Origin of the sequence: Serratia sp. CY27727 (assembly GCF_052169275.1) — a bacterium.
Classification (GTDB): domain Bacteria; phylum Pseudomonadota; class Gammaproteobacteria; order Enterobacterales; family Enterobacteriaceae; genus Serratia; species Serratia sarumanii.
The window spans coordinates 115,344-171,198 of sequence record NZ_JBJNLB010000010.1 but is presented as its reverse complement, the minus strand read 5'-3'; the positions used below and the strand labels follow the sequence as shown (position 1 = coordinate 171,198).

The 55,855-nt window shown below is 60.6% G+C and carries 56 protein-coding genes (2 of these 56 only partly in view); 37 read left to right on the top strand and 19 right to left on the bottom strand.

Annotated elements, in window-relative coordinates; genetic code table 11:
- A protein-coding gene (fusA, locus tag ACJ8HB_RS20800) for an elongation factor G (protein WP_094860162.1) crosses the window boundary here: on the top strand, positions 1-2,079 show its 3' portion. It extends 27 nt beyond the left edge of the window; only the last 2,079 of its 2,106 coding nucleotides appear in the window; the start codon falls outside the window, past its left edge; its stop codon occupies positions 2,077-2,079.
- Between the two features lie 27 nt (positions 2,080-2,106).
- Here the strand turns inward: fusA and ACJ8HB_RS20795 are convergent, their stop codons facing one another.
- A complete protein-coding gene (locus ACJ8HB_RS20795; protein WP_094860161.1) occupies positions 2,107-3,075 on the bottom strand; it encodes a DMT family transporter in 969 nt (322 codons plus the stop codon).
- Between the two features lie 98 nt (positions 3,076-3,173).
- Positions 3,174-4,001, bottom strand: coding sequence for an AraC family transcriptional regulator (locus tag ACJ8HB_RS20790; protein WP_094860160.1), 828 nt, complete (start codon positions 3,999-4,001; stop codon positions 3,174-3,176).
- Positions 4,002-4,197: 196 nt separating this feature from the next.
- Here ACJ8HB_RS20790 and ACJ8HB_RS20785 point away from each other — a divergent pair, with 196 nt between their 5' ends.
- Positions 4,198-5,631 (top strand): NAD-dependent succinate-semialdehyde dehydrogenase, encoded by a 1,434-nt coding sequence (locus ACJ8HB_RS20785; RefSeq protein ID WP_047567352.1) that lies wholly within the window; start codon positions 4,198-4,200, stop codon positions 5,629-5,631.
- Between the two features lie 47 nt (positions 5,632-5,678).
- Here the strand turns inward: ACJ8HB_RS20785 and ACJ8HB_RS20780 are convergent, their stop codons facing one another.
- Genes ACJ8HB_RS20780 through ACJ8HB_RS20770 form a run of 3 tightly spaced genes read right to left on the bottom strand, consistent with a single transcriptional unit; the run spans position 5,679 to position 8,545 of the window.
- The gene (locus ACJ8HB_RS20780) at positions 5,679-6,581 is read right to left on the bottom strand and encodes an alpha/beta hydrolase (RefSeq protein WP_047567349.1); all 903 of its coding nucleotides are present in this window, start codon (positions 6,579-6,581) and stop codon (positions 5,679-5,681) included.
- On the bottom strand, positions 6,568-7,464 hold the full coding sequence (locus tag ACJ8HB_RS20775) for an alpha/beta fold hydrolase (RefSeq protein ID WP_047567346.1): 897 nt from the start codon (positions 7,462-7,464) through the stop codon (positions 6,568-6,570). Before ACJ8HB_RS20775 ends, ACJ8HB_RS20780 begins: the two co-directional genes overlap by 14 nt.
- 25 nt (positions 7,465-7,489) lie before the next feature.
- Positions 7,490-8,545 (bottom strand): sugar phosphate isomerase/epimerase family protein, encoded by a 1,056-nt coding sequence (locus ACJ8HB_RS20770; protein ID WP_047567344.1) that lies wholly within the window; start codon positions 8,543-8,545, stop codon positions 7,490-7,492.
- A gap of 141 nt (positions 8,546-8,686) precedes the next feature.
- On the opposite strand from ACJ8HB_RS20770, the gene ACJ8HB_RS20765 reads away from it, so the two are divergent.
- Complete coding sequence (locus ACJ8HB_RS20765) at positions 8,687-9,277, top strand: TetR/AcrR family transcriptional regulator (protein WP_047567342.1); 591 nt, start codon at positions 8,687-8,689, stop codon at positions 9,275-9,277.
- Here the strand turns inward: ACJ8HB_RS20765 and ACJ8HB_RS20760 are convergent.
- The gene (locus ACJ8HB_RS20760) at positions 9,274-9,576 is read right to left on the bottom strand and encodes a cupin domain-containing protein (protein WP_047571614.1); all 303 of its coding nucleotides are present in this window, start codon (positions 9,574-9,576) and stop codon (positions 9,274-9,276) included. The two genes, ACJ8HB_RS20765 and ACJ8HB_RS20760, sit on opposite strands and share 4 nt — an antisense overlap.
- 78 nt (positions 9,577-9,654) lie before the next feature.
- A complete protein-coding gene (locus ACJ8HB_RS20755; RefSeq protein ID WP_039565997.1) occupies positions 9,655-10,587 on the bottom strand; it encodes a LysR substrate-binding domain-containing protein in 933 nt (310 codons plus the stop codon).
- 169 nt (positions 10,588-10,756) lie between these two features.
- Here ACJ8HB_RS20755 and ACJ8HB_RS20750 point away from each other — a divergent pair, with 169 nt between their 5' ends.
- The 9 genes from ACJ8HB_RS20750 (at position 10,757) to ACJ8HB_RS20710 (ending at position 18,189) form a co-directional block, all read left to right on the top strand.
- On the top strand, positions 10,757-11,707 hold the full coding sequence (locus tag ACJ8HB_RS20750; RefSeq protein WP_047567337.1) for a branched-chain amino acid ABC transporter permease: 951 nt from the start codon (positions 10,757-10,759) through the stop codon (positions 11,705-11,707).
- Positions 11,708-11,717: 10 nt separating this feature from the next.
- Positions 11,718-12,830 (top strand): ABC transporter permease subunit, encoded by a 1,113-nt coding sequence (locus ACJ8HB_RS20745; protein WP_033648403.1) that lies wholly within the window; start codon positions 11,718-11,720, stop codon positions 12,828-12,830.
- On the top strand, positions 12,827-13,597 hold the full coding sequence (locus ACJ8HB_RS20740; RefSeq protein WP_047567335.1) for an ABC transporter ATP-binding protein: 771 nt from the start codon (positions 12,827-12,829) through the stop codon (positions 13,595-13,597). Before ACJ8HB_RS20745 ends, ACJ8HB_RS20740 begins: the two co-directional genes overlap by 4 nt.
- Positions 13,590-14,303: an ABC transporter ATP-binding protein gene (locus ACJ8HB_RS20735; RefSeq protein ID WP_047567334.1), complete on the top strand. Its 714-nt coding sequence runs from the start codon at positions 13,590-13,592 to the stop codon at positions 14,301-14,303. Before ACJ8HB_RS20740 ends, ACJ8HB_RS20735 begins: the two co-directional genes overlap by 8 nt.
- A gap of 76 nt (positions 14,304-14,379) precedes the next feature.
- A complete protein-coding gene (locus ACJ8HB_RS20730; RefSeq protein ID WP_370739150.1) occupies positions 14,380-15,489 on the top strand; it encodes a branched-chain amino acid ABC transporter substrate-binding protein in 1,110 nt (369 codons plus the stop codon).
- Between the two features lie 18 nt (positions 15,490-15,507).
- A complete protein-coding gene (locus ACJ8HB_RS20725; protein ID WP_033634625.1) occupies positions 15,508-15,999 on the top strand; it encodes an L-2-amino-thiazoline-4-carboxylic acid hydrolase in 492 nt (163 codons plus the stop codon).
- Complete coding sequence (locus ACJ8HB_RS20720) at positions 15,996-17,222, top strand: Zn-dependent hydrolase (RefSeq protein ID WP_047567329.1); 1,227 nt, start codon at positions 15,996-15,998, stop codon at positions 17,220-17,222. The genes ACJ8HB_RS20725 and ACJ8HB_RS20720 overlap by 4 nt, the downstream gene beginning before the upstream one ends.
- Positions 17,223-17,304: 82 nt before the next feature.
- Complete coding sequence (locus ACJ8HB_RS20715) at positions 17,305-17,652, top strand: ArsR/SmtB family transcription factor (protein ID WP_004938187.1); 348 nt, start codon at positions 17,305-17,307, stop codon at positions 17,650-17,652.
- Between the two features lie 3 nt (positions 17,653-17,655).
- Positions 17,656-18,189 carry an SRPBCC family protein gene (locus tag ACJ8HB_RS20710; RefSeq protein ID WP_047567326.1) on the top strand — a complete coding sequence of 178 codons (534 nt, stop codon included), beginning with the start codon at positions 17,656-17,658 and terminating at the stop codon, positions 18,187-18,189.
- Here the strand turns inward: ACJ8HB_RS20710 and ACJ8HB_RS20705 are convergent, their stop codons facing one another.
- Positions 18,190-19,218 carry a transporter gene (locus tag ACJ8HB_RS20705; protein WP_047567324.1) on the bottom strand — a complete coding sequence of 343 codons (1,029 nt, stop codon included), beginning with the start codon at positions 19,216-19,218 and terminating at the stop codon, positions 18,190-18,192.
- 186 nt (positions 19,219-19,404) lie between these two features.
- On the opposite strand from ACJ8HB_RS20705, the gene ACJ8HB_RS20700 reads away from it, so the two are divergent.
- From ACJ8HB_RS20700 to ACJ8HB_RS20680, 5 genes are all read left to right on the top strand, one after another.
- The gene (locus tag ACJ8HB_RS20700; RefSeq protein WP_033634630.1) at positions 19,405-21,015 is read left to right on the top strand and encodes an inorganic phosphate transporter; all 1,611 of its coding nucleotides are present in this window, start codon (positions 19,405-19,407) and stop codon (positions 21,013-21,015) included.
- Between the two features lie 26 nt (positions 21,016-21,041).
- Entirely contained in the window at positions 21,042-21,956 is a 915-nt protein-coding gene (ppk2, locus tag ACJ8HB_RS20695; protein WP_033648410.1) for a polyphosphate kinase 2, read from the top strand.
- 120 nt (positions 21,957-22,076) lie between these two features.
- On the top strand, positions 22,077-22,502 hold the full coding sequence (gene nudI / locus ACJ8HB_RS20690; protein ID WP_033634632.1) for a nucleoside triphosphatase NudI: 426 nt from the start codon (positions 22,077-22,079) through the stop codon (positions 22,500-22,502).
- A 93-nt stretch (positions 22,503-22,595) separates the two neighbouring features.
- Positions 22,596-23,432: a D-alanyl-D-alanine endopeptidase gene (pbpG, locus tag ACJ8HB_RS20685; RefSeq protein WP_033634633.1), complete on the top strand. Its 837-nt coding sequence runs from the start codon at positions 22,596-22,598 to the stop codon at positions 23,430-23,432.
- Between the two features lie 138 nt (positions 23,433-23,570).
- Positions 23,571-24,557 (top strand): MsnO8 family LLM class oxidoreductase, encoded by a 987-nt coding sequence (locus ACJ8HB_RS20680; RefSeq protein WP_041035235.1) that lies wholly within the window; start codon positions 23,571-23,573, stop codon positions 24,555-24,557.
- On the opposite strand, the gene ACJ8HB_RS20675 is transcribed toward ACJ8HB_RS20680, so the two are convergent.
- A complete protein-coding gene (locus ACJ8HB_RS20675; RefSeq protein ID WP_047567321.1) occupies positions 24,554-25,858 on the bottom strand; it encodes an aminotransferase class I/II-fold pyridoxal phosphate-dependent enzyme in 1,305 nt (434 codons plus the stop codon). The two genes, ACJ8HB_RS20680 and ACJ8HB_RS20675, sit on opposite strands and share 4 nt — an antisense overlap.
- 66 nt (positions 25,859-25,924) lie before the next feature.
- Here ACJ8HB_RS20675 and ACJ8HB_RS20670 point away from each other — a divergent pair, with 66 nt between their 5' ends.
- From ACJ8HB_RS20670 to pdxY, 3 genes are read left to right on the top strand one after another with little or no spacing between them, the layout of a single operon-like run.
- Positions 25,925-26,179 (top strand): hypothetical protein, encoded by a 255-nt coding sequence (locus ACJ8HB_RS20670; protein ID WP_033634636.1) that lies wholly within the window; start codon positions 25,925-25,927, stop codon positions 26,177-26,179.
- Positions 26,176-26,892 (top strand): glutamine amidotransferase, encoded by a 717-nt coding sequence (locus ACJ8HB_RS20665; protein WP_047567319.1) that lies wholly within the window; start codon positions 26,176-26,178, stop codon positions 26,890-26,892. The genes ACJ8HB_RS20670 and ACJ8HB_RS20665 overlap by 4 nt, the downstream gene beginning before the upstream one ends.
- 3 nt (positions 26,893-26,895) lie before the next feature.
- A complete protein-coding gene (gene pdxY, locus ACJ8HB_RS20660; protein ID WP_047567317.1) occupies positions 26,896-27,738 on the top strand; it encodes a pyridoxal kinase in 843 nt (280 codons plus the stop codon).
- A 43-nt stretch (positions 27,739-27,781) separates the two neighbouring features.
- Here pdxY and ACJ8HB_RS20655 read toward each other — a convergent pair whose 3' ends face one another.
- From ACJ8HB_RS20655 to olsF, 3 genes are all read right to left on the bottom strand, one after another.
- The gene (locus ACJ8HB_RS20655) at positions 27,782-28,495 is read right to left on the bottom strand and encodes a flagellar brake protein (RefSeq protein ID WP_033634639.1); all 714 of its coding nucleotides are present in this window, start codon (positions 28,493-28,495) and stop codon (positions 27,782-27,784) included.
- A 76-nt stretch (positions 28,496-28,571) separates the two neighbouring features.
- Positions 28,572-29,354: an N-formylglutamate amidohydrolase gene (locus tag ACJ8HB_RS20650; protein WP_047567315.1), complete on the bottom strand. Its 783-nt coding sequence runs from the start codon at positions 29,352-29,354 to the stop codon at positions 28,572-28,574.
- Between the two features lie 101 nt (positions 29,355-29,455).
- The gene (gene olsF, locus ACJ8HB_RS20645) at positions 29,456-31,177 is read right to left on the bottom strand and encodes an ornithine lipid synthase OlsF (RefSeq protein WP_043147518.1); all 1,722 of its coding nucleotides are present in this window, start codon (positions 31,175-31,177) and stop codon (positions 29,456-29,458) included.
- A 687-nt stretch (positions 31,178-31,864) separates the two neighbouring features.
- Between olsF and ACJ8HB_RS20640 the strand changes: the two genes are divergently transcribed.
- From ACJ8HB_RS20640 to uspE, 6 genes are all read left to right on the top strand, one after another.
- Positions 31,865-33,031: an SIS domain-containing protein gene (locus tag ACJ8HB_RS20640; RefSeq protein ID WP_094860159.1), complete on the top strand. Its 1,167-nt coding sequence runs from the start codon at positions 31,865-31,867 to the stop codon at positions 33,029-33,031.
- A gap of 9 nt (positions 33,032-33,040) precedes the next feature.
- A complete protein-coding gene (locus tag ACJ8HB_RS20635; RefSeq protein WP_047567312.1) occupies positions 33,041-33,895 on the top strand; it encodes a tagatose bisphosphate family class II aldolase in 855 nt (284 codons plus the stop codon).
- Positions 33,896-34,203: 308 nt separating this feature from the next.
- Complete coding sequence (locus ACJ8HB_RS20630; protein ID WP_047567309.1) at positions 34,204-34,515, top strand: hypothetical protein; 312 nt, start codon at positions 34,204-34,206, stop codon at positions 34,513-34,515.
- Between the two features lie 220 nt (positions 34,516-34,735).
- Positions 34,736-35,260, top strand: coding sequence for a methylated-DNA--[protein]-cysteine S-methyltransferase (ogt, locus tag ACJ8HB_RS20625; protein ID WP_047567308.1), 525 nt, complete (start codon positions 34,736-34,738; stop codon positions 35,258-35,260).
- Positions 35,261-35,541: 281 nt separating this feature from the next.
- On the top strand, positions 35,542-36,306 hold the full coding sequence (locus ACJ8HB_RS20620; RefSeq protein WP_033634646.1) for an FNR family transcription factor: 765 nt from the start codon (positions 35,542-35,544) through the stop codon (positions 36,304-36,306).
- A 127-nt stretch (positions 36,307-36,433) separates the two neighbouring features.
- Positions 36,434-37,396, top strand: a complete 963-nt coding sequence (uspE, locus tag ACJ8HB_RS20615; RefSeq protein WP_033648422.1) for a universal stress protein UspE — start codon at positions 36,434-36,436, stop codon at positions 37,394-37,396.
- Between the two features lie 54 nt (positions 37,397-37,450).
- Here the strand turns inward: uspE and pntB are convergent, their stop codons facing one another.
- From pntB to ACJ8HB_RS20600, 3 genes are all read right to left on the bottom strand, one after another.
- Positions 37,451-38,845: a Re/Si-specific NAD(P)(+) transhydrogenase subunit beta gene (gene pntB / locus ACJ8HB_RS20610; RefSeq protein ID WP_047567305.1), complete on the bottom strand. Its 1,395-nt coding sequence runs from the start codon at positions 38,843-38,845 to the stop codon at positions 37,451-37,453.
- A 10-nt stretch (positions 38,846-38,855) separates the two neighbouring features.
- Positions 38,856-40,385, bottom strand: coding sequence for a Re/Si-specific NAD(P)(+) transhydrogenase subunit alpha (gene pntA / locus ACJ8HB_RS20605; RefSeq protein ID WP_047567303.1), 1,530 nt, complete (start codon positions 40,383-40,385; stop codon positions 38,856-38,858).
- Positions 40,386-40,534: 149 nt separating this feature from the next.
- Positions 40,535-40,804 (bottom strand): hypothetical protein, encoded by a 270-nt coding sequence (locus ACJ8HB_RS20600; protein WP_141240932.1) that lies wholly within the window; start codon positions 40,802-40,804, stop codon positions 40,535-40,537.
- A gap of 118 nt (positions 40,805-40,922) precedes the next feature.
- Between ACJ8HB_RS20600 and ydgH the strand changes: the two genes are divergently transcribed.
- The 4 genes from ydgH (at position 40,923) to ACJ8HB_RS20580 (ending at position 44,649) form a co-directional block, all read left to right on the top strand.
- A complete protein-coding gene (gene ydgH, locus ACJ8HB_RS20595) occupies positions 40,923-41,873 on the top strand; it encodes a DUF1471 family protein YdgH (protein ID WP_004938291.1) in 951 nt (316 codons plus the stop codon).
- Between the two features lie 244 nt (positions 41,874-42,117).
- On the top strand, positions 42,118-43,509 hold the full coding sequence (locus ACJ8HB_RS20590) for an amino acid permease (RefSeq protein ID WP_047567300.1): 1,392 nt from the start codon (positions 42,118-42,120) through the stop codon (positions 43,507-43,509).
- A gap of 225 nt (positions 43,510-43,734) precedes the next feature.
- The gene (locus ACJ8HB_RS20585; RefSeq protein WP_033634651.1) at positions 43,735-44,220 is read left to right on the top strand and encodes a hypothetical protein; all 486 of its coding nucleotides are present in this window, start codon (positions 43,735-43,737) and stop codon (positions 44,218-44,220) included.
- A 33-nt stretch (positions 44,221-44,253) separates the two neighbouring features.
- The gene (locus ACJ8HB_RS20580) at positions 44,254-44,649 is read left to right on the top strand and encodes a pyridoxamine 5'-phosphate oxidase family protein (protein ID WP_047567298.1); all 396 of its coding nucleotides are present in this window, start codon (positions 44,254-44,256) and stop codon (positions 44,647-44,649) included.
- A 99-nt stretch (positions 44,650-44,748) separates the two neighbouring features.
- Here ACJ8HB_RS20580 and ACJ8HB_RS20575 read toward each other — a convergent pair whose 3' ends face one another.
- Positions 44,749-45,159 carry a hypothetical protein gene (locus tag ACJ8HB_RS20575; RefSeq protein ID WP_025302970.1) on the bottom strand — a complete coding sequence of 137 codons (411 nt, stop codon included), beginning with the start codon at positions 45,157-45,159 and terminating at the stop codon, positions 44,749-44,751.
- Positions 45,160-45,343: 184 nt separating this feature from the next.
- Here ACJ8HB_RS20575 and folM point away from each other — a divergent pair, with 184 nt between their 5' ends.
- The 4 genes from folM to ACJ8HB_RS20555 all read left to right on the top strand — a co-directional run bounded on the left by folM (position 45,344) and on the right by ACJ8HB_RS20555 (position 49,702).
- Complete coding sequence (gene folM / locus ACJ8HB_RS20570; protein WP_047567296.1) at positions 45,344-46,066, top strand: dihydromonapterin reductase; 723 nt, start codon at positions 45,344-45,346, stop codon at positions 46,064-46,066.
- Between the two features lie 75 nt (positions 46,067-46,141).
- On the top strand, positions 46,142-46,867 hold the full coding sequence (gene rstA, locus ACJ8HB_RS20565) for a two-component system response regulator RstA (protein ID WP_047567293.1): 726 nt from the start codon (positions 46,142-46,144) through the stop codon (positions 46,865-46,867).
- Positions 46,864-48,168, top strand: a complete 1,305-nt coding sequence (rstB, locus tag ACJ8HB_RS20560; RefSeq protein ID WP_047567291.1) for a two-component system sensor histidine kinase RstB — start codon at positions 46,864-46,866, stop codon at positions 48,166-48,168. The genes rstA and rstB overlap by 4 nt, the downstream gene beginning before the upstream one ends.
- 34 nt (positions 48,169-48,202) lie before the next feature.
- Positions 48,203-49,702, top strand: a complete 1,500-nt coding sequence (locus tag ACJ8HB_RS20555; protein ID WP_047567289.1) for a carboxypeptidase M32 — start codon at positions 48,203-48,205, stop codon at positions 49,700-49,702.
- A 169-nt stretch (positions 49,703-49,871) separates the two neighbouring features.
- On the opposite strand, the gene ACJ8HB_RS20550 is transcribed toward ACJ8HB_RS20555, so the two are convergent.
- Complete coding sequence (locus tag ACJ8HB_RS20550; protein WP_033648430.1) at positions 49,872-50,777, bottom strand: alpha/beta fold hydrolase; 906 nt, start codon at positions 50,775-50,777, stop codon at positions 49,872-49,874.
- A gap of 185 nt (positions 50,778-50,962) precedes the next feature.
- Here ACJ8HB_RS20550 and asr point away from each other — a divergent pair, with 185 nt between their 5' ends.
- Both asr and ACJ8HB_RS20540 read left to right on the top strand, forming a co-directional pair.
- Positions 50,963-51,238, top strand: coding sequence for an acid resistance repetitive basic protein Asr (gene asr, locus ACJ8HB_RS20545; protein ID WP_041035252.1), 276 nt, complete (start codon positions 50,963-50,965; stop codon positions 51,236-51,238).
- 293 nt (positions 51,239-51,531) lie between these two features.
- Positions 51,532-52,344: a trypsin-like serine peptidase gene (locus ACJ8HB_RS20540; RefSeq protein WP_033634660.1), complete on the top strand. Its 813-nt coding sequence runs from the start codon at positions 51,532-51,534 to the stop codon at positions 52,342-52,344.
- Positions 52,345-52,637: 293 nt separating this feature from the next.
- Here ACJ8HB_RS20540 and ACJ8HB_RS20535 read toward each other — a convergent pair whose 3' ends face one another.
- Positions 52,638-54,134 (bottom strand): aldehyde dehydrogenase family protein, encoded by a 1,497-nt coding sequence (locus ACJ8HB_RS20535; RefSeq protein ID WP_197831840.1) that lies wholly within the window; start codon positions 54,132-54,134, stop codon positions 52,638-52,640.
- A gap of 603 nt (positions 54,135-54,737) precedes the next feature.
- Complete coding sequence (locus tag ACJ8HB_RS20530) at positions 54,738-55,403, bottom strand: DUF3313 domain-containing protein (protein WP_047567285.1); 666 nt, start codon at positions 55,401-55,403, stop codon at positions 54,738-54,740.
- Positions 55,404-55,646: 243 nt separating this feature from the next.
- Between ACJ8HB_RS20530 and ACJ8HB_RS20525 the strand changes: the two genes are divergently transcribed.
- Positions 55,647-55,855 carry the 5' portion of a TetR/AcrR family transcriptional regulator gene (locus tag ACJ8HB_RS20525; RefSeq protein ID WP_033653064.1) on the top strand. 415 nt of this gene lie beyond the right edge of the window, so only the first 209 of its 624 coding nucleotides appear in the window; its start codon is at positions 55,647-55,649; its stop codon lies off the right edge, out of view.

The window sequence follows — 55,855 nt, the reverse complement described above, 5'->3', positions numbered from 1 at the left end:
TACCGCAATATCGGCATCTCCGCGCATATCGATGCCGGCAAGACCACCACCACCGAGCGGATTCTGTTTTACACCGGGGTCAGCCACAAGCTGGGTGAAGTGCATGACGGCGCGGCGACCATGGACTGGATGGCGCAGGAACAGGAACGCGGCATCACCATCACTTCGGCGGCCACCACCTGCTTCTGGAACGGCATGCAGCATAATTATCCGCAGCACCGCATCAATATCATCGACACCCCCGGCCACGTCGATTTCACCATTGAAGTGGAGCGCTCGATGCGCGTGCTGGACGGCGCCGTAATGGTCTATGATTCGGTGGGCGGCGTGCAGCCGCAGTCGGAAACCGTCTGGCGCCAGGCCAATAAATACAAGGTGCCGCGGCTGGCGTTCGTCAACAAGATGGATCGCATCGGCGCGGACTTTTTCCGCGTGCGCAACATGATGATCGAGCGCCTGAAAGCCAACCCGGTGCCGATCGTTATTCCGATCGGCGCCGAAGACCGCTTCAGCGGCGTGGTCGATCTGGTGCGGATGAAAGCCATCCTGTGGGACGAAGCCTCGCAGGGCATGAACTTCAGCTTCGAAGAGATCCCGGCCGAGCTGCGCGATTCGGCGCAGGAGTGGCGCGAAAACATGATTGAGGCCGCCGCCGAAGCCTCGGAAGAGCTGATGGAAAAATACCTCAACCAGGTGCCGCTGAGCGAAGAGGAGATCGTCCACGGGCTGCGGGTGCGCACCGTCGCCGGCGAAATCCAGCCGATGCTGTGCGGCTCGGCGTTCCGCAACAAAGGGGTGCAGCGCATGCTGGATGCGGTGATCGAGCTGATGCCCTCGCCGCTCGACGTGCCGCCGATGGAGGGCCACGGCGAACATGATGAAATCATCACCCGCAAAGCCGACGATAATGAAAAATTCTCGGCGCTGGCGTTCAAGCTGATGACCGACCCGTTCGTCGGCCAGCTGACCTTCGTGCGCGTCTACTCCGGGGTGCTGGCCAAAGGCAGCAGCGTTTACAACCCGATCAAGGGCAAAAAGGAGCGCATCGGCCGCATCGTGCAGATGCACGCCAACGATCGTAAGGACATCGACGAACTGCACGCCGGCGACATCGCCGCCTGCGTCGGCCTGAAGGACGTCACCACCGGCGATACGCTGTGCGATCCCGGCGCCATCATCACGCTGGAACGCATGACCTTCCCCGAGCCGGTGATCGCCCAGGCGATCGAGCCGAAGACCAAGGGCGACCAGGAGAAAATGGGCATCGCGCTGCAGCGCCTCTCTTCGGAAGATCCGTCGTTCCGCGTGCGCACCGATGAAGAATCAGGCCAGACCCTTATCTACGGCATGGGCGAGCTGCACCTGGAGATTATCGTCGATCGCATGCGCCGTGAATTCGGGGTGGAGACCACCACCGGCAAGCCGCAGGTGTCGTACCGCGAAACCATCCGCAAACGGGTGGCCGACGTGGAAGGCAAGTTTGTGCGCCAGTCAGGCGGTAAAGGGCAATACGGCCACGTGGTGCTGACCGTCGAACCGAACGAACCCGGCAAAGGCTTCGAGTTCTTCGATGAGATCAAGGGCGGCGTCATTCCGGGCGAGTTTATCCCGGCGGTGAAAAAAGGCGTGCTCGAGGCGCTGAACAACGGCGTGCTGGCCGGTTATCAGGTGGTGGACGTCAAGGTGCACCTGACCTTCGGTTCTTACCATGACGTCGACTCGTCGGAGCAGGCGTTCCGCATGGCGGCGATCTTCGGCTTCAAAGACGCCTGCCGCCTAGCGGATCCGGTGATCCTTGAGCCGATCATGTCGGTGGAGGTGGAAACGCCGGAGGATTACGCCGGCAACGTGATGGGCGACCTCTCCTCACGCCGCGGTCTGGTGCAGGGCATGGAAGAGATCCCGGGCGGCGGCGGCAAGGAAATTCGCGCCAAGGTGCCGCTGTCCGAGATGTTCGGTTACTCGACGACCCTGCGTTCGATGTCGCAGGGCCGCGCCACCTACACCATGGAATTCAGCCACTACGCCGAAGCGCCGCGCAACGTGGCCGAAGAGATCATTCACCACAGCAAGCGTTAACCCTCGCGCCCGCCTTCGCGGCGGGCGTCACCCCTGCTTGTCTTCCAGCGCCACCACCACCGGCTGCGGCTTGATGCGCATGGCGTACACCACGCCGGCGATCAGGCAGACGATGCCGGCCAGCGTCAGCAGCGGCGGCCAGGCCTGGCGCAGCAGAAAGGTATAGGCCAACCCCGCCAGAATTTCGAACACGATGAGCGGCCCCACCAACACCGTCGGCAGCCGCTGGCTGGCTTCGTTCCAGCACAGCGCCCCCAGCCAGGAGCAGAACACGCCGATGACCAGCATCAGCGGGATAAACACCTCGGGGCGCGGGCCGAACGGCAAGGCGAACGCCGGTTCGCTCAGCGCCAATTGGCCGCAGACCGCCAGATAGCCCAGCAGCGCCAGCGGCAGCGTCACCAGCCCTTGCGCCGTGGCCCAGGTGGCCGGCCGCTGCGTCGGGTTCTCCCGCAGCCAGCGCGAGTTGCGCAGCGGGAACCAGGTCCAGCACGCCACCGCCAACACGGCCAGCCCCAGGCCGCTGAGATAGCGCCAGCCGTCGACCGGCAGCGCATTGCCGCGCAGCTCGGCGACGTTCACGCACGCTAACCCGCAGACGATCAGCAGCAGCGCCGGCGCCAGCTTGCCCCAGGCCAGCCGCCCGTCGTGCCAGCCGTAAAACAGATTGGCGCAGATGGCGATCACCACCGGCAAGGTGCCGATGATCATGGTCGACACCGGGGCACCGGTACGCTGAATGGCGCTGGCCAGGCACAGGTAGTACAGCAGGTTGCCGATGGCCGTCAGCTTGAGCGCCTCCAGCCAATCCTGGCGCCGCAGCTTGCGCAGGCGGCGACGATCGAGCAAGGCCAGCGGCAAGGTGATCAGCCCGAAGGCCAGATAGCGCCCGGTGGACTGCAGCGCGGCGGGATAATCCGGCACCAGCAGCGGGCCGACGAAGATCAATCCCCACATCAGCCCGGCGGCCAGGGCAAACACAACGCCAATGAACATAACGACTCCGACAAACGGCCGGCGCGGCCAACCCGCCCGACAAGACAGCGGCAGAGTAGCGAAAACGCGGGGAGGAATTATTGTAGCAGGTTGCTGTTTTAACCCAATTTCACCTGTTTCTGGAAACGCACTGGCGTGACGCCGTAACGATTGGCGAAGGCGCGCGTCAGGTGCGCCTGATCGGTCAGCCCCGCCGCCGCCGCCACCTGTGCGGCGGGCATGCCGCGCTCCAGCATGCGTTTGGCCTGCGACAGCCGGATCGCCATCAGCATCTGCTGCGGCGAAACGTGGTATTCGGCCTTGAACTTGCGCAGAAAATGGTACGGGCTGAGCGACACCAGCTCGGCCAACTGATTGAGGGTCACGGCCTCGGCGAAGTTATCGTGCAGGTAGCTTTTCACCACCTCGAAACGGTGCGCCGCCTCGGCTTTTTCCCGCTGCCCGGTGCGGATATGCGGGTACAGCAGCTCGACCGCCTCCAACAGCAGGCCGTCCAGCGTAAGCGGATCGTCGGTTTGCCACAGCGTGGCGAGAATGGCGGACAGGCGCTGCGCCGCCCGCGGATCGTGGCGCACCGCATCGGTGAACCACTGACTCCGAGCGCCGGACAGCTGCTCCAGCGCCTCGGGCGCCAGATAGAGCATGCGGTAACACCAGCCGCCCGGCGTTTCGGCTTCGCCGGTATGCAGCTCGTCGGGGTTCATCAGCACCAGCGCGCCCGGCGCCGCCAGATGCTGCGCGCCGCGATAGCGGAAACGCTCCGCCCCGGTGTCTACGGTGCCGATAGCGAAGGCGTCGTGGGTATGCGGCTCGAAGGCATAGCGCTCAATGTGCGCCTGATAGAGTTCGACGCCCGGCAGATGCGACAAATGGCGGAACTGCGCGCAATCCTTCTCGAACGGAAACTGTTGCGGTACCCCTTGCACTCGACCTCCTCGTCCGTGCTGACAATCTGCTCAGCATAGCCAAAACATCGCCGGTTGAGTAGCCGCCCTGGCGCTTTCGTGCCCCTCGCCTGGACGATCGCCGCCATTCGGCGTAGGGTTAAGGTCCCTGTCCCTTTCAGGCGCGCCGCATCGCGAAGCTCATCGGCCCCTGACACTCCGCAAACAAGAGGCAACAATGTATCCGGATACTCAACTGTATATCGATGGACAATGGCGCAACGCACTGGCAGGGAAAACCCTGCCGGTCACCAACCCCGCCACCGACGAGGTAATCGGTCAAGTGGCGCACGCCGCCACAGAGGATCTCGATCTGGCGCTGGCCGCCACCGAGCGCGGATTTAACGTCTGGCGCGACACCGCCGCGCACCAGCGCGCCAACCTGATGCGCAAAGCGGCGGCGCTGCTGCGCGAACGCGCCAACGCCATCGCCGCCGTCATGACGCAGGAACAGGGCAAACCGGTGGCGCAGGCCAAAGTCGAAATTCTCAACGCCGCCGACGTTATCGACTGGTTCGCCGGCGAAGCCACCCGCACCTACGGGCAGATCATTCCGTCCCGCGCCCGCGACGTGCAGCAGCAAACCCTCAAGCTGCCGGTCGGCCCGGTGGCCGCCTTCACGCCGTGGAACTTCCCGATCAACCAGATCGTGCGCAAGCTGTCCGCCGCGCTGGCCGCGGGGTGTTCCATCATCGTCAAAGGCCCGGAAGAAACGCCGGCCTCGCCGGCTGAGCTGATCAAAGCCTTCGCCGACGCCGGCATCCCGGCCGGGGTGATCGCGCTGGTGTACGGCACCCCGGCGGAAATCTCGGAATACCTGATCCCGCATCCGACCATTCGCAAGATCTCCTTCACCGGCTCCACCCGCGTGGGCAAGCATCTGGCGGCGCTGGCCGGCCAGCATATGAAAAAGGCCACCATGGAGTTGGGCGGCCATGCGCCGGTGCTGATCTTCGACGACGCCGATCTCGACGCGGCGGCCAAAGAGCTGGCGCAGTCCAAGTTCCGCAACGCCGGCCAGGTCTGTATCGCCCCGACCCGCTTCCTGATCCAGCAAGGCGTTTATGAAGCCTTCGTGGAGAAATTCACCGCCGCCGTGCGTGAACTCAAGCTCGGCAACGGGCTGGAAGACGGCATCACCATGGGGCCGATGGTGCTGGGCCGCAGCGTCGACAATATCGAGGCGCTGGTGCAGGATGCCGTCGCCCACGGGGCAAAAGCCTGCACCGGCGGCAAGCGCGTGGCGGGCAAAGGCAACTTCTTCGAGCCGACGGTGCTGCGCGACGTGCCGCTGAGCGCCCGCGCCATGTCGGAAGAGCCGTTTGGCCCGGTCGCCCTGCTGCGCTCGTTCGCCACCTATGACGAGGCGATCGCCGAAGCCAACCGCCTGCCGTACGGCCTGGCCGCCTACGCTTACAGCCGCCACATCGCCACCGTCAATGCGCTGGGGCGCGACGTGGAGAGCGGCATGCTGAGCATCAACCACATCGGTTTCGGCCTGCCGGAAACGCCGTTTGGCGGCGTGAAGGACTCCGGTCACGGCACCGAAGGCGGCAGCGAAGCGATCGAATCCTACCTGGAAACCCGCTTCGTCACCGTCGCCGGCCGTTAATCGCGTGTCGGATGAATAGCCAAAAGCCCCGCAGTGCGGGGTTTTTTTTACTCGCGAGCCAGTTCGAACAGCCGCCGCGCCGCCGGGGTCAGCCCCAGCATGTGAATGTAGGCATGCACCATGCCCGGCAACCGTTCGCAGCGTACCGGCACGCCCGCCTCGCGCAGCCGCTGCGCATACTGCTCGGCCTCATCGCGCAGCGGATCATATTCGCAGCTCAGGATGGTGGCCGGCGGCAATCCGCGCAGCGTAGCGGCGTGCAGCGGTTCGGCGCCGGGATCGCGCCGCTGGGCCAGATACTGCTGCCAACAAAATACCATCGCGTCGCGCGTCAGAAAGTGCCCCTCGGCAAACTCGCGATAGCTCATCGTCGTCATCTCGCGGCTGAGCGCCGGGTACAGCAGCAGCTGGCGCTCGATGTGCGGGCCGCCGCGATCCCGCGCCAACAGCGCGACGGCCGCCGCCAGATTGCCCCCGGCGCTGTCGCCGCCTACCGCCAGGCGCTGCGCGTCGATCCCCAACTGCGGCGCCTGTTGCGCCACCCAGCAGAGCGCCCGATAGACATCTTCCAGCGGCTGCGGAAACGGGTATTCCGGCGCCAGACGATAGTCGACCGACAGGATCACCCGGCCGGTGGCGTTGGCCAGCGCCTGACAGGGCCGATCGTACAGCGCCAGCGAACCGAGGCACCAGCCGCCGCCGTGGGCGAACAGCATTGCCGGCTGCGCGGCGGCGCGGTTTTCCCCCGCCGGGAGATAGGCGCGCAGCGCGATCCGATACCCATCGGCGGCGACCACCGTAAAGTCCCTGACGCCGCCGCTCGGTTCCGCCTCGCCCTGCAGCCGGCGTAAACCGGTTTCCGCGGCCACGCGCATTTCCGCCAGCGACGCGGGGGGCGGCGCATCGGCCGATGCCGTCAAAAAGGCGGCAATGCGTTCATCGAGCGGCATGTGGCTCTCCTGCCAGGAACGGCGTAATCAGTGCAATAAATTCCTCATGACACTCTTCGGTAATGAAATGCCCGCAGCCGGCGATCGTTTCGCCCCGCAGATCGTGCGCATTGCCTCGCAGCGTCGTCAGCGGCGCGTCGCCGGTGGCGTGCTCCGCCCCTACCGTCAACACAGGCATCGTCAGGGGCGTGGCGGCGCGCTGCCGATTCTGCCGCACGGTCTCCGGGATCGCCCGGTAATAGTCGAATCCGGCGCGCAGGCCGCCCGGTGCCGAATAGGCGGCGATATATACCTGCGCCGCCACCCGATCGCGCCGATAGGACCAGCGGTTGAAGATATAGCCAAGATACTCCCGCTCACGCCCCTGGGTCAGGGTCTCCGGCAAATCCGCCAGCTGGTTGAACATGAAATGCCACAGGAAGATGTTCTCCTCCGGCGCGACGAAAATCGGCGGCGGCGGCGCCAGGCCGGGGATCACCGCCTCCGTCAGCACCAGGCGCTCCACCGCCTGCGGAAAATCGCTCGCCATGGCGTAACCAATCCACATGCCGATGTCGTGGCCAACCAGTTGGTAACGTTCATGGCCCAGCAGCGTCATCATCGCGTGCAACGCCGCACCGACGCTGCCGGTGTCGTATCCGCCAGCGGGATTGTCGGAATCGCCGATGCCCGGCGGATCGACGGCGATCGCCTGAAAACCGGCCGCCGCTAGCGCTTGCATCACATGGCGCCAGGTGTACCAGGTTTGCGGCCAGCCGGGGATCAGCAGCACCGGCCTCCCTTCACCGGCCATCACGCAGTGAAGGCGCCGGCCGTTGACCTGGAGATAGACGTGTTCCGCCGCGAGATCCGCCAACGGGATCTCGTTCTGTAGGTGTTGCATGGGGTGACTCCCTGAAGGATTAGGCTCAGCGAATGCCGAGCAACGCGTTGATTTGCTGTGGGTTGACCGGTGCGCCGGCGAAGTCGTCGAACACTTTATCGGTGACGCGGATAATGCGATCGCGAATGAAAGCTGCGCCTTCGCGCGCGCCGTCCTGCGGATTTTTCAGGCAACATTCCCACTCCAGCGCCGCCCAGCCCGAATAACCGTACTGCGTCAGACGCGAAAAGATGCCGTTGAAATCGACCTGGCCGTCGCCCAGCGAGCGGAAGCGGCCGGCGCGATCGATCCAGGATTGATAGCCGCCGTAAATACCCTGGCGCCCGGTCGGATTGAACTCGGCGTCCTTGACGTGGAACATGCCGATAACCTCTTTATAGATATCGATAAACTCCAGATAGTTGAGCTGCTGCAGCACCATATGGCTCGGATCGAACAGCACCCGGCAACGCGGATGATGGCCGACGCGCTCATGAAACCTCTCGAACGTCACGCCGTCGTGCAGATCCTCGCTCGGGTGAATTTCGTAACACAGGTTGATCCCCTGCTCGTCGCAGGCGTTAAGCACCGGCAGCCAGCGCCTGGCGAGCTCGTCGAACGCGGTGTCGATCAGCCCTTCCGGGCGCTGTGGGAACGGGAACAGATAGGGCCAGGCCAGCGAACCGGAAAAGGTGCCCAGCTCGCTGAGCCCGAGCCGCGCCGACGCCTTCACCGCCAGCAGCATTTGCTGCCGCGCCCACTCGCCGCGCGCCTGCGGATTGCCCTGCAGCGCCGGCGGCGCGAAGCTGTCAAACAGCGCATCGTAAGCCGGGTGTACCGCCATCAGCTGGCCGAAGATATGGCTGGTCAATTCGCTGACCACCAACCCCTGTTCCGCCAACATGCCGGTCAAATCATCGCAGTAGGTTTGGCTTTCCGCAGCGGTGGCCACGTCGAATAAACGCCGATCCCAGGCCGGGATCTGCAGCGCGCTAAAGCCGGTCTGCGCCGCCCACTCGGCAATGGCGGGCAGGCTGTTGAACGGCGCTGTCTCATCGCTGAACTGCGCGAGATGCAGGCTTGGACCTTTGAGGGTTTTCATCGTAAACTCCTATTTGTTGTCGATTGACAAACAATAGGAGCAAAGCGCGATGACCGCAAGCGAAATTTATAAAGACATTGGTATTCCCCGCCGATTTAAGCGATCCTATGTCGCTGAATGACAGGCAAATTGGAGCAGCGAATGGCAGGCAGACCGCGCGAGTTCGACCGCGAACAGGCGCTTTTGAAGGCGCGAAACTTATTCTGGCGACAGGGTTACGAAGGCACTTCGATGTCGGATCTGGTGGCGGAATTGGGCATTGCTTCCGCGCGCATCTACAAGGCGTTCGGCTCCAAAGAGCAGCTGTTCCGCGAGGCGATAGCCAGTTATGAAACCGCGGAAGGCGGCTTCGCCGATCGCGCCTTTGCGCAGGAAAGCGGCATTCGCCCGGCGATCAAACGCCTGCTGGAAGACGCCGTGCGGCTCTACAGCCGGCCGGATCTGCCGCAGGGTTGCATGGTTGTCTCCTCCGCAGCCAGCGTCAGTGCGGAAAACGACGGGCTCAAAACCTGGCTGGCTGAGCATCGGTTGCAGCGCACCCAGCAGATCGTCGAACGGCTGCGGCAGGCGGTGCAAGCCGGCGAACTGCCGGCCGGCACCGACGCCGACAGCCTGGGGGACTTTTTCGCGGTCTTCCTGCACGGCCTGTCGATTCAAGCGCGTGACGGCGTCACTGAAACGCGGCTATTGGCGGCGGTAAAGGTGGCGCTGACGGCCCTGGGCAACGCTTAATCTTCCGGCAAATCGAAAATCACCAGCGTGCCTTCGCTGCCCGGCAACACGCGGTGCGCTACGCCGGCCGCGGCCTGATACAGCTGGCCGGCCTGCACCACAATCGTTTCCCCCGCCACCTGCAGCCGCAGCTGCCCGCGGATCACCAGCAGCCCTTCGCTGTAATCATGCACTTCATCCGCAATGCTGCGCTCATCCATGCGCAGCACTTTGATATTGGCCGCACCGACGCGGCCCAGCACGGTAGAAAGCCAGGCCTCAGGCAGTTCGGCCGCCTGCAGGTTTAAATCGAACAGCATCGTCATACCTTATCGCTACAGAGGAACCGGCACTTTACTGCAAAGCCGTCACGTGCTGAAAGACGCATTGGTTGCAGATTATGCCCCGGCGTTCTGAGCCGCCGCCTCACGGCGCAGCCACTGCCGCAAATTTTCGCCTTCCTGCGACAGTTCGCTATCCAGGCGAGCGCACAGGTAATAATCGCGGCCGTCGTCGATCGGCAGATCGAACATTTTGATTAACTCACCGCTCTCAAGGTAGTGGGCGATTAACGGCTCACGCATCAGCGCGCATCCCAATCCCGCCTGCACCGCCGCCAGCGTCAACAATCCGTCTTCGAACATCGGGCCGATGCTGCGCAGCGGGCGTTTAACGCCGGCCTGCTGAAACCATTGCATCCAGGTATTGCGCTCCTCGTCGTGCAGCAGCGGCAGCGTCGCCAGCTGATCCGGCGTATCGAGCAAACCATGCAGTTTACTGAACGCCCGGCTGCACACCGGCACCATTTGGCCGGACATCAGCTTTTCGCTGCGATAGCCGGTCCACTGCCCAACCCCGAAGCGGATCGACAGATCGGCGGCGTCGCTCAGGTAATTGCGGTGGTTGGCGTAAACCACATTGATGTCGATATCCGGATTTTCGCGCAGAAAGCCGCGCAGCCGCGGAATGAACCATCCCATGCCGAACAGCGGGATCAGGCTGATGGTGACCTGCCGCGATGCGGACTGCTCGCGCACGTGTTCGGTCGCCTGGCGCAGCACGTTAAACGCCGAGCGGATCGAACGGTAATACTCCCGCCCCTCGCTGCGCAGCACCAGATGACGCCCCTGCCGTTCTGTCAGCGGCATCTGCAAAAACGCCTCCAGCGTTTTCAGCTGATGGCTGACCGCCGAAGGCGAAATCATCAGCTCCTTCGCCGCCGCGCTGATGCTGCCCAGGCGCGCGATGGCTTCGAACGCCCGCACGGCGCGCAGCGGCGGATCGTTCGGCAGCATCGGCAACGGCTCATCATACTGTTCTGTTTTTTTCATATATCTATTGTTTTATGGAAGTCACGGAGAGAGGATTTATTTAATATACATAAAAATCAACAAATTAAAATCACTCGTTTTTTGTATAAGAAAGTATTTTTCCGTATTTTACAATTTTTTTAAATTCTCTACTGTGAGCCTCCTGACTCATTATCTCCGGACTCTCCTTATGGATACGCTGGTACAGCAGACCGTCAACGGTTTGATGCTCGGCAGCATCTATGCGCTGATCGCGCTCGGCTACACCATGGTGTACGGCATCCTGCGCATCATCAACTTCGCGCATGGCGACGTGCTGATGGTCGGGGCGCTCAGCGCGCTGTCGGCGATCGGCGTGTTGCAGCATCATTTTCCCGCGCTATCGCCCTACGCCACGCTGCTGCTGGCGGCCCTGTTAGCCATGGCCGTCTGCGCCATCACCTCGATGGCGATCGAGCGCCTGGCCTATCGCCGGTTGCGCAATGCGCCGCGCCTGGCCCCGCTGATCAGCGGCATCGGCGTCTCGCTGCTGTTGCAAACCCTGGCGATGCTGATCTGGTCACGCAATCCCCTGATGTTTCCGCAGCTGTTGCCGATGGCGCCCATCGCCCTGACCGCAGGCAGCGCCGAACATGCGCCGGCGGTGATCACCGGCACCGCGATCGTCACGCTGGCGGTAGCCGTGGTGGTCATGGCCGGCCTCTGGCTGCTGGTCGAACACAGCCGTTTCGGCCGCGCCATGCGCGCCACGGCGGAAAACCCGCAGGTCGCCGGCCTGATGGGCATCAGTCCTGACCGCATCATCGTTCTGACCTTTGCGCTCGGCGGCGCGCTGGCGGCGGTAGCTGGCATCATGATGGCCAGCAACTACGGCAACGCCGGTTTCTCGATGGGCTTTCTGCCCGGCATCAAAGCCTTTACCGCCGCCGTGCTCGGCGGCATCGGCAACCTGCGCGGCGCGATGCTCGGCGGTTTGCTGCTGGGGCTGTTCGAATCGCTGGGCACCGGCTATCTCGGCGAGCTGACCGGCGGCGTATTCGGCAGCAACTACCAGGACGTCTTCGCGTTTCTGGTGCTGATCGCCGTACTGGTCTTCCGCCCCTCCGGGCTGTTGGGCGAACGCATCGCCACGCGCGCATAAGGACATCATGATGACCGTTTTAACTTCCACGCTTCCCCTGGCCACGCCTCGGCGCGCCAGGCTGGGGCTGACGCTGTTCATTCTCGCTCTGCTGCTGGCGCCCTGGGTCGCGGGCGCCGCCGGCGGCAACTACTGGGTGCGCGTCGTCGACTTCGCGCTGCTGTACCTGATGCTGGCGCTCGGGCTGAACATCGTGGTGGGCATGACCGGCTTGCTGGACATGGGCTTTATCGCTTTTTACGCCGTTGGCGCCTATCTGGCCGCGCTGCTGTCGTCACCGCATCTGACGCAGCAGTTCCCGCTGCTGCTGCAGTGGTTCCCCGACGGGCTTCATCTGTCGATGCTGTGGCTGATCCCGCTGGCGGCGCTGCTGGCGGCCGTGTGCGGCATTCTGCTTGGCGCGCCGACGCTGCGGCTGCGCGGCGACTATCTGGCGATCGTCACGCTCGGTTTCGGCGAGATCGTACGTATTTTGATGCGCAATCTCGATCGCCCGGTCAACCTCACCAACGGCCCCAAAGGCATTTCCGGCATCGACCCGGTCAGCCTGTTCGGCCTGAAGTTTTCCGGCATGCATGAGTGGTTCGGCGTGCGTTTCTCCGGTCTGTACCTCTATTACTACCTGTTCGCCGCCCTGCTGCTGGCGATCCTGTTTATCAGCCTGCGGTTGCAAAATTCGCGCATCGGCCGCGCATGGACGGCGATCCGCGAAGACGAGGACGCCGCGCGGGCGATGGGCATCAACACCCGCAACTTCAAGCTATTGGCCTTTGCCATCGGCGCCACCTTCGGCGGCGTGGCCGGCGCGCTGTTCGCCGCGTTTCAGGGCTTCGTGTCGCCGGAATCGTTCACCCTGCAGGAATCGATCGCCGTCCTGGCGATGGTGGTGCTCGGCGGCATGGGGCACATCCCCGGGGTGATCCTGGGCGCGCTGCTGCTGGCCGCCCTGCCGGAGCTGCTGCGCAGCAGCATGGGGCCGCTGCAGCAGGCGCTGTTCGGCCAGGTGCTGATCGACCCGGAAATCATTCGCCAACTGTTTTACGGCCTGGCGCTGATCCTGGTGATGCTGTATCGCCCGGCGGGCCTGTGGCCGGCCCGCCATATAAGGGGGAACGCCGCATGACGCCTTTGCTCACTTTAAATCACGTCAGCAAACGCTTCGGCGGCCTGACGGCGGTGGATGACGTCAGCATGAGCATCCGCCAGGGGGAAATCTATGGCCTGATCGGGCCGAACGGCGCCGGTAAGACCACCTGCTTCAATCTGATCACCGGTCTGTATCGCGCCGACGCGGGCGAATTCCGCCTGTCGGGCCAGCGCTATAGGCCCCAGGCGATCGATAAAGTGGCGCAGGCCGGCATCGCCCGCACCTTCCAGAACCTGCGGCTGTTCAACGAAATGAGCGTGCTGGAAAACGTGATGGTCGGCTGCCACGTGCGCACCCGCAACGGCCTGTGGGCGGCGATCGCCCGCCACCGCCGCGCCAGGGAGGAGGAACAGGCGGTGCGCGATAAGTCCCATGCGCTGCTGGAGTACGTCGGCATCGGCCAATTCGCCCATTACCGCGCCGGCGATCTCGCCTATGGTCATCAGCGCCGCCTGGAGATCGCCCGCGCGCTGGCGACCGAACCCCGGCTGCTGGCGCTGGACGAACCGGCGGCCGGCATGAACGCCGGAGAAAAAGTGGCGCTGCGCGAGCTGCTGCTGCGCATTCGCGACAGCGGCAAAACGCTGCTGTTGATCGAACACGACGTCAAGCTGGTGATGGGCCTGTGCGATCGCCTGACGGTGCTGGACTACGGCAAAGCGATCGCCGAAGGCGAACCGGCGCAGGTTCGGCGTGAACCGGCGGTCATACAGGCCTATCTGGGAGGTGGCGCGCATGTCTGAAGCCCTGCTGAGCGTTAAACGACTCAAAGTGTCCTACGGCGGCATTCATGCGGTCAAAGGCATCGATTTTACGGTCAACGCCGGCGAACAGGTCACGCTGATCGGCGCCAACGGCGCGGGCAAGACCTCCAGCCTGCGGGCGCTGACCGGGCTGCAACCGTTCGAGGGCGACATCCTGTTCGACGGCCGTTCGATTCGCGGCATGGCGCCGCACCGCTTGCTGCAACAGGGGCTGGTGATGGTGCCGGAAGGTCGCGGCATTTTCACCCGCCTGACGGTGCGAGAAAACCTGCAGCTGGGCGCCTATGCGCGGCGTGACAAACCGGCGGTGCGGCACGATTTCGAACGGGTATGCGCCACCTTCCCGCGCCTGAACGAGCGCCTGAACCAACCGGCCGGGCTGCTTTCGGGCGGCGAACAGCAGATGGTGGCGATGGGCCGCGCGCTGCTCAGCCGCCCGCGCCTGTTGATATTGGACGAGCCGTCGATGGGGCTGGCGCCGATTGTGGTGGAAGCCATTTTTTCGGTCATCAAACAGCTGGCGCGTGACGGCGTCACGCTATTGCTGGTCGAGCAAAACGCCCGCCTGGCGCTAGAATCCACCGATCGCGCCTATGTGCTGGACAGCGGCAGCCTGAGCCACACCGGCCGCTCCGCCGACATGCTGGACGATGAAAAAATCAAACAGATCTATTTGGGTGAATAACCGTTGTTACCTTTAACCGCACCAGGAGTATGACATGCAGCAGAACTTTCGCATCAAGCCGTTGGCGCTGGCCGCCATGACGATGATCCTGAGCCTCCCGGCGCTGGCGGACGACACCGTGCTGATCGGCCTGGCCGGGCCGCTGACCGGCCCTTCCGCGCGCATCGGCAAAGATCTCGAAAACGGCGCGCGGCTGGCGATCGCCGACGCCAACGCGCAAAAGCCGACGCTGAACGGCAAACCGGTCACCTTCAAATTGCTGTCCGAGGACGATCAGTCCGATCCGCGCACCGCCGTGGCCGTCGCGCAGCGTTTGGTCGACGAAGGCGTCGCCGCCGTGGTCGGCCACTGGAACACCGGCACCAGCATCCCGGCGGCGCGTATCTATCACGACGCCGGCATCGCCCAGGTGGCGCCGGTCTCCACCGGCCACGGCTACACGCAACAAGGCTTTGACACCAGCTTCCGCGTGATGGGCCATGACGACGACGGCGGCAACTATGCCGGGCAGTATGCGGTGAAAACGCTGAAAGCCCAGCGCATCGCGGTGATCGACGATCGCACCGCCTTCGGCCAGGGCCTGGCGGACGAGTTCATCAAATCGCTGCAGGCCCAGGGCGTGCAGCCGGTCACCCGCGAATACGTCGACGACAAGACCGTCGATTTCAGCGCCGTGCTGACCACCGTGCGCAGCAAAAACGCCGATCTGATCTTCTTCGGCGGCGTGGACTCCCAGGCGGCACCGCTGGCGCGCAAACTGAAACAGCTGGGCATGAACGCGCAGCTGATGGGCGCAGGCGGCTTTGTCAGCCAGACCTTCCTGACGCTGGCGCAGCGTGAAGGCGAAGGCGTCGTCGCGCTGGAGCCGGGGCTGCCGCTGGAACAGATGCCGGGCGGCAAGGCGTTTGAACAAGCCTACCGCGACCGTTATCGCACCCACATCGAACTGCATGCGCCCTTCGCCTACGACGCCACCCGGGTGCTGATCGCCGCCATCGAACAGGCAGGCTCGGCCAATCCGGCCGATTACCTGCCGAAACTGCGCGCCATCCATTATCAGGGCGTGACCGGCGCCATCGCCTTCGATGCGCAGGGCAACCTGCAACAGCCGAGCTTCACCCTGTACCGGGTAGTGGACGGCAAATGGCAGCCGCAAACCGTGTTGGGCGGCGCCAAACCACAATAAATCAAGAGGAGCAAGGCGATGAGCTGTGCAAACAACGAGTTGGGCATTTTGGCCCGCAGAAAGATCGAAGCGGAGATCATCAAACCGATCTACCAGATCCTGGTGCGTGAAATCGGCAAGGCGCGCGCTCAGGCGGTGATCGGCGAAGCCATCGAGAATGCCGCCATCGAGGCGGGCAAACGGTTCGCCGCACAGGAGCCGAACGGCGCGGATCTGCGCAGCTTCGCCGCCTTGCAGTATCTGTGGGAAAAAGACGACGCGCTGCGCGTTGAGGTGATCAACCAGGACGAACAACACTTCGACTATAACGTCACCCGCTGCCGCTACGCCGAGATGTACCACGAGATGGGGCTGGGGGAAATCGGCCACCTGCTCTCCTGCGCGCGCGACAGCCAATTTATCGTCGGCTATGCGCCGGAGGTCGAGCTGCAGCGCAGCCAAACCATCATGTCCGGCGCCCCCTGCTGCGATTTCCGCTACACCGCCAAAACGCCGGGAGAAGAACAATGACGTATCGGGTCAACGGCGAGCGCCTGTGGCAAAGCCTGCACGCGATGGCGCAGTTCGGCGCCATCGCCGACAACGGCGTCACCCGCCTGGCGCTCAGCGAAGAGGATCGCCAGGCGCGCGACCAGCTGCGCCTGTGGGCGCTGGAGGCCGGTTGCAGCGTGCGCGTCGATCGAATGGGCAACATGTTCCTGCGCCGTGAAGGCGCGCGGCCCGAGCTGGCGCCGGTGGTCACCGGTTCTCACGGCGACTCGCAGCCCCGCGGTGGCCGTTTCGATGGCATCTACGGCGTGCTGGCCGGGTTGGAGGTGATTCGCAGCCTTAACGATCGGCAGATCGTCACCGAACGCGCAATTGAAGTGATCAACTGGACCAACGAAGAAGGCGCTCGCTTCGCGCCGGCGATGATCGCCTCCGGCGTGTTCGCCGGGGTCTTCGAGCTGGAATACGGTCTGACGCGCCGCGACGAGCACGGCGTCAGCCTCGGCGACGCGCTGGAACGCATCGGCTACGCCGGCGAACACCCGGTGGGCGGCACGCCGATCCATGCCGCCTTCGAGCTGCACATCGAACAGGGGCCGATTCTGGAAGCGGAGCACCTCGACATCGGCGTGGTAACCGCCGCACAGGGGCAGCGCTGGTACGAACTGGAGGTCGTCGGCTTCAGCGCCCACGCCGGCACCACGCCGATGGATCGCCGCCGCGACGCCCTGCTGGGGTTCACCGAGCTGGTGACGGCGGTCAACCGCATCGGCTGGGATTTCGCGCCCGACGCGCGCGCCACGGTGGGCATGGCGCAAATTACCCCCAATTCACGCAACGTGGTGCCGGGCCGGGTCTTTTTCAGCGTCGAATTCCGCCATCCGCAGGAGTCAATTCTGGAACAGATGGAGCAGCGCCTGCTGGCGGCGGTAAACCACGTCAACGGCGGCGGCCTGACCGCTCGCGCCGAGCGCATTTTCCAGTATCCCCCGATCGCTTTTGATCGGGGCTGCATCGACAGCGTACGTCATGCCGCGCAAGCGTTGGGCTACCGCCATCGCGACATGATTTCCGGCGCCGGCCACGATGCCTGTTACCTTAACCGCGTCGCCCCAACCGCCATGATTTTCATTCCCTGCGTGGACGGCATCAGCCACAACGAGCGGGAAGACATCACCCCCGCCTGGGCAACCGCCGGCGCCGACGTGTTGCTGAACGCCCTGCTGGCGCAAGCCGGCGCCTGATCCCCGCCCCGGTTTTTCGCCGGGGCAAAAAATATTCAACAAAACGGTTGAATATTAGCCCGCCTGTTCTATATTCAACCATATGGTTGAATTATCTTCCTCACAGCTGGACGCCATTTTTCATGCGCTGGCCGACCCGACCCGCCGCTCGATGTTACGTGCGCTGGCCGGCGGTGAGCGCAGCATCGGCGAACTGGCCGCGCCGCTGCAGATGTCGTTCGCCGGCGCCTCCAAGCACGTGAAAGCACTGGAACATGCGGGCCTGGTGCAACGCACCGTGCAAGGAAGAAACCATATCTGCCGGCTCGAACCCGAGCCTATGGCGCAGGCCATGCACTGGCTGCAAACCTATGAACATTTCTGGACTGAACGGCTGGATGCGCTCGAACAGGCGCTGCTGCAGCCCGAACAGCTTCCTCCCAAGGAGTGAACCATGAATGATTACGGCATGATTATCGAACCCGGTACGCTGCGCATCCAGCGGCTGCTGCCCGGCCCCATCGAGCGGGTGTGGGCTTACCTGACCGAATCCGACAAGCGCGCCACCTGGCTGGCGGCCGGCGCCATGACGTTGGAGAACGGCGCGCCGCTGGAGCTGGAATTTCGCAACTCCGATCTGGCGGGCGAGCACGAACCACCGCCGGCCAAGTACAAACAGCACGGCGGCTGCGTCAGCAACCGCGGCCACATCACCTGCCTGTTCCCGCCGCGCCTGCTGAGCTTTACCTGGGCCGAACAGGATCAGGGCCGCCCTTCCGAGGTGACCTTCGAACTGACGGAACAGGGAGGCGCCGTGCTGCTGACGGTCACCCACCGGCGCTTGGCCAACCGCGACGAGATGCTCAGCGTCGCCGGCGGCTGGCACACCCATCTGGATATCCTGCAGGATCGCCTGCACGATCGGGCGCCGCAGCCGTTCTGGAGCACCCATGCCCGGCTGGAAGAAGAGTACCGCGCCCGCCTGTAATTACGACTCGTCCCTGCGCCTGAACGCCAGATAACCGGCGATCAGCGTAAAACTGCCGACCAGCAACACCAGCAGGATAAAACCGTGGTGATTGCTGGCCAGCGGGATCCCCCCCACGTTCATGCCGAAGAAACCGGCGACGATATTGATCGGCAGCGCCAGCACGGTGATTACCGTCAGCGTGTAGAGCGTGCGGTTGTTCTGCTCCATCAGCTTGGCGCCCAGCTCCTCCTGCAACAGCCGGATGCGTTCGGTCAGGCTGGCGAGATCGTTCAACACCACGGTGAACTCTTCGGTAAACTGCCGCAGATCCTGCACCACCTCACGGCTCAGCCAGGTCGGCGGCCGGTTCAACAGGCGAAACAGCGCGGCCGGTTCGGGCGCCAACAGGCGCTGAAAGCGCAGCAGCATGCGGCGCATGCGCCCCAGCTCGGTGCGATTGCGTTTGACGCGGCGCGTCAGCAGGCGATCCTCGATGGTATCGACATACTGGTTGGCCTGCCGCACCACCTGCTCCAGCACGTCTTCCTGCTCTTCCAGCAGGTGCGCCAGCAGTTCGGTGGACGAGGCCAGCTGCAGCGCCGTCAGGCGGCCGAGCAGCCGTTCAATCAGCCGCCCCGGTTTATGGCGCACGGTCACCACCAGCCCGCGGCAGCAATAGAGCCACAGCGTCGCCGTTTCCGGGTTGCTCTCCTCAGGGTGGAAGATCACATCGTTGAGCACCGCGAACAGATCGTCGCCCTGGCGCTCAATGCGCGTGGTGTGCGAACCGTGGCGAATCTCGTGGAAGAAAAAATCGGAAATGGCGAAATGATTTTTCAACCACTTCTCCGCCGCCGCGTGGTTGAGATTGAGGTGCAGCCAGATAAAACCGTCGCCGGGCGGCAACGTCTGATAGGCCTGGCAGATCTGCTGCGAGTTCAGGCGCCTCGGTGGCTCACCGGAACGAAACACATGGCCGTAGATCAGCCCGGTGACTTCATCATCAAAATCCAGCTTGTGCATCTTTTCCGCTAACCGTTGCACCATAACGCCCTATCCTGCCTGTTGCCGTTAACCCAAGACCGTCCCCGCTGTTATAACAATCTTTATTTATCGGCGTTAATGATTTTCGCCGTTCCCGATGATTAATATTTTCGTCATAAAAAAGCCACATTCATTCAGAATACTTTTCAGGCGACAGCTACCGCATCCAATCCTCTCAGGAAGGTCATTATGAGCGATAACAGCGCCGTTCAACCGGACATGCCGGCCGCCTCCAGCCTGCCCAAACTGCATCAAAAGAACAGTCGACTCACTGTTCTTTTTTTTGTGTTCTTATTAATTCTGGGGATCGCGTTCGCCGGGGTGAACTTATTTAACGACGTCAGCGACGCCGGCGCCGTCTATACCAGTTACGTTCCGTTTTTATTATTGGGGCTGGCGCTATTGATCGCGCTGGGTTTTGAATTCGTCAACGGCTTCCACGATACCGCCAATGCGGTCGCAACGGTGATTTACACCCACTCGCTTTCGCCGATGGTCGCCGTGGTGTGGTCCGGTTTCTTCAACTTTCTCGGCGTGTTGCTCTCCAGCGGCGTGGTGGCCTTCGGCATCATTTCGCTGCTGCCGGTCGAGCTTATCCTGCAGGCCGGCACCGGCAACGGTTTCGCCATGGTGTACGCCCTGCTGTTCTCCGCCATCATCTGGAACCTCGGCACCTGGTGGCTCGGGCTGCCCGCCTCGTCGTCGCATACGCTGATCGGCTCGATTATCGGCGTCGGCGTAGCCAACGCCCTGATCCACGGCCGTACCGGCACCAGCGGCGTGGACTGGGGCCAGGCGATCAAGGTGGGCTACGCGCTGCTGCTGTCGCCGGTGATCGGCTTCGTGTTCGCCGGCCTGCTGCTGCTGGCGCTGAAGCTGTTCGTCAAGAACCGCCAGCTGTACAGCGCCCCTAAGGGCAATACCCCGCCGCCGCTGTGGATCCGCGGGCTGCTTATCCTCACCTGCACCGGCGTTTCCTTCGCGCACGGTTCCAACGACGGCCAGAAAGGCATGGGCCTTATCATGCTGATCCTGGTGGGCACCATGCCGATCGCCTACGCCCTGAACCGTTCGATGCCGCCGGAGCAGATTCCCCGGGTGGCGGCGCTGGCGGAGGTGACCCAAAACCAGCTGCTGCGCCAGTTCCCGGCCGGCGGCCAAACGCCGCCGCGCGAGGTGCTGACCGGCTATGTGCGCACCAGCGAGCTAACGCCGGAGGTGGTGCCGGCGTTGGCGCAGCTGGCCGGTGCGATCGGCGATCAAATCCGTCAGTACGGCTCGGTCGACAAGATCCCGGCGCAGGCGGTGTCGAACACCCGCAACGACATGTATCTGGCGTCCGAGACCATCAAGCACCTGAAGGCAGAACATCAGCTGCAGATCAATCCCGACGCGCAGCGCAACCTCGACGCGCTGAAGGGCGAACTCGACAACGCCACCCGCTTCATTCCCTTCTGGGTGAAGGTGGTGGTGGCGATTGCGCTGGGGCTCGGCACCATGGTCGGCTGGCGCCGCATCGTGGTGACTGTGGGCGAAAAGATCGGTAAATCGCACCTGACCTACGCCCAGGGCGCCAGCGCCGAACTGGTGGCGATGACCACCATCGGCGCGGCCGACGCCTTCGGCTTGCCGGTTTCGACCACGCACGTCCTGTCGTCCGGCATCGCCGGCACCATGGCCGCCAACCGCTCCGGGCTGCAGATGGCCACCCTGCGCAATCTGCTGATGGCCTGGGTGCTAACCCTGCCGGCCTCGGTGCTGCTGTCGGCGGTGCTGTACTGGATCTTCAACCATTTCTAACACCGGGCCGATACGGAGAAAATCTGATGACCATGCATGAAGTCAACCGCGATGACGGTTTCAATCAGCGCCTGCTGCAAGAGTTTTACGACAGCTACGACGAAGAGCTGGAAATGGAGCTGGACGACCTGCGCTTCGACGCGGCAGAAGTCGACAGCGACGCGAAGAAAGCCTGGCGCAAGCAATACTTCCGCGAGTTGCTGCGCCTGCAGGGCGAGCTGGTGAAGCTGCAGGATTGGGTGATGCGCACCGGCCACCGGCTGGTGATCATCTTCGAAGGCCGCGACGCCGCCGGCAAGGGCGGCGTGATCAAGCGCATCACCCAGCGCCTCAACCCGCGCACCTGCCGCGTGGCGGCGCTGCCGGCGCCGAACGATCGCGAACGCACCCAGTGGTATTTTCAGCGTTATATCGCGCATCTGCCGGCCGCCGGTGAAATGGTGCTGTTCGACCGCAGCTGGTATAACCGCGCCGGCGTGGAGCGCGTGATGGGCTTTTGCAACGACGAAGAGTATGAGGAGTTTTTCCGCAGCGTGCCGGAATTCGAAAAAATGCTGACGCGCAGCGGCATCCAAATCGTCAAATACTGGTTTTCAATCACCGATGAGGAGCAGGAGCTGCGTTTCCTCAGCCGCATTCACGATCCGCTCAAGCAGTGGAAGCTCAGCCCAATGGATCTGGAAAGCCGCCGCCGCTGGGAGGACTACACCGAGGCCAAAGAAATCATGTTAGCGCGCACTAACATTGCCGAAGCGCCCTGGTGGGTGGTTCAGGGCGTCGACAAGAAAAAGGCCCGCCTGAACTGCATCACCCACCTGTTGCAGCAGGTGCCTTATGAGGAAGCCGAAGGCAACGTCATCACGCTGCCGCAGCGCAAACGCAGCCCGGAATACCACCGTAGCCCGGTGCCGGACAACATGGTGGTGCCGGAAATCTACTGACCTTAGCGCAGAGAGGCGGCTACCGCTTCTCTGCGCTAATACAACGCTTTGATTTCTCTCACGCTAAGGGGCTAAACCCCATGTTAAAGTGGTTGCTTTCCATTTTGACAGGAGTCTTCCATGCGCCAGCGCATCATTGTCTGCCCGCTGATTGAAAACGATAACGCCTTCCTGCTGTGCAAAATGGCGGCGCACAAGGGCGTGTTCCCCGGCCAATGGGCACTGTCCGGCGGCGGCGTCGAGCCGGGTGAACAGATAGAACAGGCACTGCGGCGCGAAGTGCGCGAAGAGCTGGGCGCCGCGCTGATCCTCGACAGCATCACGCCCTGGACCTTCCGCGACGACGTGCGCATCAAAACCTACGCCGACGGCAGCCGAGAGCAAATCTACATGATTTACCTGATTTTCGACTGCCATGCCGCCAACCGCGACGTGACGATCAACGACGAGTTCGACGACTACGCCTGGGTGCCGCGCGAGCGTCTCGCGGACTACGATTTGAACGAGGCCACCCGCTTCACGCTGCAACAAAAGGGATTGTTGTAACAGTTTGAGCGATTATCGCCCTATTTTCTTCACATTTGCCGGGCAGACTCTTTTGATATTTTTTAATCACTTAGGGTCACTATTGCCGCCGTTATGCTTTTATCTCACGCTTTTCTCCGTCTGCCCGCCCGGCGCTTCGGCGCCGCCCTCCTGTTCAGCCTGCTGTTCGTTTTGGCGCCCGTGCATGCCGCTGCGCCGCCGCTGGTGCTGAACGCCAAATCGGTGCTGGTCGTCAATCAACGCACCGGAAAGACGCTCTATCAGAAGCAGCCGAACCGCGTGCTGCCGATCGCCTCGCTCACCAAGCTGATGACCGCCATGGTCGCCCTGGACAGCAAACGCCCGATGGGCAGCAGGCTGAAAGTCACCGCCGCCGATCGCGATCTGCTGAAGAAAACCCACTCGCGCCTGACCATCGGCTCGGTGCTCAGCCGCCGCGACATGCTGCACATCGCCCTGATGTCTTCGGAGAACCGCGCCGCTGCGGCGCTGAGCCGCAGCTATCCTGGCGGACGCAAGGCCTTCGTGGCGAAAATGAATCAGAAAGCGCGCGCCATCGGCATGAAACGCGCACGCTTCTACGATCCGACCGGGCTGACGCCGCGCAATGTGGCGACCGCCAACGATCTGCTGAAGATGGTCAATCACGCCTATCGCTATCAATCGATTCGCCGCTTCAGCACCGACAAGCAGCAGATCGTGCGTCCTGGCCGAGGCCAGTTGGTTTACCGCAGTTCCAACGGCCTGATCAACAACCCAGCCTGGAAGATCCAGCTGCAGAAAACCGGCTTTACCGACGAGGCCGGCCACTGCCTGGTGATGCGCACCACCATCAAAGGGCAGCCGGTGGTGATGATCCTGCTCGGCGCGCAGTCGCGCTACGGCCACTACCGTGACGCCATTCGTCTGAAGGCCTGGCTCGAAGGATAATAGCGCGGCGCTTTACCGATCTGCGCATATCCAAATTCGTTTTGGATCAATGGAATATCCTATCGCCAATCAGTATTAAGGCGCGCGCCGCCCGCATGGTATTTGTCAGGCATATCTGATGAGGAAAGGAGCGGGAAAATGGCTTATGCCTTGAGCATATTGGAAAAGAGTCCGATCGCCGACGGGGAAAGCGCCGCCCAGGCGCTAGCGCGCACGCTGCATCTGGCGCAACAGGCGGAACGCTGGGGCTATCGGCGTTTCTGGCTGGCGGAGCACCACAACACGCCGCAGCTCGCCTGCCCGTCGCCGGAAGTGCTGATCGGCTACCTGCTCGGCCAGACGTCGCGCATCCGCATCGGCTCCGGCGGCGTGATGCTGCAACACTACAGCGCCTACAAGGTGGCCGAAAACTTTAACCTGCTGGCGGCGTTGGCGCCGGGGCGCGTCGATCTCGGGGTGGGCAAAGCGCCCGGCGGCCTGCCGCTCGCCACCCAGGCGCTGCAGGCTGCCCATGACCGGCAACACAAGCCGGCTTTCCCGCAGCAGCTGTCGCAGCTGACCGCCTATCTGAACGACGACGCCGAGCCCGGCCTGAGCGCCACGCCGCTGCCGCCGCATGCTGCCCAGCGCTTTCTGCTCGGCGCCAGCAAAGAGAGCGCGGCGCTGGCGGCCGAATCCGGCTGGGCCTTCGTGTTCGCCGCGCATCTGAACGGCAATCCGCAAGATATCAGCGCAGCGCTGGCGCACTACGCCGCACACAGCGGCGGCCGCAAGGCGCTGCTGGCGGTAGCGGCGATCGCGGCGCCAAGCGCGGAACAGGCCGCGGCGCTGGCGGCGGATATACAGCAATACCGCGTCCACGTCGCCGGTGAGCAGAGCGTGACCGTCGGCAGCCTGGCGCAGGCCGAGAGTTTCGTGCAGCAGGCCGGCGCCACCGACTACCGCATCGAGCCGCGGGAAAGCCATATCCTGCTCGGCACCGCGCCGCAGGTGCATCAACAACTGGCGCAGCTGCAGCAGCGGTACGGCGTGGACGAGTTCATCATCGACACGCCGATCGCCGAACCGAGCGCCCGGCTCACCTCACTGCAGCTGCTGGCGGAGGAGAGCCTGACGCCGGCCTAGTTGATCGCCGTACTGGCCCGCATGGCGTCGGCCAGATCCTGCACCAGAGCCGCCAGTTGCGCCGGCGCCACGTTGGCCAGGCTGACGCGGATCGCAGGATCGCTCTTCAGACGAAAAGGCTCGCCGCCCTGCACCAGCCACCCCCGCTGCGCCATCAGCTGCGCGGCGGCGGTTTCCGACCGCACCGGCAACCACAGGTGCAGCCCTTCACCTACCGCCAGCGCCGTGTGATTCAGCGCGTTGAGCCGTTGCACCAGTTCATCCCTTCTGGCCTGATACGCCTGCTGCGCCCGCTGCAGCTGCCCTTCCTGCAAGGCCTGCCCCCACAGCCTGGCGGCGATCTGCTGCAAGATATGGCTGACCCAGCGCTCGCTGATGTACTGATCGGCGCGCATTGCCTGCAGCAACGTCGGGTTGCCGCAGGCCAGCGCGATGCGCAGATCCGGGCTGAGAAACTTGCTCAGCGACAGCACGTACAGCCCGCGATCGCCGTCGAACGGCAGATGCAGCGGCAGCTGCGACAGCGGCCCCCAGAAGTCGTCGACGATCGCCAGACACTGCGGATTCGCGCTGAGAAAACGCCGCCACTGCTGCGCGCGTTGCGCAGAGAGCGTGGCGCCGGTCGGATTGTGGGCGCGCGGCGTCAGGATCACCGCGCCCGCCGCTCCGCTTTCCGGCAACCGACACCCCTGTTCATCCATCGCCAGCGGCAGCGGCCGCAGACGCAGGTGGCGCAGCAGCGTCAATAGCGGCGGCCAGCAGGGATCTTCCACCCACACCGCCGCGCCCGGCTGCATATGGCAGCGCAGCGCCTTTTCCATCGCGTCCAGCGCGCCGGAGAACACCGCCGGTTCCCCCAGCGTGACGCCCTGGCGGCCGAGCCACTCGCGCCCCAGGCCGGTCAATACCGGCAGATCGCCGCTGATGTCATAGCCGTTTTGCTGCGGGAACGCCTCCGCCGCGCCCAGCGCCAACGCCGGCAACAATGCGGCATCGAGATTGCCGCTGGCCAGATCGCACATCCCCGCCGGCACCTGGCGCGGTGCATAGGCCGCACTCACCGCCGCCAGCGGCGGCTCCAGCACCACCGTTCCCGCCCGCCCGCGTGTCGCCACCAGACCGGCATCGCGCAATCGGGCGTATGCGCTGGCGACGGTATTCGGATTGACCTCCAGCTCCGCCGCCAGCTGGCGTACCGGCGGCAACAGCTCGCCCGGCCGCAGCGCGCCGTCTTTGATGCGTGCGGCGATCTGCTCGGCAATCTGGACAGCGCCGCCGCCTTTTGCATACAATGAAGTCATACATAAATCCTTTTGTACTAGTTCAAAATAGATTAACAGCTTCCGCGGCCAAAAGTAAGGGGTTCCATGGATAAACATTACGTGCTCGACATTCAGTATGCAGGAAAAGCCTTTGCCCGCCTGCAGATGTTCACGCCCTGGGCGGCCGATCAGCTGGAGCAGGCTTGCGCGCTGTTCCCGGCCGCGCAGGGTTATCAGGTGCAGCTCAGCCAGGTCAGCGAACGCCGCATCGTCTACCAGAGCGGCGCGCAAGGCATCGCGGTGCTGGGCGAGTCGCTGGCGCTGACGCCGTTCACCCACGCTCACGAGGTTAAACAATGAAGAAAGCCGTCGCCATTCGACACGTCAATTTTGAAAACCTGGGCATCCTCGGTTCCCTGCTCTCGCTGCGCGGCTATCAGATCGACTATTACGATGCCGGCCGCGATGATATTCGTGCTATCAATAATGAAGAGACCGATCTGTTGGTGGTGCTCGGCGGGCCGATCAGTGCCGCCCAACACTTTTCCGGCGCGCAGCGCTATGATTTTCTCGACCATGAATTGGCGCTGGTCAAACAGCGGCTGGCGCAGCGGCGGCCGACCCTTGGGGTGTGTCTCGGCGCGCAGGTGATCGCCCAGGCGCTGGGCGCCGACGTGATCTCGCTCGGCGTCAAAGAGATCGGTTTCGCCCCGCTGACCACGCTCACGGCGCAAGACGACTCGGTGCTGGCGCCGCTGGCCGATACGCCGGTGCTGCATTGGCACGGTGATATGTTCACGATCCCGGAGGGCGCCCGCTGCCTGGCCGGCACGGCGGTTTGCCCGCATCAGGCCTTCGATTATCAGGGGTTCGCGCTCGGCCTGCAGTTCCATCTGGAGGCGGATCATCGCGATATCGAACGCTGGCTGATTGGCCATGCCTGCGAACTGGAACTGGCCGGCATCGCGCCCCAGAGCCTGCGCGAGCAGGCGGCGCGCCACGGCGCACAGCTGGAACAGCGCGCGCGGCAGGTGTTCGCCCGCTGGCTGGATAATAACGAACCAAGGATGTAACTCATGCAACAGACTTCACCCTTGCGATCACCGTCCATCGACGTGATCAGCATTCAATCTCAGGTGGTCTACGGCAGCGTCGGCAACGGCATCGCCTACCGCGCCCTGCTGAAAAAAGGGCTGGAAGCGCTGCAGGTGCCCAGCGTGCTGTTCGGCTGCCCGCCCTATTACGGCAAGCCGCACGGCGGCGTCATCTCCGGCGAGTGGTTCGGCGGCTTTCTCGACGATCTGATCGCCCGCGGCGTGATGAAGCGCGCCCGGGCGGTGATCGTCGGCTACCTGGGTGACGTGATGCAGTGCCATATTCTGGCCAACTGGCTGCAGCGGGTGCGCGCCCTCAATCCGCAGATAAAGATCTATATCGATCCGGTGATGGGCGATTACGGGGAAGGGATCTACGTGGATGAGCGCATCGTCAACTGCTATCGCTCACCGTTCCTGCGGCTGGCCAACGGCCTGACGCCGAACGGTTTCGAACTGGAGCAGCTGTGCGGCCAGCAACTGAGCAGCCAAGAGCAGACGCAGCACGCCGCGCAGGCGCTGTTGAACGACACCACCGAATGGGTGCTGGTCACCAGCGCGCCGGGCGTGGCGCAGCACGAAGACGAAGTGGGATTGATGCTGGTCACCCGGCAGGAAACGCAGTGCTTTACCCATCCGAAGGTCAAATCGGCGGTCAAAGGCACCGGCGATCTGTTCGCCGCACTGCTGGTGAGCCATCTGCTGCACGGCGCCGCGCTTGACGCGGCCGTGGTCGCCGCCGGCGGCGAAGTGTGCGACGTGCTGGCCGAAGCGGCGCATTTCGGTTGGGAAGAGATCGGCAGCCTGCGGGCGTTACAGCCGTAAGGCCAGTGGAGAGTCAGGGGCAGCGTGCCGCCCCTGATAAATATCAGCGTTTTTTCTTTTTGTTGAAATCCAGCTCGAAGGCGAACACCGCGCTTTGAATTTTGCGCTCCATCGCCAGCCCCAGCTTGAGGAAACGGCACGACAGGCGCGAGAAGTGCACCACCTGATCGTTATCGTCGGTTTCCTGATCGTCGTTGACTACCACCAGCTCCATGTTGACCTTGAAGCTGCCGTAGCTGCCCAAATCCAACTCCGCTTTCTTGAACTGCAGGCCCGGCTGGAAGAAATCCGGCAGCGGGCCGTCGAAACGCAAACCGACGCCGCCGGCGGACAGATCGTGGATCCGCAGCTCATAAGGCGTGCCGTTCGGGTATTCGCCGGTACAGAAGAATTGGCGCCAGTGCGGTGTGGTGATGCGGAACTGGCGGCGGCGCTGGATGTAGACCAACTCCTGCGGCAGCCGGGTCGAGCAGGCCTGGACGCCCTGATGTTCGGTCAGCTCCGCCTGGCCGACGGAAAACTCGATTTTGGCGTCGTTGCTTTCAATCACGATGGTGCAGGCGCCGTCGATGGCGTTTTCCGCTTCCTCACCGCTAAACACGATATTGTCCGGCCCGACGCTCAATAACAGACTTTGAAACCGGTGCTGCTGATTTTCTACGCGCAGCGGCGTGCGTTGTTTGCAAATTTCACGCAGAATCGCCAGAACTTCAAAACGCTCCCGTTTGATAAACAGTCCGTTATCGCTGTGCTCCACACGTCTCTCCTGACTTTTTTTCTAATGACGTATTACGTATTCCTTATGGTTATCATCTCTGGGAATATTCCTAAAGTCAAATTTGCCAGCGATGCCAGGCCTGCGGCAGCAGGCGTGCGAAACGTTTCGCCCACGCCTGTTGCCCACGTTCGTCGGCGATCAGATCCTGGCGGATTTCGATGCCGACATAAGGCAAACCGCGGCGTTCCGCATGGACCGGCAACGTGTAGTCGGTGGCGTCGGTCATCGCATAGGGTTCGTTGATCCCCACCTGCAAATCTCCCTCTTCGCGCAGCAGCTCGGCCAGCAGATGGGCAAATTCCGGGTAACGGTTAAACAGCAGCCCCACCTGCCAGGGGCGCGATGCCCCTTTGAACACCGGCGTGAAACTGTGCATGGCGATCACCGCCGTCGGCAGTTCGCGCAGTTGGCGTTGCCCCAGATGATCGTCGATGGCGTGGTGATACGGCAAAAACACCTCGCGCTCGCGCGCCAGCGCGTGCTCGGCATCGATACCGATATTGCCGGGGATCGGCGTCAGCTCGGACAAATGCGGGATCGAGCTGGCGATGCCGGGCGCCCGGTTGCAGTCGATCACCAGCCGTGAGTAACGCTGGTGGATCAGCGTGGCGTCCAACTGGCGGCTCAGATGGCGCGACACGCTCAGCGCGCCGATGTCCCAGCCGATGTGGCGTTCGATCTCCCCCGGCGGCAAACCGAGGTCGCCGAGGGATTGCGGGATCGCCTTGCCGGCGTGATCGCACAGCAGCAAAAAGGGCGCTTTGCCGCGCGGGATTTCAACGGCGGCGGCAGAGGGTTCGTCGGCGGACAATAACGGCGGGATAAACGAGTGAGGCATGACGGGCTCCGGCGGTGGAAAGCAAAACGTTTATCGTAGCGCTATCCCGTCGCCGGCCCCAAGGTCGTGCTTAGATCAAAAAGGCATGAGTCAGACTGTAGTCATGCCGTCTCGGCTGGCTGCGGCTGGTGCACCGCGATATAACGCTGATACCGCGACGGCTTGAGCCGCGTGGTATCCACCAGCACCAGCCCGTCGATGCAGTTGTTGAAAGCCGGATCGGTGCCGAAGTCGATAAACTGTACCCCGCCCGGCTCGCACAGTTCGGTGTACTGCTTGTACAGCGTCGGGATCGAGCAGCCGATATTGCTGAGCAGGCTCTTCAGCCGCACCAGATCTTCCTGGTAGTTATCCCCGGCAAACTGCGCCAGCACCTGCGGCAGCGACGCCGGATAAGGCCGGCGCGATTGCGCGAAGGCGTGGTCCGGCGAGAAATAGAGCCGATAGAAGGCGATCAGCAAATCGCGCGCCGCCAGCGGCATGCCGCCGGAGATCGACACCGGGCCGAACAGATAGCGATACTGTGGGTATTTCGCCAGGTAGGCGCCGATGCCCAGCCACAAATAGTCCAGCCCGCGCTTGCCCCAATAGGCCGGCTGAATGAAGCTGCGCCCCAGCTCGATGCCCTGCGCCAGGATCGGCTCCATATCACGATCGTAGTGGAACAGGCTGTTGCTGTAGATGCTTTCCAGCCCTTTGCGTTCGATTTGTTCGGCGGTGGGGATAAAGCGATAGGCGCCGACGATCTCCAGCTCCTCCTCATCCCACAGCACCAGGTGGTAGTAATCGTCGTCATAGCTGTCCAGATCGCGGCGGCGGCCGGAGCCTTCTCCTACCGCGCGGAAGGCGATCTCGCGCAGACGCCCCAGTTCGCGCAGGATCGGCGTGCGCGCTTCGTCGTGGCGGCGATAGAGGTAGATGGTTTTACCGTCCGGCGTCACCCCCAAGCGTTCGCAGTTCGCCAACGCCTTTTTCAGCTCCAGACGCTCTTCCGGCAGCGCGATCGGCGATTCGCTGGCGAACAGCCCCGGCTTGCCCTGGCCCAGGCGATACACGTGGCGGCGAAAACGCTCCGCCAGATCCTTGGCGCTGGTGTGGCCGTCGTGCCAGCTGGCGAACGGCACGCGGCCGCCGACGCGGATCTTGATGCGCCCGCCCCGCTGCTGGAACATTTCGCGCACCAGCAGCAGCGTCGACAGCGGCCGGTAGACCAACGAGGTAAAGTAGAACAGGTTGCTGTTGCGCGCGCTGATGTGGATCGGCACGATCGGCGCGCGCGCCTTGGCGGCCAGGCGCAGAAAACCGGTATGCCAGTGGCCGTCGCGGATGCCTTTCGGGCTCATGCGCGACACTTCGCCGGCCGGGAACAGGATCAGCGCGCCCTGATTGTCCAGCTGCCGCTGCATGCCTTCAATCTGTTTGCGGCTGGTTTTATAAGCGACGTTATCCACCGGCACGAACAGGTTGCGCAGCGGTTCGATGTAGGTCAGCAGCTGGCTGGCCACCACTTTCACATCCGGGCGCACCGCCGCGACGGCGCGCAGCAGCACCAGGCCGTCGAGCGAGCCGATCGGGTGATTGGCCACCAGCACCACCGGCCCCTGGCTCGGGATGTTTTCCAGATCGCCGTCCACCAGCTCGCAGCTGAGGTTGAAGTAGTCCACCACCTGCTCGATCAGATCGAGCCCTTTCAGGTGGGGATAGTCGGCGGCGAACTGTTTGAATTCTTTTTCGAAGAGAAGGGTTCTTAGCAGGCTGCGCTGCCAGGCAGGGGTATTGCGGTGTGGAAATGCATCTTGCAACAGAGAATCCAGGCTGAACATCGCGTTATCTCCTGACGTAGTCGCTGCAAACTTAAGCCAGAGCCGTGACTCTGACGTGTCAGTTACATGACAATAAAATGAATCCATCGACTATCAGGTATAGCAAAGTAATGAAGAATTGGGAGCGAAAGACGCATTTTCGTCCCCACTTGCCTTCACATCGGCGCCGGTAGCGGCGTACGCGGAACAGCACGGTTACGCGCGCCGGCATAAAAAAACAGTGAAAGCCCGGCGATTGTCGAATTACCGCTGCGGCTTTCGTCATCGGCAGACTGAATAAATAGACGCCGAGAATTGTCGACTGATAAATAACGAATTTGCCGTTTTCACTTTGCGTTGACACCGCTTTCGCTTGCCGCTCAATCGAAAGCAAAAATAAATATAACCAACTGATAGATATAAGTATTTTTAAAATAACCGATTGCATTTCAGCGTTTCGTTTGCTGTAATTCGCCATAACTAACTGAAAGCGTTCCGGTCGGTATCGCCGCGGCTTATTAAGCCGTGGTCGGGCACGGCTACCGGTAAATCAGGAGTTTGCGTTAATGCCCAATACCGCAAAACGCCGGGAATTAATTATCGACCCGCAGCAGTGCAGGATCGGTGCTTGCCTACAGGCGCTGCACCATTGAGGGAGCGACGTGATTATCGCCGACCGTTAACCAAGGCTTTTAAGGAGTTGTCATCATGAACGCGTATTTCTCTTACGAGGCGGATTGGCTGAAGCAGCGCAACGCCTGGCACACCGCCGCAGAGATTTGGCAGCAGCCGGAGCTGTGGGCGGCGCTGCACCGGCAATTGCAGGATCAACAGGCGCAGTGGCAGCCGTTCCTGGCGCCGCTGCTGGCCAATCCGCACCTGCAAATCGTGCTGTGCGGCGCCGGCAGCTCGGCGTTCGCCGGCCGCGCCCTGGCGCCCTGGCTGCGCGAACGAACCGGCCGCGACGTGGCGGCCTACGGCACCACCGATATCGTCGCCAATCCGCTGCAGTATCTCGACCCTGAGCGGCCGACGCTGCTGGTCTCCTTCGCCCGCTCGGGCAACAGCCCGGAGAGCGTGGCGACGGTGGAGCTGGCCGATCAGCTGCTGCCGGAAAGCTATCACCTGATGCTGGTATGCAACCCGGACAGCCGGCTGGCGCAGTATGCGCATCAGCGTGGCAACGTCTGTTCGCTGGTGATGCCGCAAGGTTCCAACGATCAAAGCTTCGCCATGACCTCCAGCTTCAGCTGCATGATGCTGAGCGCCGCGCTGTTGCTCGGCCCGGCTTCGCTCGAGGCCGCCCAGGCGCCGCTCAACGCCATGGTGCAGCGCTGCCGCACACTGCGCGAAACGCTGCAGCCGCAGGTGAAGGCGCTGGCCGCCAGCGGTTTCCGCCGCTATATCACCCTCGGCGGCAGCTGCTTTACCGGCCTGGCGGAAGAGGCCTCGCTCAAGATGCTGGAGCTGACCGCCGGCCGCATCGTTACGCGCTACGACTCGCCGCTCGGCCTGCGCCACGGCCCGAAATTCATGGTCGACGGCCAGACCCTGGTGGTGCTGATGTTCTCCCACGGCGACTACGCCCGCCAGTATGACCGCGATCTGTGGAACGAACTGCAGCGCGACGGGCTGGCGATGCAGTTGGTCGGATTGACCGGCGAGCGCCAACCCCTTTCCGATGCCCTGCTGCCTATGCACGACGCGGCCGACGATATCTGGCTGCTGTTCCCGTACCTGCTGTTCACCCAGATGCTGGCCTTCGAGAGTTCGCTGGCGCTGGGGCTGCCCCCGGACAATCCTTGCCCGACCGGCGAGGTCAACCGGGTGGTGAAAGGCGTGACGATTTACCGTTTTCCTTCCCCGGTGCTGTAAGGAGATCCCATGTATCTGATAGCCAACCGAGAAATGCTGCTCAAGGCGCAGCGTCAGGGTTACGCCGTCCCGGCGTTTAACGTCCACAATCTGGAAACCGTGCAGGTAGTGGCGGAAACCGCCGCCGAACTGCGCTCCCCGGTGATCATGGCCGGCACGCCCGGCACCTTCAGCTATGCCGGCACCGACTACCTGATCGGCATTTGCCAATCTGCCGCGCACCGCTACGATCTGCCGTTGGCGCTGCATCTGGATCATCACGAAGCGCTGGACGACATCGAGCACAAGGTGAAAAGCGGCATCCGCTCGGTGATGATCGACGGTTCGCATTTGCCGTTCGAGCAGAACATCGCCAAGGTGGCCGCCGCAGTGGCCCTGTGCCATCGCTACGGCGCCAGCGTGGAAGCGGAGCTGGGGCGCCTGGGCGGGCAGGAAGACGATCTGATCGTCGATACGGCCGACAGCTTCTATACCGACCCGGCGGCGGCACGCGAGTTCGTCGCCGCCACCGGCATCGATTCGCTGGCGGTGGCGATCGGTTCCGCCCACGGCCTGTATCACGGCGAGCCGAAGCTGGACTTCGAGCGCCTGGCGCTGATCCGCGAACAGGTGGACGTGCCCCTGGTGCTGCACGGTGCCTCCGGCATTCCGGAGGCGATGGTCAAGCGCTCGATTTCGCTCGGCGTCTGCAAGGTCAACGTCGCCACCGAATTGAAAATCGCCTTTGCCGATGCGGTAAAAAGCTACTTTTCACAGCACCCGGATGCCAATGACCCGCGCAAATACATCGTCCCCGGCAAGCTGGCGATGAAAGAAGTTGTGGCGGAAAAGATCCGCATCTGCGGCAGCAGCGGTATGCTGTAACCCCCCGCTCGCCCCCGGTTCCTGCGGTTGCGCCACGGGGGCGAAAACATCCCGCCCTTTCCCGCTCTCCTGAGAGAACGATCACAGCCTTTTTACCCTGTTCGCGCCGGAAATCATTAAGCGGACTTCACTATGATCCAAATCATGGTTTTACCCACCCTACCTCCTTATTATCAAATTCATTGAATGCAGGCAGTAGGATTTTTGCCCATTCGTTTTTATTTTGCCAGGCGAAATAGCTTATTTTATGAAAACAAGGGTGCTTGTTTTTTAATTGGCAGTGTTTTTTACTCTGAGAGGAACAGCGTATGAACCATTACTTAACCGTATTAAGCGCATTGGTCATTCTGCCCTTCGCTCTGCAAGCAAAACCGCTTTCCGGCAGCCAGGTCGCCTCCGGTATCGTGCGCTTCACCGGCGCCATTACCACCCCGACCTGCACCATCACGCATCAGGATGAACAGCTTGTCTCCAACTGCTTCGGCAAAGTGACCGAATATCAGAACGGATATATTTCCTCTTCGTTAAAAGAGATGCCAAAAGAATTAGTCTCTGCCGTCACCAGCGAAATAGTGAATAACGATCCCCGTTTAAAGCGCGTGACCATCAGCTATAAGTAACGCCAACGCGCCAATGCCTGGTGAAATAATAAACAGAACACAACTTGGCCTTGATTACTTATAAATTTATTTTATAAATTCATCGGGCAATGACTCCCCGTATTTTCCTGATCCGGCTATTTGGGCAATCCTGCGGTTGCCCATCAGCATGTCCGAAATCCGCCATCGCTTCCCCCGCTTTCATGCGATAATCGCCATACCAAACCGAGGAGTGATCCAGATGCAGACTTTTTTGATTGATCGTACCGCCACGCCGGTGGGAGAACTGGTGCTGATTGCCGATGAACAGGGGCGCCTGCGGGCGATTGACTGGACCGATCACGAAGCGCGCCTGATGAAGCTGCTGAATACCCACTACCGCGCCGATCGCTTCACCCTGCGCGAGCAGCGCGATCCCGGCGGCCTGACCGATGCGATGCAACGCTATTTCGCCGGTGAGCTGAGCATTATCGATCGGCTGCCGGTGATGACCGCCGGCACCGAGTTCCAACGCACCGTATGGCAACAGCTGCGCCAAATCCCGTGCGGCGAGATCCTGACCTACGGCCAGCTGGCGCAACGCATCGGCCGTCCTACCGCCTCGCGCGCGGTCGGTATGGCCAACGGTTCGAATCCGATCAGCATCGTGGTGCCCTGCCACCGGGTGATCGGTTCTCAGGGCGCGCTGACCGGCTATGCCGGCGGCGTACAGCGCAAGCAGTGGCTGTTGCAGCATGAAGGCTACCTGCCGAAAAGTTTGCTGTAGCCGCGACGATGAGCTCATCCAGCGCCATTGTTTGGCGCTGCTTAATAAAGCACGTTGCTCAACGCCGCGCTCGTCCCCGCTTTGGCACTATCAATAACTTGTGTGAATAAAACGCATAAGTCACAAATAATACTCATAACTTCAGTCCCATACAGAATAATCGGCGGTATGTGTGCGCAAAATTCGCACACAATACCCCTATTCATGCTAATGCCACCCTTATCAGCTGCTGCAAAAGATGTTAAAATTGACTCATATCAATTATTGAATGAGCGTAATCTATGATCCCGGAAAAACGCGTGATTCGTCGTATCCAGTCTGGTGGTTGTGCGATCCATTGCCAGGACTGCAGCATCAGCCAGCTGTGCATTCCTTTCACCCTTAATGCCCACGAGCTGGACCAGCTCGACAACATTATCGAGAGGAAAAAGCCCATCCAGAAAGGCCAAACCCTGTTCAAGGCCGGTGACGAGCTGAAGTCGCTGTACGCGATCCGTTCCGGGACCATCAAAAGCTATACCATCACCGAGCAAGGCGACGAGCAGATCACCGGCTTCCACCTCGCGGGCGATCTGGTGGGCTTCGACGCCATCGGCGGTCTGAAGCACCCGAGTTTTGCCCAGGCGCTGGAAACCTCGATGGTGTGTGAGATCCCGTTCGAAACCCTCGACGATCTGTCCGGCAAAATGCCTAACCTGCGTCAGCAGATCATGCGGCTGATGAGCGGCGAGATCAAAGGCGACCAGGACATGATCCTGCTGCTGTCGAAGAAAAATGCCGAAGAGCGCCTGGCGGCGTTCGTTTACAACCTGTCGCGCCGCTTCGCGGAGCGCGGCTTCTCACCGCGCGAGTTCCGTTTGACCATGACCCGCGGCGACATCGGCAACTACCTCGGCCTGACGGTGGAAACCATCAGCCGCCTGCTGGGCCGCTTCCAGAAAAGCGAAATCCTCAGCGTGAAAGGCAAATACATCACCATCGAAAACGCCGACGCCCTGTCGGTGCTGGCCGGTACGCCGCGCATCAACGTGTCCGTTAACGCCTGATTCTCCTGCCGGATCAACATTTCACTGAAATTGTTGATCCGGCGCCGCTTCTGTTGTTGTTCTGTTTTTCAATGTTGGGTTACTCTGTAAATTAACAGACTGTTGATTTCAGCTGTAAGGAGGCCCTATGGCGAAGTATCAGAATCTTCTGGTGGCTATTGACCCCAATCAGGACGACCAGCCGGCATTGCGCCGCGCCGTGTACCTGGTGAAACGGAACGGCGGGCGCATCAAAGCCTTCCTGCCCATTTATGACTTCTCTTACGAAATGACGACCCTGCTCTCTCCGGACGAAAGAACGGCGATGCGGCAAGGTGTGATCAGCCAACGCGCCGCCTGGATCAACGAGCAGTGCCGCTTTTACCTCAACGACGGCGTGCCGATCGAAATCAAAGTGGTCTGGCACAACCGCCCCTTCGAAGCCATCATTCAGGAAGTGCTTTCCGGCCAACATGACCTGCTGTTGAAAATGGCGCACCAGCACGACCGGCTGGAATCGGTGATCTTCACCCCCACCGACTGGCACCTGCTGCGAAAATGCCCTTGCCCGGTGTGGATGGTGAAAGACCAGCCCTGGCCGGAAGGCGGTAAAGCGCTGGTGGCGGTCAACCTGGCCAGCGAAGAACCCTATCACGATCCGCTCAATATCAAACTGGTGCAAGAAACCGTCGAACTGGCGCAGAACGTCAACCAGACCGAGGTTCACCTGGTCGGCGCCTATCCCGTTACTCCGATCAACATCGCCATCGAGCTGCCCGATTTCGATCCGAGCGTCTACAACGACGCCATCCGCGGCCAGCATCTGATCGCCATGAAGGCGCTGCGGCAGAAATTCTGCATTAAGGAAGAATTCACCCACGTGGAAAAAGGCCTGCCGGAAGAGGTGATCCCCGATCTGGCCGAACACCTGCAGGCCGGCGTGGTGGTTCTGGGCACGCTGGGCCGCACCGGCATTTCGGCGGCCTTTATCGGCAACACCGCGGAACATGTGATCGACCATCTGAAATGCGATCTGCTGGTGATTAAGCCGGAGAACTTCAACTGCCCGATTGAGACGGATGAAGACGATGAGCACGATGACGAAGATTAACCCTCGCGCATAAAAAACGGGCCGCTAAGCGGCCCGTTTTTTTTGGTTGCTCAATTACTTCTGCAATGCCCGCAGAATCGCTTCCACGCTGTCTTTGGCGTCGCCGAACAGCATCTGGGTGTTCTCCTTGAAGAACAGCGGGTTCTGCACGCCGGCGTAGCCGGTGTTCATCGAGCGTTTGAACGCGATCACGTTCTGCGCTTTCCACACTTCCAATACCGGCATGCCGGCGATCGGGCTGCGCGGATCCTCCAGCGCCGCCGGGTTCACCGTGTCGTTGGCGCCGATCACCAGCACGGTGTCGGTATCCGGGAAATCTTCGTTGATTTCATCCATCTCCAGCACCACGTCGTACGGCACCTTCGCCTCCGCCAGCAGCACGTTCATGTGGCCCGGCAAACGCCCCGCGACCGGGTGAATGCCGAAACGCACCTTCACGCCGCGCGCCCGCAGTTTCTCGGTGATTTCCGCCACCGGATATTGCGCCTGCGCCACCGCCATGCCGTAGCCCGGGGTGATGATCACCGAGGTGGAGTTCTTCAGCTGCTCGGCCACCTCTTCCGCTGTGGTTTCACGGTATTCGCCCATCTCTTCGGCGTCGCCGGTAGACGAACCGTCACTGCCGAAGCCGCCGGCGATCACGCTGATAAACGAACGGTTCATCGCCTTACACATAATGTAAGACAGGATCGCACCCGAAGAGCCCACCAGCGCGCCGGTGACGATCAGCAGATCGTTGCTCAGCATGAAGCCCGCCGCGGCGGCCGCCCACCCCGAGTAGGAGTTGAGCATCGACACCACCACCGGCATGTCGGCGCCGCCGATCGAGGCCACCAGATGCCAGCCGAACGCCAGCGCGATCGCCGTCATCAGCAGCAGCGTCACCACCTGCCAGCCCACGCTGTCGGTACGCACGAACGCCACCAGCAGCAGGAACGAGATCACCAGCGCCGCCAGATTCAGCTTGTGGCGGTTCGGCAGCATCAGCGGCTTGGAAGAAATGATGCCGCGCAGCTTGCCGAAGGCGACGATCGAACCGGTGAAGGTGACCGCGCCGATAAAGATGCCGAGGAACACTTCGGTCAGATGGATGTTCGCCATCACCGGCTCCATCGGCGCGCCGTGATCCAGGTAGCTGTTGAAGCCGACCAGCACCGCCGCCAGGCCAACGAAGCTGTGCAGCACCGCCACCAGTTCCGGCATTTCGGTCATCTCGACCTTCCTGGCCAGATAGACGCCGATCGAGCCGCCGATGATCATGGCGATGATGATCCAGCCGACGTTGCCGGAATCCGGCCCCAGAATGGTAGCGAGCAGCGCGATCGCCATACCTGCGACGCCGAACAGGTTGCCCTGCTTCGACGTTTCATGGCGCGACAGGCCCGCCAGGCTGAAAATAAACAAAATAGCGGCAACAATGTATGCAGCTGTAACCAATCCTCCAGACATTTGCTACCCCTTAGTTCTTGCGGAACATCTTCAGCATGCGTTGAGTGACGGTGAACCCGCCGAAAATATTGATGCTGGCGATCAGCACGGCGATAAAGGAGAGAAAACTCACCCAGCCGCCATGGCCGATCTGCAACAGCGCGCCGACCACGATAATCCCTGAGATCGCGTTGGTAACCGACATCAACGGGGTATGCAGCGCATGGCTGACGTTCCAGACCACGTAGTAACCGACCACGCAGGCCAGCGCGAACACGGTAAAGTGCGACAGGAACTCTTTCGGCGCCGCGTCAGCCAGCCAGCCGAACAGCAGGATCGCCAGAGCCATCAGGCCGTACTTCAGCCACGGCGAGGTCGGTTTGGCTTCGGGTTTGGCGGCCGGTGCGGCGGCGGGCGCCGCTTTCGGCTGGACGGAGACCTGGATCGGCGGCGCCGGCCAGGTGATTTCACCGCTGCGCACCACGGTAACGCCGCGGATCACCGTATCGTCGAAATCGATGTCGATCTCGCCGTTTTTCTCTTTCGACAGCAGCTTCAGCAGGTTGACCAGGTTGGTGCCGTAAAGCTGCGAAGATTGGGTCGGCAGGCGGCTCGGCAGATCGGTATAGCCGATGATTTTCACGCCGTTGTCGGTCACGGTAATGGTGTCGGCCACGGTCAGCTCGCAGTTTCCGCCGGTTTGCGCCGCCAGATCGACGATCACGCTGCCCGGCTTCATCGACGCCACCATCTCTTTGGTGATCAGTTTCGGCGCCGGTTTACCCGGGATCAACGCGGTGGTGACGATGATATCGACCTCCGCGGCCTGCGCGGCGAACAGCGCCATCTCGGCCTTGATAAAGGCTTCAGACATCACTTTGGCGTAGCCGTCGCCGCTGCCCGCTTCCTCTTCAAAATCCAGCTCGAGGAATTCCGCGCCCATGCTCTGCACCTGCTCTTTCACTTCCGGGCGGGTGTCGAAGGCGCGTACGATGGCGCCGAGGCTGCCCGCGGCGCCGATCGCCGCCAGGCCGGCCACGCCGGCGCCGATGATCATCACCTTGGCCGGCGGCACTTTGCCGGCGGCGGTGATCTGGCCGGTGAAGAAACGGCCGAACTCATGCGCCGCTTCGACGATCGCGCGGTAGCCGGCGATGTTGGCCATCGAGCTCAGCGCGTCCATCGACTGGGCGCGCGAGATGCGCGGCACCGAGTCCATCGCCAGCGCGGTGACGTTGCGCGCCGCCAGCTTGGCCATCAATTCGGGGTTTTGCGCCGGCCAGATAAAGCTGACCAGCGTGCTGCCTTCGCGCATCAAGGCGATCTCGTCGTCTTGCGGCGCGTTGACTTTCAGGATCAGATCCGACTGCCACACTTCGCTTTCGTCGACCAGCGCCGCGCCGGCGGCTTCGTAGGCGACGTCCTCAAAACTGGCCAGTTTGCCCGCCCCGCGTTCAATCGCGACGGTAAAACCCAGCTTCAGCAGTTGTTCCACCGTTTTCGGCGTGGCTGCGACCCGGGCTTCATTGGCCAACCGCTCTCTTGGTACACCAATACGCATAATGTTCCCTTCTCACCTGTCTTGGATGATGTTTATTATTTTCCTGCCCATAGCACGGCGTCACCGGCGGGCGTGGCATTAACTTGCCCACACTGATTTCAGACGCCAACTATAACCTACTGAAAATAAGGTCGATGATCCATAATTGCTTACGCATTCAGCTCTGTTTTTACATAAAAACGCCGCGCGTGATATGACAAATCGCAATTTACTGTGAAAAAATCCATACATAACAGCGCATTCTGCGTGACAAGAGATTTACGCCCGGCGTAACGATTTATGGCCATGCGCGGTGTAAAAGCATAAAAGTTATCATTTTGTGAATAATTAACATTAATGACACCAAAGCCGTTATTATGGAAACTTATGGCGATGGCGCCATCCGTGCGCCCGGCGTCACCGTCGGCGATTTGTCGCACGGGATAACATAAAATGCTGAGACAGTTTTCAGAATTACATGTAATAATCGACGGCTGAATTACACTTAAACAGTTCAGTACGTTATAAACGTTAATGCGCTAGGCGAAAGGATTTTTTATGAAGCTGAAGACCACGATCATCGCGTCAGCCTTGTTATCACTCACCGCGCTGTCTGCTCATGCGGCGCAAGAGTTAACTCCTGAGAAAGCAGCGGCGCTGAAGCCGTTTGATCGCATCACGATTACCGGCCGCTTCAATGCCATCAATGAAGCCGTCGACGCCGTATCCCGCCGTGCAGACAAACTGGGTGCCGATTCCTTCTATATCCAGGACAGCAACAACAGCAACAACGGCGGCAACTGGCGCGTCACCGCAGACCTTTATCATAAAGATGCGCCAGAAGTGAGCAAAACACCAAAATACCGCGTATTTAACGGCGTGAACGAACTGCCTAAAGAGGAAGCCTATCTGCTGGAGCCTTACGATACCGTGAGCGTCAGCGGTTTCTACCGCAGCCAGCCGGACATCAATGACGCTATCTCCAAAGAAGCGAAGAAAAAAGGTGCCGCCTCGTTCTTCATCGTGCGCCAGGTTGACGCCAACTCCGGCGGCAACCAGTTCGTTACCGCCTACATCTATAAGGCCGATGCGCCAAAACGCCGCGTGCAGAGCCCGGACGCCATTCCGGCCGATTCTGACGCCGGCCGCGCCGCACTGGCCGCCGGCGGCGCCGCTGCCGCGAAAGTCGAAATTCCTGGCGTCGCGTCTTCCGGTTCGCCAAGCCGCGAAGTGGGCCGTTTCTTTGAAACCCAGTCTTCTACCGGCCAACGCTATACCGTCACGCTGCCTAACGGCACTAAGATCCAGGAAGTGAACAACGTGACCGCCGCGCAGATGGTGCCGTTCGATTCCGTCACCTTTACCGGCCACTTCAACAGCATGACCGACGTGTCCACCGAAGTGGCGAAACGCGCGGCCGAGAAAGGCGCCAAGTACTACCACGTCACCCGTCAGTGGCAGAACAAGAGCGGCGGCAACCTGACCGTCAGCGCCGATCTGTTCAAATAAAACCCGCTTTTCGGTTTACCATCGGGCAGCCCTTGAGCTGCCCGTTTTTATTGCCGCTTTTTTCATCGCGCGTTGAATAGTTTTTTGTAAATTCCGCATATTCAATCATTGCATCTCTAATCATCCCTCCGTAAAATTTGCGCCAATTTTTAGGGCTATTGTCTATTCGCGCAGTGGTAGTTAATACATTGTTGCCACCAAGCAGTTCCCTTCCAGTTGTTTATTCTGCGTTCAGGATCCGTCATTGGAAAAAAAACTCGGTCTTACCGCGCTAACCGCTTTGGTGCTCAGCTCAATGCTGGGTGCCGGCGTGTTCAGTCTGCCGCAAAACATGGCGCAGGTCGCCAGCCCCGCCGCGCTGCTGCTGGGTTGGGGGATCACCGGCGTCGGCATTCTGTTTTTGGCCTTCGCCATGCTGTTGCTTACGCGTTTGCGTCCGGATCTGGACGGCGGCATTTTCACCTACGCCAAGGAAGGGTTCGGCGAGCTGGTGGGCTTCTGCTCCGCCTGGGGTTACTGGCTGTGCGCCGTGATCGCCAACGTCTCGTATCTGGTGATCGTGTTCGCGGCGCTGAGTATCTTCACCGATCGCGGCGGCAGCGTGATTCTCGGTGACGGCAATACCTGGCAGGCGCTGATCGCCGAATCCGCCCTGCTGTGGATCGTGCACGCGCTGGTGCTGCGCGGCGTGCAAACCGCCGCCAGCATCAATCTGGCGGCCACCCTCGCCAAGCTGTTGCCGCTGGGAATGTTCGCCGTTCTGGCGACGATCGCCTTTAAAATGGACGTGTTCACGCTGGATTTCAAAGGCATCGCCCTCGGCAAGCCGGTGTGGGAACAGGTCAAGGACACCATGTTGATCACCCTGTGGGTGTTTATCGGCGTGGAAGGCGCGGTGGTGGTTTCCGCCCGCGCCCGCAATAAGAAAGACGTGGGCCGCGCCACCATGCTGGCGGTGCTGTCGGCGCTGGCGGTGTATCTGATGGTGACGCTGCTGTCTCTGGGCGTGGTGCCGCGCAGCGAACTGGCCGAAATGCGCAATCCGTCGATGGCGGTGCTGATGGTGGAACTGATTGGCCCGTGGGGAGACGTGATCATCGCCGCCGGCCTGATCATTTCCGTATGCGGCGCCTACCTGAGCTGGACCATCATGGCGGCGGAAGTGCCGCTGCTGGCCGCGCAGCACGGCGCATTTCCACGCGTATTCGGCAAGCAGAACCGCCATCACGCCCCGTCCTCTTCGCTGTGGCTGACCAACATCGCGGTGCAGCTGGCGCTGGTGCTGATCTGGCTGACCGGCAGCAACTATAACTCGCTGCTGACCATCGCTTCGGAAATGATCCTGGTGCCTTACTTCCTGGTTGGCGCGTTTCTGTTCAAGGTGGCTTACCGCCGCCGCGACAAACGCCTGATCTTCGCCGCCACCGGTGCCTGCGTCTATGGCCTGTGGCTGCTGTACGCTTCCGGGCTGATGCACCTGCTGATGTCGGTGCTGCTGTATGCGCCTGGGCTGTTGGTGTTCATGTATGCCCGCCGCGGCCATCGGGACATCAATCTGCTCAACCGGCTGGAAAAGAGCAGCATCTTCTTGCTGCTGGCGGCCACGCTGCCTGCCGGTTGGCTTATGCTGCACTAAAATCGCCTGTCAATGCGGCTGCCCGTCAGCCGCATTTCGTTTCCCCCTTCTTTCTTCTTTCCCCGTTACCCCGCTACCCGTTGTTGATCCGTCAGTTGCTCCTCTTGCGATCTTAAATGCAATTAATTATCATTATCATTTGAGCATTAACGGCAAGACGCGAGTGCCCCCTGCCGAGAGGCGTCAGGAGGCGGGTTTAGACCGGCTGAAAATGGAAGGCATTTCATGGCTGAAAAACTGCTGCACGCATTACCCTTGTTTACCGCCTGGGAAGCGCTGATCGCCGAGGGCAACACGGCATTCAATCAGCGGCGCGATCGCCTGGCGATGGCGCACTACCAGCAGGCGCTGGAGGCCGCTCAGGCGCTCGTCGCCGAACGGCCCTGGCAAAACGCGGAATATACCGAACGGTTTGACGCACTGCATCTTTTCGAATCCGCCCTGGCCGCGCTGATCGTCACGTTCAACAACATCACCCATCTGCGCCTGCGGCAAAAGCCGCTTCGCGGCGTAGAACCCCACGTGCATCAGGCCCGGCTCGCCATCGAGCAACTGATGGACGACACCTCGCTGTGCGAACAGATGCAGCAGATCGCCGAACGGCACCTGCTGCGGTTCCGAATTGAAACGCTGCAGGCGCTGCGCGAGCACCGGCTGCCGGAAACCAGCGTCTGCGCGCCCGCAGCGAACCATTCCGCCACCGTGCATTAACAACGCCACCACGACCTGAGGGGTAATCTGCCAATGAATGAATTGAATGATGAGATGAAAAAGATGCTGGCCAAACAGCTGCCTGTGCAGGCGACCAGCAGCCCAAGCGGCGTGCCCGATATCGGCCCCAAGCGCTCTCTGCGCCTGTATGACGACCGTACGCTGATTTACAACGAAAATACCGGCGGCCAGACGCTGCAAAATATCAGGGAGGGATCGAAAATGGCCGTCGTGGTTATCGATCGCGAGGCGCTGGACGGTTACCGCTTCGTCGGCACCCCGGAACTGTTCCTGGCGGGCAAGCCGTTTGACGATGCGCTGGCGTTTGCAGAAAAAAATGGAATGAAACCGCCGAAATACGCAGTGCTGATTCATATAGACGGCATTTATACCCTGCGCTCCGGCCCCAATGCCGGGACCCGGCTTTAAAGGCAGGCCGCTACGCGGCGCGGAATATCACGTTCATGGTTAGGCTATCGCGGCAAGTCAATTGCCTAACCATCAACGAGTGGCCGGGTTGATTCCCGGTCAGCTTTTAGGGGGAATGGTGACGGTCATGCGCTCACCCACCAGGGCGATCGCGATGCCTTCCGCGCACTCTTTCTGAATAGCCGCCAGCTGCTGCGCCTCCAGCGCATAGGGCAGCTGAATATCAAATACCGTCAGACCCTGCTGCTGCGCCAGGTCAATCAGGCGCACGATATTGGTTTCATCGCTGACCTGGGTTGACACCACCTGCAGCGCCAGCTCTTTCAACTGCTCTTTGCGCGTTTGTGACGTGGTCACGCGCGATTTCAACACCATGCCGAAGATCGGCATCACACCATAAATAGCATCAACAAAGCGCCAGTGCTTCCTGCACGATGCGGACAGAAAATCCATATAGTCGAAACAGATTTTCTCACTGCGCGCGATGGATGCAAGGTGATTGCTGTTCATCCCCTCATTCCTCTCATGGCCAGTGTTAACCCGTGGTCTTTCAAGCCGCCGCCGGGCGACAACCTGAAATGCATTGGGGATCTTACATCCAGAAATGGATAATCATGCGAAGCTTTAACGACTTTCCGCCGTATGATGGCATAATTCCCCTATTGTTTGCCAGTCTGTCCAGGAGCTTTAATCAATGGAACACCCCAACTCTGCCCCGGTGCTGATTACCGGGGGGGCACGACGCATCGGGCTGGCGCTCGCCAGAGCGTTTCTCCAGCGCGGCGTTCCCGTCATCATCGCCTATCGCAGCGAATATCCGGCGATGGCCGAGTTGAAAGCCTTGGGCGCCTGCTGCATTCAGGGCGACTTTTCCACGCACGAAGGCATCTACCGTTTCGCCGACCAGGTGCGGCAGGTGGCGTCCAAATTGCGCGCGGTGATCCACAACGCCAGCGCCTGGCAGGCAGAGTCGCCGCAGGTGCCGCCGGAACAGGTGATGGCGGAGATGCTGCAAATTCACGTCTATACGCCCTATTTGCTCAACCAACTGCTTGAAACCTGCCTGACCGGCCAGGGCCAGGCCGGCGCGGACATTATCCATCTGACCGATTACGTGGTGGAAAAAGGCAGCGACAAACATATCGCCTACGCCGCCAGCAAGGCCGCGCTGGACAATATGACCCGTTCGTTCGCCCGCAAGCTGGCGCCGGAGGTCAAGGTCAACGCCATTGCGCCGGCGCTGATCATCTTCAATCCTGGCGACGACGAGGCTTATCGCCAGCAGGCGCTGGCGAAATCGCTGATGAAGGTCGCGCCGGGCGAGAGCGAAGTGGTCAACCTGGTGAACTACCTGCTGGAGAGCCGCTACGTCACCGGCCGCACCCACGGCGTCGACGGCGGCCGGCCGCTGCGCTGAGGCCAAGATCCGCATGGCGCATCGCCGCGGGCCGCGCTATGCTGAAATCCGCTTTTCTTATTAAAACACGGGCATATGCATAAAATTGTTTTTGTGGAAGACGATCCCGAAGTCGGCAAACTGATCGCCGCCTATCTGGGCAAACACGACATCGAGGTGCTGATCGAACCGCGCGGCGACAGCGCGCAGGCGCGCATCGCGCGTGAGCAACCCGACTTGGTGCTGCTGGACATCATGCTGCCTGGCAAAGACGGCATGACGCTGTGCCGCGATCTGCGCCCCACCTTCCCCGGCCCGATCGTGCTGCTCACCTCGCTCGACAGCGACATGAACCATATCCTGTCGCTGGAGATGGGCGCCAACGACTATATCCTGAAAACCACGCCGCCGGCGGTGCTGCTGGCGCGCCTGCGTTTGCACCTGCGCCAACACGGCCAGCAGCCGAAAGAAGAGTCGGTTCAGCCGCTCACCCAGCACAACGCGCTGCATTTCGGGCTATTGTGCATCGATCCGGTCAACCGGCAGGTCACGCTGGGCGAGGAAACGATCACCCTGTCCACCTCGGATTTCGATTTGCTGTGGGAGCTGGCGACCCACGCCGGGCAGATCATGGATCGCGAGGCGCTGCTGCAAAACCTGCGCGGCGTGAGCTACGACGGCATGGACCGCAGCATCGACGTGGCGATCTCCCGCCTGCGCCGCAAGCTGTACGACAACGCGCTGGAACCGTTCCGCATCAAGACCGTGCGCAATAAAGGTTATCTGTTCGCCCCTAACGCCTGGGCATCGGTGCAACAATGAGGAAACTTTTCGTCCAGTTCTTCCTGTTGCTGTTCGTCTGTTTTCTGGTGATGGCGATGCTGGTCGGCCTGGTGTACAAGGTGACCGCCGAGCGCGCCGGCCGCCAGTCGATGGACGATCTGATGAAAAGTTCGCTGTACCTGATGCGCAGCGAGCTGCGCGAAATCCCGCTGAAGGACTGGAACAAGACCATCGCCACGCTGGATCTCAACCTGTCATTCAAGCTGCATATCGAACCGCTCGGCAAACAGGAACTGAGCGAGGATCTGAAAAAGCGGCTGCGGCTGGGGGAAATCATCGCCCTCGACGATCAGTACACCTTTATGCAGCGCATTCCGCGCAGCCACTATGTGTTGGTGGTCGGCCCCATTCCTTATCTGTTCTACCTGCATCAGATGCGCCTGCTGGATCTGGTGTTGCTGGTGTTTATCGGCATGTCGCTGGCGCTGCCGGTGTTTCTGTGGATGCGGCCGCATTGGCAAGACCTGCTCAAGCTGGAAAACGCCGCCCAGCGGCTCGGCGCCGGGTATCTGGATGAACGCACCCACTTCGATCCCACCTCCAGCCTGAGCCGGCTCGGCGTGGCGTTCAACCAGATGGCCGACAACGTCAATACCCTGATCGCCAGCAAGAAACAGCTGATCGACGGCATCGCGCACGAGCTGCGCACGCCGCTGGTGCGCCTGCGCTACCGGCTTGAAATGAGCGATAACCTGTCCGACAGCGAGCAGCAGGCGCTGAACCGCGATATCGGCCAGTTGGAGTCGCTGATCGACGAGCTGCTGACCTATGCCCGTCTGGACCGTCCGCAGGTTGCGTTAAACATTGAACCCATCGATCTGCCAAAGTGGCTCGAGGACAAGGTCGATGATATCCGCCTGATCCATCAGGATCGCGACATCCAGCTCGATATCCCGCACGTCGGCGACTTCGGCGGCGTCGATCTGCGCCTGATGGAGCGCGTGCTCGACAACCTGGTCAACAACGCGCTGCGCTATTCCGAACAGCGGCTGCGCGTTGGCCTGTGGTTTGACGGCGACCTCGCCTGCTTGCAGGTCGAGGATGACGGGCCGGGTATCCCGCCGGAAGAGCGCGAACGGGTGTTTGAACCTTTCGTCCGTCTCGATCCCAGCCGCGATCGCGCTACCGGCGGCTGCGGGCTGGGGCTGGCCATCGTCCATTCCATCGCCGTCGCCCACCAGGGACAGGTGTTCGTCGAAGGCAGTTCGCTCGGCGGCGCCAGCTTCCGTTTCTGCTGGCCGGTGAAGCCGACATTCAGTTTAAAAGCCGATCTGGCGTAATGCCGCCAGACCTTCTCATTGGAGCCGAATAATAATGACATCTGCACATTCCAACACGTCTGCTTACGATCACCTGCGCGCCCTGTTCAGCCGGCTGTCGCGTTTCGGCCACCTGTCCGCCATCGCCGGTTGGGACATGCAAACCATGATGCCGCCGGGCGGCAGCAAGGCGCGCTCCGAAGCGCTGGCCGAGCTGAGCGTGCTGCAGCACCAGATTTTAACGGCACAAAGCACCGGCGCGCTGTTGGATCGCGCGCAGCAAGAGACGCTGGACGAAATCGACCGCGCCAACCTGCGCGAAATGCGCCGCCAATATGAAGACGCCGTGCTGCTGCCGGCCGCGCTGGTCGAAGCCAAATCACTGGCCGGCGCGCGCTGCGAACACGCCTGGCGCGCCCAGCGCCCGGCCAACGACTGGGACGGCTTCGCCGACAACCTGCGCGAAGTGGTCAAGCTCAGCCGGGAAGAAGCGCAGATCCGCGCGCAGGCGGCCGGCACCAGCCGTTACGACGCCCTGCTAAACCTGTATGAACCGGGCATGCGCAGCAGCGATCTCGACCGTATCTTCGGCGATTTGAAAACCTGGCTACCGCATCTGCTGCAGCGTGTGGTGGCCAAACAGGCTAACGAGCCCTGTCAGGCGCCGCAGGGTCCGTTCAATGTGGACACCCAGCGCCAGCTTAGCCTCAGCGTGATGAAGCTGCTCGGTTTCAACTTCGACAACGGCCGCGTCGACGTCAGCGCCCACCCGTTCTGCGGCGGCGTGCCGGAAGATGTGCGCATCACCACGCGTTACAACGAGAAAGAGTTTTTGACCGCGCTGCTCGGCATCGTGCACGAAACCGGCCACGCCCGCTACGAGCAGAACCTGCCGCGCGATCTGCTCGGCCAGCCGGTCGCCCTGGCTCGTTCCACCGCTATCCACGAATCGCAAAGCCTGCTGTTCGAAATGCAGCTGGCGCGCGGCAATGAATTCCTGAAGATCTTGCGTCCGTTGGTCACCGCGCAGTTTGGCGAACAGCCGGCGCTGGAAGAGGCCAACTTTATTCGCCTCAACCAGCGCGTTAAACCGGGCCTGATCCGCGTCGACGCCGACGAGGTGAGCTATCCTGCCCACGTCATCCTGCGCTACGAAATTGAAAAAGCGCTGATCGAAGGCGATATCGACGTGGAAGACATTCCGGCGCTGTGGAATGAGAAGATGCAGGCTTATCTCGGCCTCGACACCATCGGCAACTACCGCAACGGCTGCATGCAGGATATTCACTGGACCGACGGCGCCTTCGGCTACTTCCCGACATACACCCTCGGCGCGATGTACGCCGCGCAGCTGTTCCACAGCGTGCGTCAGGCCCTGCCTTCGCTGAGCGAAGATATCGCCGCCGGCAACCTGCAGCCGCTGTTCCACTGGTTGCAGCACAATATTTGGCGCCACGGCAGCCGTTTCCCGACCGAAACGCTGATCGCCAACGCGACCGGCGAAGCGCTCAACCCACGCTACTTCCGTCAGCATTTGGAAACCCGCTACCTGTAATCTCTCTTGGCGCGGCCCCGGCCGCGCCCTTTTCCCGCCTGCATGACCGGATAATGTTTCATAGCGCGCATTCCTTGCCGACAACGCCTTGGCCACAGAGTGGCGGCTGGCTACCCACCATAAGTATGTTGTAACTAAAATAGCAAAAAACGCCGGGCTTTCCGGCCTCTCATCCCAGCGCATGACGGGCGATCATCGCCGCCAGCTGCGGCCTCAATGGCGCGGGCAGGTCATGCCCCATGCCCGGCATGATATGCAATTTGGCGTTGGCGACCGCACGGGCGATCGCAACCCCACCCGCCTTGCGCACCAGCCGATCGCGATCGCCGTGAATAACCAGCGTCGGCGCGGCTATGCGCCGGCTATAACGACGCAGATCGCCGCTGCCGAGCAACGCGGAAAGTTGCCGCTGCATGCCTTCCGGATCCACGCCCCGCTTCAGCAACCGCGTCACCAGCGTATCCAGCTCCGCTTCCTCCGGCGGATAAAATCGGGTGCCGAGCGCACGCAGGAAGGTTTTCATCCCCTCGTGGCGCTGCTGCAGTGTCAAATCGGCCGCAGGCCGGCGCACCAACAGCCATAGCAGCGAAGGGGCCGGCGGCGGTAACAGCGGTTGATTGGTGCTGGAGAACAAGATGCATAACGAGGCGACACGCTGCGGGTATTCGGCGGCCAGCACCTGGGCGATCATCCCACCCATCGAAGCGCCCAGTACGTGAGCCTGCGGAATGCGTAAATGATCGAGCAGATGCGCCGCGTCCGCCGCCATGTCCGCCAGGGTATAAGGCACCGGCGTTTGCCAACCGAGCTGGGCGCGCAACATCAGCAGCCACAACGGCTGCGTACGTTGTGCCTGCGTTTTGCCGGAAAGGCCGACGTCTCGGTTGTCATAGCGGATCACCCGAAATCCCTTGGCCACCAGGGCGCGGCAGAAGTCGTCAGGCCACAGCAAAAGCTGTGCGCCGATCCCCATGATGAGCAGCAGCGGCGGGTGCGCCTCATCGCCCCAGTCCTCATAGGCCAGCGGCACCTCGCCCTGTTCGGTCACGCCACAACGAATTGATATCTCGTTCATGTTAAATCCTTTTTACCGTGCCTGGCGGTCATTATAACAGCAATCCCACTCCCCACAGCCGCCCTGTACATTAGGTTACATGCCGAAACCAATCACTCACGGAAAGGCGGACGCCGTTTGCCTACTATCATTTCAACGGCCCCGCAGTGGGGTTGATACCCAAAAGCCATATTGAGGATTCTGCGATGAAAAAAGTATTAGCTCTGGTTGTTGCCGCTGCAATGGGTCTGTCTTCCGTAGCTTTCGCTGCCGAGGCTGCCACCACCGCACCTGCGGCTAGCGCAACCACCGCCACCGCTACGCCGGCTAAAGCCCAGGTGAAACACCACGGCAAGAAAGCCCCGGTTCAGAAAGCTCAGGCGGCCAAAAAGCATCACAAAAAAGCCGGTGCGAAAGCCCCGGCCCAAAAAGCCCAGGCGGCTAAAAAACACCACAAGAAAGCCAGCCACAAAAAGGCGTAACAACGTGAGGGTCCCCTCACCGTTTCAGGCTTGACGTGTACGACACCCGGTTCGCCGGGTGTTTTTTCATCGGGGGTTCGCATTGATGCTGCGCCGCTACCTGTTCGAGATCGTTCTGACCGCCCTGATCCTTTGCGGACTGATCGCCGTCTTTTTTTACCTGTAGCCTGCCGCATCGCCGGCGGGAAATTATTGAAAAATCAATTATTGCCCATCCACACGGATGCTAAATCAGTCTATAGTTAGCATTCAGTGTGTTTATGGATGATCCGTATTTGTCAGGCAAGAGATCTATGCGCAAATCCGTTTTACTGTTGCTGTGCTCACTCCCACTCATCGCTGCTCAGGCGGCACGCGCCGACGGCCCGTCCAAGGCCGAGCAAACGCGTCTGTTTTTCGGCAAAGATGAACGCATCAAGGTCACGGATACCACCGCCCAGCCCTGGCAGGCCATCGGCCAGGTCGAAACCGCCAGCGGCAATCTGTGTACCGCCACGCTGATCTCCCCGCACCTGGCGTTGACCGCCGGCCACTGCGTGCTGGCGCCGCCGGGGCAACTGGATAAAGCCATCGCCCTGCGCTTCGTGGCGGGCGATAAATCCTGGCGGTATCAAACCGACAATATCGAAACTCTGGTCGACAGCAAGCTGGGCAAAAAGCTGAAGCCGGACGGCGATGGCTGGATCGTGCCGCCCGCCGCCGCCGCTTATGACTTTGCGCTGATCCGTCTGAAAGACAAAAAGCCGCTGCCGATCGCACCGTTGCCGCTGTGGCAAGGCGACAGCAAGGCGCTGACCCAGGCCCTGAAACAGGCCAAGCGGTTGATTACTCAGGCGGGTTACCCGGAGGATCATCTGGATGACCTCTACAGCCACCAAAACTGCAAGGTCACCGGCTGGGCCCAGCAAGGCGTACTGTCGCACCAGTGTGATACCCTGCCCGGCGACAGCGGCTCACCGCTGCTGTTGAAAACCGCCGACGGCTGGCAGTTGATCGCCATCCAAAGCTCGGCGCCGGCGGCGAAAGATCGCTACCGCGCCGATAACCGCGCCCTGGCGGTGCCCGGCATCCGCGAAGCACTGGACGCCCTGGCGGCAGGCAAATAGCCTTTATCTCCACAAGCGCTGGTTTCAGGCGATCTCCCTTAACCAGCGTTTAATCCGAGAGAAAGAGGGTTTTAATGTTAAGAAATATGCCATTATCGCCTTGATTAAAACCCGACAGTTCTTTGTATCATGCCAATGATTGAAAATATTGCCATGCTCTGGGGGAATAATCTGAGGCAATAATGACATATAAATAACTCTATCTTTTTGGTTCTAATGAAATGCTCAGAAATCTCATCGTGAAAACTCCTTATATTTCCCTTTACATAAAATTGATGCCGTATCAAATCAACTTATTCTGGTGTGAAATTGATATGTATATTCTTTTCCCTGGTAAAGGCCAAAAGCTCACCCAAACACTCTTCTCGGCCAATCCCAGACTGTTTTACACCACCAAATGGAGCACCAAGAAAATGTTTAGCCACATCATTTATCCACACAAACCCTGCCTCAACATCCTGAGCCAATTGATTCGCGTCTTGCAGGCTGTCAGTCCATATAGAACAAGTTAGCCCAAGATCCAACTGATTCACTTGTTGAATAAGACTTTTCTTGTCATCCCATTTTATAATGGACAACACGGGACCAAAAATTTCTTCCCGTGCAATATCCATATCCATGGTTACATCAGCAAATACAGTTGCTTCAAAAAAACAGCCGTTCTTTAGTGATTCATGTGCGGGCCTCGAGCCTCCGGCAATAAGCCGTGCCCCAGCGAGCTTTGCCTGCTCAACATAAGATTCCACGCGGCTTAATTGAGCCTGAGAAATCAATGCCCCCATGGTGGTTTCAGGGTCTGACGGTATGCCTGGTTTAAATCGAGTCACGCGCGATGCAACCTTTTCGATAACATCCTCATATATATCGCTATGAATGTATGCCCGGCTTGTTGAACCACATGATTGCCCGCACCACTCAAAATTCATACCACGTATCACAGCATCGGCAACTTGATCTGGATGAGTATCAGAGAAGGCAATGAGGGCATTTTTTCCACCTAACTCAAGCAGCACCGGTTTTATCGTTTCCGCGGCTGCACGCATTACCGCCCGCCCCGTAGGTATGCTTCCGACTACAGTGATCATTGAAACGCCTGGATGCTGCGAGAGTGCAGCGCCAACGGCCTTCCCTCCTGTCACCACATTGAAGACTCCTGGCGGCAACAGTTCGTGAAAGAGCTCAGCCAGTCTCAGCGCCGAGAGCGGACTTTGCTCTGAGGGTTTAATTATAACGGCATTTCCCGCCGCCAACGGCGCAGCTATTTTCCCCGCACACGTCAGGAGTGGGTGGTTGAAAGGAATTATTCGCGCAACAACACCATAGGGCTCCCGTGTCGAAAAATTAACGGTCCCGACTCCCATTGGGATTGAGCTTCCTTTCATCTCGGTGACAAGTCCCGCAAAGAAGTCCAGCAGTTCTGCCGCCGCAGCCACATCCCCATATAACATCTGCACAGGGTTTCCGCAGTCAATGGCATCAAGCAACGCCAGCTCGCGTAAATTGCTGCGGATTACAGCAGCCATTTTTCGAAGTGTTTTTGCTCTTTCGAGTGGCTTGACTTGACGCCACAGCTGAAATCCATTTCTGGCGGCGTCAATAACGGAAGATACGTCGCGTTCGTCAGCTTCTGCAACTTTGCATAACTCCGTTCCGGTTCCTGGGCTATTCACTGCTCTGACTTCACCTCCGACGGGAGCATGCCAATTTCCACCATAATACAGATTACGGGAAATGGGTAATACGCTCTGCCAAGAGGACGCTTGCGATTGCATACTATATTCATCTGCCATAATTAAGCTACTCCTATACAAATTTATCATTTAAATAATTCATCAAATGTCACTGAGATTATGATGCCCTATCTTCTCCGATGAGAGGGTTAAATCTATCAGTAACCGTGGTTTGCCTTGCTTTGCTTTCCGCCAACGCGCTCATCAAAAAGTTGGCGACTGACCGTTTTTATAAAAAAGCCAGATAACATCTCATTCCGCTTTCAAATACTGATGCGCGACCTTTTCAGAATAGGCGCCGCTGTGTGGAGCATAAGGCAAAAATGCCGTATTCCCATAATGCATCCAGAAAAACCCGCTGAGCTATCCATTGCCAATTATAAATATCAGTGTCGTTTACAAAATCAGTAAGACAACAAACACAAGAAATGAAATGTCTATGATTGTAAATATCACTATAAACCGCCCCACCGTCATCATCCCTCCTTGCACTGCGCTCAAACATATGTTCTCTGATAGCCGATGTATGCTATTGCACTGTCTCCGTGGTAGATTAATATACCCACTTGACTCACTCATGTTTATCTGTCGGCGGCTCTGGTAAAATATCTTTTCGCCATTAAGGGCGGTAATTCAGCTTCACCATCAGCACTTTGAGCATAATTAATTCAACATCTCAGCCAGCTCTTCCGCACCTTTGTCAATTCCCACCTCGGCCGCGTTGAGCGAGCCGATACTTGCACCGATATTCATGGCATTCGGATACTGTCTGGCCACGTAGGCGTTGAGAAGGCTATGGTTAGAAGCATCATAAAGCTCCACAACGTAATTCACTGAGCCGTTGAATAATCCTTCCTCACCACGGATAGATTGCACAATATTGTAAGGCCCTCCCACCAGAGGGTCTAACTTAGTGATAGTGCCGATAAAAGACGTCGTCGTATCAGCACCTGTTAGCGTCAGTTTTAATCGGATAGTACCGGAAATTGGTGTGCTGACCTCCCGGAAGTGTGGACGCAAACTTTCGCTGAATTTGTTATACATATAATCCGCCAATAACTTGCGCTCTTCCGGCAAGAGATCGCCAAACTGGTGATCCCCCCCTTGATAAATAACGACCGGTTCGATAATGATATTGGTGTATTTACTCCAGTCCACTGGCGGGGCATAGCGGTAAGGAATACGGTTGGATTTATCATCAGTGTTAGGAGTGAGCAATGATGATGAATCAATGCTAGCATACCGTACCGGTGGTTTTGCCGAACATCCGGCCAAAATAACGGTAGGTACCGCAACAACCAAGAGAAAAGCGTTGATGTAATTAGACATTTAAGGCTCCCGACCAGAGATATCATCGATACTGATTTTAACTGATTGTTTTTCCCCCAGAAAAACAACCGAAATATGGTGCTTAACAAGACTTTTCTTTAGGTGGATGGTGGTGTACACAACCAAGAGCGATCATAAAAACACCAAAACAGTACCACCTGGTACACTTTTATCATAGTTTCATCGCGTGTCAAGAAAAAGCCTCTTGTCATGTAACCATTGCTTTAACGGTAAGGAATACTAATGAAAGTACGTACTAAAGCACGCCGCGACGCTATCGTCGAAGAAGCGGCATTGCTTTTTCAAGAAATGGGCTATGAACGAGCGTCAATGAATGAACTGGTCAAGCGGATTGGCGGATCGAAAGCGACTCTTTACCGTTATTTCCCTTCTAAAGAGGCGCTCTTTGTCGCCGTTGTTCGTGAACATGCAACTCAGCACCTCACAGAAGC

Bases quoted from the DNA above. Each gene is read 5' to 3' on its own strand.
- ACJ8HB_RS20795 (WP_094860161.1), bottom strand. From the start codon at position 3,075: ATGTTCATTGGCGTTGTGTTTGCCCTGGCCGCCGGGCTGATGTGGGGA.
- ACJ8HB_RS20785 (WP_047567352.1), top strand. From the start codon at position 4,198: ATGTATCCGGATACTCAACTGTATATCGATGGACAATGGCGCAACGCA.
- ACJ8HB_RS20780 (WP_047567349.1), bottom strand. From the start codon at position 6,581: ATGCCGCTCGATGAACGCATTGCCGCCTTTTTGACGGCATCGGCCGAT.
- ACJ8HB_RS20775 (WP_047567346.1), bottom strand. From the start codon at position 7,464: ATGCAACACCTACAGAACGAGATCCCGTTGGCGGATCTCGCGGCGGAA.
- ACJ8HB_RS20770 (WP_047567344.1), bottom strand. From the start codon at position 8,545: ATGAAAACCCTCAAAGGTCCAAGCCTGCATCTCGCGCAGTTCAGCGAT.
- ACJ8HB_RS20765 (WP_047567342.1), top strand. From the start codon at position 8,687: ATGGCAGGCAGACCGCGCGAGTTCGACCGCGAACAGGCGCTTTTGAAG.
- ACJ8HB_RS20760 (WP_047571614.1), bottom strand. From the start codon at position 9,576: ATGCTGTTCGATTTAAACCTGCAGGCGGCCGAACTGCCTGAGGCCTGG.
- ACJ8HB_RS20755 (WP_039565997.1), bottom strand. From the start codon at position 10,587: ATGAAAAAAACAGAACAGTATGATGAGCCGTTGCCGATGCTGCCGAAC.
- ACJ8HB_RS20750 (WP_047567337.1), top strand. From the start codon at position 10,757: ATGGATACGCTGGTACAGCAGACCGTCAACGGTTTGATGCTCGGCAGC.
- ACJ8HB_RS20745 (WP_033648403.1), top strand. From the start codon at position 11,718: ATGACCGTTTTAACTTCCACGCTTCCCCTGGCCACGCCTCGGCGCGCC.
- ACJ8HB_RS20740 (WP_047567335.1), top strand. From the start codon at position 12,827: ATGACGCCTTTGCTCACTTTAAATCACGTCAGCAAACGCTTCGGCGGC.
- ACJ8HB_RS20735 (WP_047567334.1), top strand. From the start codon at position 13,590: ATGTCTGAAGCCCTGCTGAGCGTTAAACGACTCAAAGTGTCCTACGGC.
- ACJ8HB_RS20730 (WP_370739150.1), top strand. From the start codon at position 14,380: ATGACGATGATCCTGAGCCTCCCGGCGCTGGCGGACGACACCGTGCTG.
- ACJ8HB_RS20725 (WP_033634625.1), top strand. From the start codon at position 15,508: ATGAGCTGTGCAAACAACGAGTTGGGCATTTTGGCCCGCAGAAAGATC.
- ACJ8HB_RS20720 (WP_047567329.1), top strand. From the start codon at position 15,996: ATGACGTATCGGGTCAACGGCGAGCGCCTGTGGCAAAGCCTGCACGCG.
- ACJ8HB_RS20715 (WP_004938187.1), top strand. From the start codon at position 17,305: ATGGTTGAATTATCTTCCTCACAGCTGGACGCCATTTTTCATGCGCTG.
- ACJ8HB_RS20710 (WP_047567326.1), top strand. From the start codon at position 17,656: ATGAATGATTACGGCATGATTATCGAACCCGGTACGCTGCGCATCCAG.
- ACJ8HB_RS20705 (WP_047567324.1), bottom strand. From the start codon at position 19,218: ATGGTGCAACGGTTAGCGGAAAAGATGCACAAGCTGGATTTTGATGAT.
- ACJ8HB_RS20700 (WP_033634630.1), top strand. From the start codon at position 19,405: ATGAGCGATAACAGCGCCGTTCAACCGGACATGCCGGCCGCCTCCAGC.
- ppk2 (WP_033648410.1), top strand. From the start codon at position 21,042: ATGACCATGCATGAAGTCAACCGCGATGACGGTTTCAATCAGCGCCTG.
- nudI (WP_033634632.1), top strand. From the start codon at position 22,077: ATGCGCCAGCGCATCATTGTCTGCCCGCTGATTGAAAACGATAACGCC.
- pbpG (WP_033634633.1), top strand. From the start codon at position 22,596: ATGCTTTTATCTCACGCTTTTCTCCGTCTGCCCGCCCGGCGCTTCGGC.
- ACJ8HB_RS20680 (WP_041035235.1), top strand. From the start codon at position 23,571: ATGGCTTATGCCTTGAGCATATTGGAAAAGAGTCCGATCGCCGACGGG.
- ACJ8HB_RS20675 (WP_047567321.1), bottom strand. From the start codon at position 25,858: ATGACTTCATTGTATGCAAAAGGCGGCGGCGCTGTCCAGATTGCCGAG.
- ACJ8HB_RS20670 (WP_033634636.1), top strand. From the start codon at position 25,925: ATGGATAAACATTACGTGCTCGACATTCAGTATGCAGGAAAAGCCTTT.
- ACJ8HB_RS20665 (WP_047567319.1), top strand. From the start codon at position 26,176: ATGAAGAAAGCCGTCGCCATTCGACACGTCAATTTTGAAAACCTGGGC.
- pdxY (WP_047567317.1), top strand. From the start codon at position 26,896: ATGCAACAGACTTCACCCTTGCGATCACCGTCCATCGACGTGATCAGC.
- ACJ8HB_RS20650 (WP_047567315.1), bottom strand. From the start codon at position 29,354: ATGCCTCACTCGTTTATCCCGCCGTTATTGTCCGCCGACGAACCCTCT.
- olsF (WP_043147518.1), bottom strand. From the start codon at position 31,177: ATGTTCAGCCTGGATTCTCTGTTGCAAGATGCATTTCCACACCGCAAT.
- ACJ8HB_RS20640 (WP_094860159.1), top strand. From the start codon at position 31,865: ATGAACGCGTATTTCTCTTACGAGGCGGATTGGCTGAAGCAGCGCAAC.
- ACJ8HB_RS20635 (WP_047567312.1), top strand. From the start codon at position 33,041: ATGTATCTGATAGCCAACCGAGAAATGCTGCTCAAGGCGCAGCGTCAG.
- ACJ8HB_RS20630 (WP_047567309.1), top strand. From the start codon at position 34,204: ATGAACCATTACTTAACCGTATTAAGCGCATTGGTCATTCTGCCCTTC.
- ogt (WP_047567308.1), top strand. From the start codon at position 34,736: ATGCAGACTTTTTTGATTGATCGTACCGCCACGCCGGTGGGAGAACTG.
- ACJ8HB_RS20620 (WP_033634646.1), top strand. From the start codon at position 35,542: ATGATCCCGGAAAAACGCGTGATTCGTCGTATCCAGTCTGGTGGTTGT.
- uspE (WP_033648422.1), top strand. From the start codon at position 36,434: ATGGCGAAGTATCAGAATCTTCTGGTGGCTATTGACCCCAATCAGGAC.
- pntB (WP_047567305.1), bottom strand. From the start codon at position 38,845: ATGTCTGGAGGATTGGTTACAGCTGCATACATTGTTGCCGCTATTTTG.
- pntA (WP_047567303.1), bottom strand. From the start codon at position 40,385: ATGCGTATTGGTGTACCAAGAGAGCGGTTGGCCAATGAAGCCCGGGTC.
- ydgH (WP_004938291.1), top strand. From the start codon at position 40,923: ATGAAGCTGAAGACCACGATCATCGCGTCAGCCTTGTTATCACTCACC.
- ACJ8HB_RS20585 (WP_033634651.1), top strand. From the start codon at position 43,735: ATGGCTGAAAAACTGCTGCACGCATTACCCTTGTTTACCGCCTGGGAA.
- ACJ8HB_RS20580 (WP_047567298.1), top strand. From the start codon at position 44,254: ATGAATGAATTGAATGATGAGATGAAAAAGATGCTGGCCAAACAGCTG.
- ACJ8HB_RS20575 (WP_025302970.1), bottom strand. From the start codon at position 45,159: ATGAACAGCAATCACCTTGCATCCATCGCGCGCAGTGAGAAAATCTGT.
- folM (WP_047567296.1), top strand. From the start codon at position 45,344: ATGGAACACCCCAACTCTGCCCCGGTGCTGATTACCGGGGGGGCACGA.
- rstA (WP_047567293.1), top strand. From the start codon at position 46,142: ATGCATAAAATTGTTTTTGTGGAAGACGATCCCGAAGTCGGCAAACTG.
- rstB (WP_047567291.1), top strand. From the start codon at position 46,864: ATGAGGAAACTTTTCGTCCAGTTCTTCCTGTTGCTGTTCGTCTGTTTT.
- ACJ8HB_RS20555 (WP_047567289.1), top strand. From the start codon at position 48,203: ATGACATCTGCACATTCCAACACGTCTGCTTACGATCACCTGCGCGCC.
- ACJ8HB_RS20550 (WP_033648430.1), bottom strand. From the start codon at position 50,777: ATGAACGAGATATCAATTCGTTGTGGCGTGACCGAACAGGGCGAGGTG.
- asr (WP_041035252.1), top strand. From the start codon at position 50,963: ATGAAAAAAGTATTAGCTCTGGTTGTTGCCGCTGCAATGGGTCTGTCT.
- ACJ8HB_RS20540 (WP_033634660.1), top strand. From the start codon at position 51,532: ATGCGCAAATCCGTTTTACTGTTGCTGTGCTCACTCCCACTCATCGCT.
- ACJ8HB_RS20535 (WP_197831840.1), bottom strand. From the start codon at position 54,134: ATGGCAGATGAATATAGTATGCAATCGCAAGCGTCCTCTTGGCAGAGC.
- ACJ8HB_RS20530 (WP_047567285.1), bottom strand. From the start codon at position 55,403: ATGTCTAATTACATCAACGCTTTTCTCTTGGTTGTTGCGGTACCTACC.